The sequence below is a fragment of the Pseudoxanthomonas sacheonensis genome, assembly GCF_010093305.1.
Lineage (GTDB): Bacteria > Pseudomonadota > Gammaproteobacteria > Xanthomonadales > Xanthomonadaceae > Pseudoxanthomonas_A > Pseudoxanthomonas_A sacheonensis.
Genome location: NZ_PDWS01000014.1, coordinates 56,179 through 108,021, shown reverse-complemented (window position 1 = coordinate 108,021; position 51,843 = coordinate 56,179). Strand labels below are relative to the sequence as shown.

General features: G+C 64.5%; 46 protein-coding genes and 1 tRNA gene (1 of these 47 only partly in view). 20 read left to right on the top strand and 27 right to left on the bottom strand.

The genetic code is table 11. From position 1 onward, the window contains the following. The 4 genes from CSC73_RS12835 to CSC73_RS12820 form a co-directional block, all read left to right on the top strand. Positions 1 to 857: peptidoglycan DD-metalloendopeptidase family protein (locus CSC73_RS12835; RefSeq protein WP_163840826.1), on the top strand; the 857-nt coding region annotated here is incomplete at its 5' end. A 10-nt stretch (positions 858 to 867) separates the two neighbouring features. Continuing rightward, the gene (locus CSC73_RS12830; RefSeq protein WP_163840824.1) at positions 868 to 1,320 is read left to right on the top strand and encodes a hypothetical protein; all 453 of its coding nucleotides are present in this window, start codon (positions 868 to 870) and stop codon (positions 1,318 to 1,320) included. A gap of 288 nt (positions 1,321 to 1,608) precedes the next feature. Beyond that, positions 1,609 to 2,931, top strand: coding sequence for an RHS repeat domain-containing protein (locus tag CSC73_RS12825; RefSeq protein ID WP_246197517.1), 1,323 nt, complete (start codon positions 1,609 to 1,611; stop codon positions 2,929 to 2,931). Positions 2,932 to 2,947: 16 nt separating this feature from the next. Next, complete coding sequence (locus CSC73_RS12820; protein WP_163840822.1) at positions 2,948 to 3,331, top strand: hypothetical protein; 384 nt, start codon at positions 2,948 to 2,950, stop codon at positions 3,329 to 3,331. Between the two features lie 285 nt (positions 3,332 to 3,616). Here CSC73_RS12820 and CSC73_RS12815 read toward each other — a convergent pair whose 3' ends face one another. The 4 genes from CSC73_RS12815 to CSC73_RS12800 all read right to left on the bottom strand — a co-directional run bounded on the left by CSC73_RS12815 (position 3,617) and on the right by CSC73_RS12800 (position 8,568). Continuing rightward, positions 3,617 to 4,546 carry a class I SAM-dependent methyltransferase gene (locus tag CSC73_RS12815; protein WP_163840820.1) on the bottom strand — a complete coding sequence of 310 codons (930 nt, stop codon included), beginning with the start codon at positions 4,544 to 4,546 and terminating at the stop codon, positions 3,617 to 3,619. Between the two features lie 18 nt (positions 4,547 to 4,564). Then, on the bottom strand, positions 4,565 to 5,320 hold the full coding sequence (locus CSC73_RS12810; protein ID WP_163840819.1) for an FkbM family methyltransferase: 756 nt from the start codon (positions 5,318 to 5,320) through the stop codon (positions 4,565 to 4,567). 68 nt (positions 5,321 to 5,388) lie between these two features. Continuing rightward, the gene (gene asnB / locus CSC73_RS12805; protein ID WP_163840817.1) at positions 5,389 to 7,341 is read right to left on the bottom strand and encodes an asparagine synthase (glutamine-hydrolyzing); all 1,953 of its coding nucleotides are present in this window, start codon (positions 7,339 to 7,341) and stop codon (positions 5,389 to 5,391) included. Between the two features lie 39 nt (positions 7,342 to 7,380). Continuing rightward, positions 7,381 to 8,568: a glycosyltransferase gene (locus tag CSC73_RS12800; protein WP_163840815.1), complete on the bottom strand. Its 1,188-nt coding sequence runs from the start codon at positions 8,566 to 8,568 to the stop codon at positions 7,381 to 7,383. Between the two features lie 128 nt (positions 8,569 to 8,696). On the opposite strand from CSC73_RS12800, the gene CSC73_RS12795 reads away from it, so the two are divergent. From CSC73_RS12795 to CSC73_RS12785, 3 genes are read left to right on the top strand one after another with little or no spacing between them, the layout of a single operon-like run. Beyond that, positions 8,697 to 9,728: an acyltransferase family protein gene (locus tag CSC73_RS12795; RefSeq protein WP_281352900.1), complete on the top strand. Its 1,032-nt coding sequence runs from the start codon at positions 8,697 to 8,699 to the stop codon at positions 9,726 to 9,728. 58 nt (positions 9,729 to 9,786) lie between these two features. Further along, positions 9,787 to 11,292, top strand: a complete 1,506-nt coding sequence (locus CSC73_RS12790) for an oligosaccharide flippase family protein (protein ID WP_163840813.1) — start codon at positions 9,787 to 9,789, stop codon at positions 11,290 to 11,292. Further along, positions 11,285 to 11,914: a GNAT family N-acetyltransferase gene (locus CSC73_RS12785; RefSeq protein WP_163840812.1), complete on the top strand. Its 630-nt coding sequence runs from the start codon at positions 11,285 to 11,287 to the stop codon at positions 11,912 to 11,914. Before CSC73_RS12790 ends, CSC73_RS12785 begins: the two co-directional genes overlap by 8 nt. Before the next feature lie 579 nt (positions 11,915 to 12,493). On the opposite strand, the gene CSC73_RS12780 is transcribed toward CSC73_RS12785, so the two are convergent. From CSC73_RS12780 to CSC73_RS12755, 6 genes are read right to left on the bottom strand one after another with little or no spacing between them, the layout of a single operon-like run. Continuing rightward, complete coding sequence (locus tag CSC73_RS12780) at positions 12,494 to 13,606, bottom strand: GNAT family N-acetyltransferase (protein ID WP_163840811.1); 1,113 nt, start codon at positions 13,604 to 13,606, stop codon at positions 12,494 to 12,496. Further along, on the bottom strand, positions 13,603 to 14,745 hold the full coding sequence (locus CSC73_RS12775) for a GNAT family N-acetyltransferase (RefSeq protein WP_163840810.1): 1,143 nt from the start codon (positions 14,743 to 14,745) through the stop codon (positions 13,603 to 13,605). The genes CSC73_RS12780 and CSC73_RS12775 overlap by 4 nt, the downstream gene beginning before the upstream one ends. An 18-nt stretch (positions 14,746 to 14,763) precedes the next feature. Beyond that, a complete protein-coding gene (locus CSC73_RS12770) occupies positions 14,764 to 16,824 on the bottom strand; it encodes an NAD-dependent epimerase/dehydratase family protein (protein ID WP_163840809.1) in 2,061 nt (686 codons plus the stop codon). Continuing rightward, a complete protein-coding gene (locus tag CSC73_RS12765) occupies positions 16,814 to 18,031 on the bottom strand; it encodes a glycosyltransferase (RefSeq protein WP_163840808.1) in 1,218 nt (405 codons plus the stop codon). Before CSC73_RS12765 ends, CSC73_RS12770 begins: the two co-directional genes overlap by 11 nt. Then, on the bottom strand, positions 18,024 to 18,635 hold the full coding sequence (locus CSC73_RS12760) for a class I SAM-dependent methyltransferase (protein ID WP_163840807.1): 612 nt from the start codon (positions 18,633 to 18,635) through the stop codon (positions 18,024 to 18,026). Before CSC73_RS12760 ends, CSC73_RS12765 begins: the two co-directional genes overlap by 8 nt. Before the next feature lie 18 nt (positions 18,636 to 18,653). After that, positions 18,654 to 19,331 carry a J domain-containing protein gene (locus CSC73_RS12755; RefSeq protein ID WP_163840806.1) on the bottom strand — a complete coding sequence of 226 codons (678 nt, stop codon included), beginning with the start codon at positions 19,329 to 19,331 and terminating at the stop codon, positions 18,654 to 18,656. A 200-nt stretch (positions 19,332 to 19,531) separates the two neighbouring features. Between CSC73_RS12755 and CSC73_RS12750 the strand changes: the two genes are divergently transcribed. The 8 genes from CSC73_RS12750 to CSC73_RS12715 all read left to right on the top strand — a co-directional run bounded on the left by CSC73_RS12750 (position 19,532) and on the right by CSC73_RS12715 (position 28,812). Beyond that, positions 19,532 to 20,596: a polysaccharide deacetylase family protein gene (locus CSC73_RS12750; RefSeq protein WP_246197516.1), complete on the top strand. Its 1,065-nt coding sequence runs from the start codon at positions 19,532 to 19,534 to the stop codon at positions 20,594 to 20,596. Positions 20,597 to 20,614: 18 nt separating this feature from the next. After that, positions 20,615 to 21,910: an O-antigen ligase family protein gene (locus tag CSC73_RS12745; RefSeq protein WP_163840805.1), complete on the top strand. Its 1,296-nt coding sequence runs from the start codon at positions 20,615 to 20,617 to the stop codon at positions 21,908 to 21,910. Then, positions 21,907 to 23,463 carry an oligosaccharide flippase family protein gene (locus CSC73_RS12740; protein WP_163840804.1) on the top strand — a complete coding sequence of 519 codons (1,557 nt, stop codon included), beginning with the start codon at positions 21,907 to 21,909 and terminating at the stop codon, positions 23,461 to 23,463. The genes CSC73_RS12745 and CSC73_RS12740 overlap by 4 nt, the downstream gene beginning before the upstream one ends. Further along, entirely contained in the window at positions 23,460 to 24,794 is a 1,335-nt protein-coding gene (locus tag CSC73_RS12735) for a phenylacetate--CoA ligase family protein (RefSeq protein WP_163840803.1), read from the top strand. The genes CSC73_RS12740 and CSC73_RS12735 overlap by 4 nt, the downstream gene beginning before the upstream one ends. Beyond that, a complete protein-coding gene (locus CSC73_RS12730; RefSeq protein WP_246197515.1) occupies positions 24,791 to 25,930 on the top strand; it encodes a glycosyltransferase in 1,140 nt (379 codons plus the stop codon). Before CSC73_RS12735 ends, CSC73_RS12730 begins: the two co-directional genes overlap by 4 nt. Before the next feature lie 115 nt (positions 25,931 to 26,045). Beyond that, positions 26,046 to 26,684: a polysaccharide deacetylase family protein gene (locus CSC73_RS12725; protein WP_163840802.1), complete on the top strand. Its 639-nt coding sequence runs from the start codon at positions 26,046 to 26,048 to the stop codon at positions 26,682 to 26,684. Positions 26,685 to 26,788: 104 nt separating this feature from the next. Then, entirely contained in the window at positions 26,789 to 28,009 is a 1,221-nt protein-coding gene (locus tag CSC73_RS12720) for a hypothetical protein (RefSeq protein WP_246197514.1), read from the top strand. Continuing rightward, positions 28,006 to 28,812, top strand: coding sequence for a glycosyltransferase family 2 protein (locus CSC73_RS12715; protein WP_163840801.1), 807 nt, complete (start codon positions 28,006 to 28,008; stop codon positions 28,810 to 28,812). Before CSC73_RS12720 ends, CSC73_RS12715 begins: the two co-directional genes overlap by 4 nt. A gap of 72 nt (positions 28,813 to 28,884) precedes the next feature. Here the strand turns inward: CSC73_RS12715 and CSC73_RS12710 are convergent, their stop codons facing one another. The 8 genes from CSC73_RS12710 to tviB form a co-directional block, all read right to left on the bottom strand. After that, on the bottom strand, positions 28,885 to 30,912 hold the full coding sequence (locus tag CSC73_RS12710; RefSeq protein WP_163840800.1) for a heparinase II/III family protein: 2,028 nt from the start codon (positions 30,910 to 30,912) through the stop codon (positions 28,885 to 28,887). 277 nt (positions 30,913 to 31,189) lie between these two features. Beyond that, positions 31,190 to 33,055, bottom strand: a complete 1,866-nt coding sequence (locus CSC73_RS12705) for a heparinase II/III family protein (RefSeq protein ID WP_163840799.1) — start codon at positions 33,053 to 33,055, stop codon at positions 31,190 to 31,192. Positions 33,056 to 33,065: 10 nt separating this feature from the next. Next, the gene (locus CSC73_RS12700; RefSeq protein WP_163840798.1) at positions 33,066 to 34,367 is read right to left on the bottom strand and encodes an outer membrane beta-barrel protein; all 1,302 of its coding nucleotides are present in this window, start codon (positions 34,365 to 34,367) and stop codon (positions 33,066 to 33,068) included. A gap of 22 nt (positions 34,368 to 34,389) precedes the next feature. Beyond that, positions 34,390 to 35,169, bottom strand: a complete 780-nt coding sequence (locus tag CSC73_RS12695) for a P-loop NTPase family protein (protein ID WP_246197513.1) — start codon at positions 35,167 to 35,169, stop codon at positions 34,390 to 34,392. Positions 35,170 to 35,179: 10 nt separating this feature from the next. After that, positions 35,180 to 36,766, bottom strand: coding sequence for an XrtA system polysaccharide chain length determinant (locus CSC73_RS12690; protein WP_163840796.1), 1,587 nt, complete (start codon positions 36,764 to 36,766; stop codon positions 35,180 to 35,182). Then, positions 36,766 to 37,392, bottom strand: a complete 627-nt coding sequence (locus CSC73_RS12685) for an XrtA/PEP-CTERM system exopolysaccharide export protein (RefSeq protein ID WP_093280500.1) — start codon at positions 37,390 to 37,392, stop codon at positions 36,766 to 36,768. The genes CSC73_RS12690 and CSC73_RS12685 overlap by 1 nt, the downstream gene beginning before the upstream one ends. 95 nt (positions 37,393 to 37,487) lie before the next feature. Next, the gene (locus tag CSC73_RS12680) at positions 37,488 to 38,495 is read right to left on the bottom strand and encodes an NAD-dependent epimerase (protein WP_163840795.1); all 1,008 of its coding nucleotides are present in this window, start codon (positions 38,493 to 38,495) and stop codon (positions 37,488 to 37,490) included. A gap of 75 nt (positions 38,496 to 38,570) precedes the next feature. Beyond that, positions 38,571 to 39,860 carry a Vi polysaccharide biosynthesis UDP-N-acetylglucosamine C-6 dehydrogenase TviB gene (gene tviB, locus CSC73_RS12675; RefSeq protein ID WP_163840794.1) on the bottom strand — a complete coding sequence of 430 codons (1,290 nt, stop codon included), beginning with the start codon at positions 39,858 to 39,860 and terminating at the stop codon, positions 38,571 to 38,573. 228 nt (positions 39,861 to 40,088) lie between these two features. Here tviB and galE point away from each other — a divergent pair, with 228 nt between their 5' ends. Continuing rightward, positions 40,089 to 41,141 (top strand): UDP-glucose 4-epimerase GalE, encoded by a 1,053-nt coding sequence (galE, locus tag CSC73_RS12670; protein WP_163840793.1) that lies wholly within the window; start codon positions 40,089 to 40,091, stop codon positions 41,139 to 41,141. Here the strand turns inward: galE and CSC73_RS12665 are convergent. The 7 genes from CSC73_RS12665 to CSC73_RS12635 all read right to left on the bottom strand — a co-directional run bounded on the left by CSC73_RS12665 (position 41,090) and on the right by CSC73_RS12635 (position 47,884). After that, positions 41,090 to 41,947, bottom strand: a complete 858-nt coding sequence (locus tag CSC73_RS12665; RefSeq protein WP_163840792.1) for an alpha/beta hydrolase family protein — start codon at positions 41,945 to 41,947, stop codon at positions 41,090 to 41,092. The two genes, galE and CSC73_RS12665, sit on opposite strands and share 52 nt — an antisense overlap. Continuing rightward, positions 41,944 to 42,750: a bifunctional hydroxymethylpyrimidine kinase/phosphomethylpyrimidine kinase gene (thiD, locus tag CSC73_RS12660; RefSeq protein ID WP_246197512.1), complete on the bottom strand. Its 807-nt coding sequence runs from the start codon at positions 42,748 to 42,750 to the stop codon at positions 41,944 to 41,946. Before thiD ends, CSC73_RS12665 begins: the two co-directional genes overlap by 4 nt. Further along, positions 42,747 to 44,465: a SulP family inorganic anion transporter gene (locus tag CSC73_RS12655; RefSeq protein WP_163840791.1), complete on the bottom strand. Its 1,719-nt coding sequence runs from the start codon at positions 44,463 to 44,465 to the stop codon at positions 42,747 to 42,749. The genes thiD and CSC73_RS12655 overlap by 4 nt, the downstream gene beginning before the upstream one ends. 141 nt (positions 44,466 to 44,606) lie before the next feature. Continuing rightward, the gene (locus CSC73_RS12650; RefSeq protein ID WP_093280490.1) at positions 44,607 to 45,287 is read right to left on the bottom strand and encodes a YoaK family protein; all 681 of its coding nucleotides are present in this window, start codon (positions 45,285 to 45,287) and stop codon (positions 44,607 to 44,609) included. A gap of 5 nt (positions 45,288 to 45,292) precedes the next feature. Beyond that, entirely contained in the window at positions 45,293 to 46,696 is a 1,404-nt protein-coding gene (locus tag CSC73_RS12645; protein ID WP_163840790.1) for a PhoH family protein, read from the bottom strand. A gap of 125 nt (positions 46,697 to 46,821) precedes the next feature. Then, on the bottom strand, positions 46,822 to 47,304 hold the full coding sequence (locus tag CSC73_RS12640; protein WP_163840789.1) for a peroxiredoxin: 483 nt from the start codon (positions 47,302 to 47,304) through the stop codon (positions 46,822 to 46,824). 4 nt (positions 47,305 to 47,308) lie between these two features. Continuing rightward, positions 47,309 to 47,884 (bottom strand): glycine cleavage system transcriptional repressor, encoded by a 576-nt coding sequence (locus CSC73_RS12635; RefSeq protein WP_163840788.1) that lies wholly within the window; start codon positions 47,882 to 47,884, stop codon positions 47,309 to 47,311. A 131-nt stretch (positions 47,885 to 48,015) separates the two neighbouring features. Here CSC73_RS12635 and dapA point away from each other — a divergent pair, with 131 nt between their 5' ends. Next, positions 48,016 to 48,924: a 4-hydroxy-tetrahydrodipicolinate synthase gene (gene dapA / locus CSC73_RS12630; RefSeq protein ID WP_163840787.1), complete on the top strand. Its 909-nt coding sequence runs from the start codon at positions 48,016 to 48,018 to the stop codon at positions 48,922 to 48,924. A gap of 59 nt (positions 48,925 to 48,983) precedes the next feature. After that, a complete protein-coding gene (locus CSC73_RS12625) occupies positions 48,984 to 49,481 on the top strand; it encodes a hypothetical protein (protein ID WP_163840786.1) in 498 nt (165 codons plus the stop codon). A gap of 82 nt (positions 49,482 to 49,563) precedes the next feature. On the opposite strand, the gene fdxA is transcribed toward CSC73_RS12625, so the two are convergent. Both fdxA and CSC73_RS12615 read right to left on the bottom strand, forming a co-directional pair. Continuing rightward, on the bottom strand, positions 49,564 to 49,887 hold the full coding sequence (fdxA, locus tag CSC73_RS12620) for a ferredoxin FdxA (RefSeq protein WP_163840785.1): 324 nt from the start codon (positions 49,885 to 49,887) through the stop codon (positions 49,564 to 49,566). Positions 49,888 to 50,071: 184 nt separating this feature from the next. Then, positions 50,072 to 50,146, bottom strand: a tRNA-Glu gene (locus CSC73_RS12615). A gap of 98 nt (positions 50,147 to 50,244) precedes the next feature. On the opposite strand from CSC73_RS12615, the gene pcnB reads away from it, so the two are divergent. Next, positions 50,245 to 51,621 carry a polynucleotide adenylyltransferase PcnB gene (pcnB, locus tag CSC73_RS12610; protein WP_163840834.1) on the top strand — a complete coding sequence of 459 codons (1,377 nt, stop codon included), beginning with the start codon at positions 50,245 to 50,247 and terminating at the stop codon, positions 51,619 to 51,621. Then, positions 51,618 to 51,843 carry the 5' end (the start) of a 2-amino-4-hydroxy-6-hydroxymethyldihydropteridine diphosphokinase gene (gene folK / locus CSC73_RS12605; RefSeq protein ID WP_163840784.1) on the top strand. It continues 269 nt past the right edge of the window, so the window shows 226 of its 495 coding nt (coding positions 1-226); the start codon lies at positions 51,618 to 51,620; its stop codon lies off the right edge, out of view. Before pcnB ends, folK begins: the two co-directional genes overlap by 4 nt.

The following is a 51,843-nucleotide window of genomic DNA, read 5'->3' as shown; positions in this document are numbered from 1 at the left end:
CCAAGTACCAGCACACCGATGCCCTGGGCAGTCCGGTAGCGGTCACCAACGAAGCCGGGACGGTGATCGACCGCACCAACTACGAGCCCTATGGCGCGGCGATCAACAAGCCGGCGTACGAGGGCATTGGCTACACCGGTCACGTGATGGATGGCGCCACGGGGCTGGCTTATATGCAGCAGCGCTATTACGATCCGGGGATCGGAGCCATGCTTAGCGTCGATCCGGTCACGGCCAACTCAGCGACCGGCGGGAACTTCAACCGGTACTGGTATGCGAACAACAACCCTTACAAGTTCACCGATCCGGATGGGCGGCAAGCGTCAATTTGTGAAAAGACACCGCAACGGTGCAAGGCGGTTATTCAGGTTGGCCCACCGAGTATGCGTAGTGGCGACAACCAACCAGGGACGCGCCTAACAGACAAACCATTAGAGGGTGGGATCAATAAGAAAAATACTTCTAATCGCACGGCTGATGGTGGATTCGATCCTGACGGTGCAAAGAAGTTGCGAAGCGGTGGTGCCCGACCGCACAAGGGTGTCGATATTGATTCAGCGTCTGGAAATGAAGTCAAGGCGGCGGGATTCGGGAAGCTTGAGAATAAGAGCGATCCAAATGGGTATGGAACATATGTGGAGATCAAGCATGGCGATGGGCTGACAACGCGATACGCCCATCTTTCTAGCACAAAGCTACCGAATGGAACTTTGGTCTCAGGAGGGGACGTGATTGGAGAAACTGGCACTAGCGGGAATCTTCCGGCTACTGCTGATCCGCACCTTCACTTTGAGATTCGCGTAAATGGCGTTCCCAAAGATCCAACGATGTACTTTAACTATGAGTACGAGGAGTAAGAATATTGCGATGAATGCGATGACAAAGGCGATGAAATTTATAGCTTTATCGGGTGCGATGTGCCTATTAGCCATTCCAGTCGACGCAGCATGTGACGATGTTCTTGCTATTGGGCCGGTTCGTGTTGGGATGAAAAAAGAGGAGGTTGTTCGCTCGCTTAATAGCCCGAGAGCGGTAAAAAATAGCTCAGGATTTATTCAAAAGATATATAGCTACGACAGGTTGGTGGTTGCATTTGATGAGGACATGCGTGTTGCAGGAGTTGAGTCCTCAAATCCTCGATATTGCTTGGACGGATGGCTTTGTCCGGGCGGAGATTTTCGAGCAGCGAGCAGGAAAGCCAAGACTGCAAGCGCAACTGTCAGTACAAACAAGATTACGGTTCATGGTGATGGCTGCTGGGCAGTTGCAACAGCTAAATTAGGGCTGGTCAATGCAGTTATCATTAAGTGCGAGCCTTGACGTGCAGAATCCTGCAGAGCTCATAGGGCGGGCTCCAGCCCGCCGCATGCACCAGTAACGCCACGCGAAGATACGCCACAAAAAAGCCCGCTCACTGAGCGGGCTTTGTCGTTGTGGCGTGACGGTTACCGGTTGGCTTGTGCCAACACCGAGGCCCCGTAGGGTGGGCCTCGGCCCACCGCATGCGTCGTCGCCGCTGCGAATGATCAGCACAAAAAAGCCCGATCACTGAGGGGTTCACCCTATGTAATGTGACGGTATGACCTACTGACCGGGGTGGGTTCGGCGATGTTCGGCGGGAGCGACCACTGGCATTTCTTCACCTACGATGCGCTGGACAACCTGAAGTCATGGAAGCAGGCCGGCCTGAAGGACTACGCCGAGTATGTGTATGACGCCAAGAACCAGCTGACCAACATCAAGAACACGGCCGGGGCCACCGTGGTGGGCCTGAGCTACGACGTGCAGGGCAATCTGGCCAACAAGAACGGCCAGCTGCATGACTTCGACTACGGCAACCGCCTGCGCACAGTGCCGAACAAGGAGGCGTATCTGTACGATGGCCACGGGCGTCGGGTGCAGACCACCAAGATCGACGGCAGCAAGACGCTGTGGCAGTACAGCCAGTCCGGGCAGATGCTGTTTTCCTGGAACGGCCCCAGCAGCGAGAAGACCCACGAGAACGTCTACCTGGGCGGTAGCCTGGTGGCGACCATCGACCACGACTGGCCCAGCAATGCGGTAATCGCCACCAAGTACCAGCACACCGATGCCCTGGGCAGTCCGGTGGCGGTCACCAACGAAGCCGGGACGGTGATCGACCGCACCAACTACGAGCCCTATGGCGCGGCGATCAACAAGCCGGCGTACGAGGGCATCGGCTACACCGGCCACGTGATGGATGGCGCCACGGGGCTGACTTATATGCAGCAGCGCTATTATGATCCCGTCTGCGGGTGCTTCCTCAGTGTTGATCCGGTCACTGCTTATGACACCGGCGATATGCGGCATTTCAATGTTTATGCCTACGCATACAACAATCCCTACACGTTCGATGATCCGGACGGAAGAAAAGGGAAGATAGGTTGGGCAGTTGAATTGGGCACGACTGCGATGCGAAAGATATCCCGCGTTACTCTAGAGCAGGCTGTTAAAATTCGCCGCTCAGGCGGCAATTTCTTAGGAGATAGTACGCGCATCTCACGAAGGGTAGAAACGACTGCGCATGGCCGCGCCAACAGAATTCGACATGATGGTCATGAGCTAAAGGATGAATCTGGAAAGGTGGCGGGAAAAGGTTTGCCGCACTATCAAACAGATGGGGTGTCGGGGCATTCTTTTGTTGATAAGGCGGGAGACATAGCTTTCGCAGGCTTGGCATTTGGTGCTATGCAGCTGGAAAATAATGCTGATATTGCCGACAAGGTCGCAGAAGTTGCAGACCTCTTTGATCCGTACATGATCGGCGAAGCCGGGGGTGGTAGCGATTGTGCGGAGGGTTGTGGCTTACCTCGAGCAAATGGCGGTGAGCAGGGGCCGTCCGGCAGAGGTGATCGTGATGATAGGAAGGAGCCAGTCCCTGAGCCAAAAAGAAAAGAAGAAATTAAATAGTACGGGGACTTTATTGATGAAGACGTTTCAATTTATTTTGCAATGCATTTTTTGTGGACCTCGCCCGGAAGGCATGAGATATGGATTCTTTGCGACGTTTAATGTGCAGGCAGGCAGCTTAAAGGCGGCAAGCGGCCGTCTACCGGGTGCACTCATGAATCGAATAAATGCGCACGAACTTGATTATGACAAGACGGGGTTTTTTAAGCTGCGTTGCCGTATCGTTGAGATGTGGGAACTTACTGAGGACGATCAGGAAAAATCTAAAGATAATGATATGGGGTTTTCCTTTTTTCGTATTGGGCGGATGTCGGCACCATTTTTTTTTGCAAGATTCCTGTTCGAAGAACGAAGAAGGAGTCACTTGATTGTCCACTTGAATGATCCTGCAATTCTGTAAGGCCCCGTAGGGTGGGCTTCAGCACATGAGAAAAGGGGCCAGAGTGGACTACCCCCGATTTCTCGGACACCACAAAGCGAGGACAATCCTCGCACGGAGGTGTTCCATGCAGAAGCGTCGGCGATTCACAGCGGAGTTCAAGGCCCCATAGGTCGTGCTTCATGCGGCGGGCTTGAGCCCGCCCTATGGGATGACGATGTAAGTTATAGGGTGGGCTCCAGCCCACCGCTCTTCGTTCCGGCGCCGTAGCAACTGACGCATGGTAATGGTGGGCCAAAGCCCATGCTACGCGGGTTTGCGTGCGATAAAATCCACGCTGGTGATGCAGAGCTTTTCTGGAACCACCTGGGCGAAGCGGGAATCCACCTTCATCGCAGCAAGCTGCTCAAGGCGGTTGGCACGGGCGGTGGACGTGTCCAGCTCTATCGAAAATCCCAGCGCAGCCGCGCCCTCCACGAACTCATGCGCCCGCATCCGATTCTGATACAAGAAGGCATTGTTCCAGAGCTTCCACGCCCGGTCCGAATACTGCAGATAGTTGAGCTGGTGGATGCTGCTGTCCACGTACGAATAGTGATCGCCGCAATTGACCGAGTGGAACATGATCCCGCCCGGCGACAGGATGCGCATCGACTCGCGGTACATCGCGGTGATCGCATCCGGCGGCACGTGCTCCAGTACGCTGTTGGAAAACACCACGTCCACTTCGCCATCTGCCAGGGCCGTGGAAGTGGCATCGGCAGGCGCCGAATACTGGATTCGACCGCCGGTGGCTTCGCTCAAATCCGCGCCGGCGTCTATCGCCTCCGCCAGCTTCTGGTGGCGCGCTTGCACTGCGGCCAAATCGCTGCCGCTGTCCTCGGCGATGATTTCCAGAAAACCGCCCAGTTCCTTCACCGCCGCCCGCACCAGGTCGTCCTGCAAGTGGCGGTTCAGATCGTAGGTGGTGATGCGACGCGCACCAGCCAAGTACAGGGCGAACGGAAACGTCGGGTACCACCCCGTGCCGATCTCGAAGAAGTGACTGTCGGCGATGACCACCCGCGCATCGCGCAGATGCCGGACCATGATCTGCCAATCCTTGACCTTGACCGAGAGCTCCCTGTGGAAATCCTGCAGCCCACCAAAACGGCGCTGCAAGTGATAGTGCAGCGTCTCGCCGCCGGGAAGCACGCCCAGCGCCTTCTGGACCAGGCCTTTTATTCTCCAGTGCATGTGACTCCCCCCTGTCGATCAACACGCATGAACGTCGTACCAACCCATCAACTGGTCGTTCTGCCGGGCATGATTCCATTTCGACAGCAGCGTCTCGGCGCTGTACCACTCGCCATCGCTGGCCCACGGCGCGGGCCCGCTGCTGTGCATCAACTGGAACCAGCGGCCGGCCCTGCGCACGCGCAGCGGTTGTTCGAAACCCAGTATCCGCATCATCCTGCGCTTCAGGCGATTGACCAAGCTGCGTTCGTTGCCCAACTCCAGGAAGCTGCATGGCCCGATCAGCTTGAATTGCTGGTAGCCGATGGACGCCATGTGCGCCACCAGCTCCTCCAGATCGTGGTCCGCCTCGAAGGAAAGGTATTGCGGGCGGTTGTCGGGGTTCAGCGCCAGAATGCAATGCCGGTCCGCGCCCTCTATGTCGACCTTCACGTAATCGGGAACGCCGAACTCGCCGACCAGTTCGGAGAAGGTGACCGCCTGCACCATGCAGGTGCCCGAAGGATTGCGATGCGCGATCTTGTCCTCGAAGATGCTGCTGGCGCCAAGGTCGTCGCCGCACAGCACCAGCTCTATTTCTCCGGGTTCGTCTGCCAGCGCGCGATTGAGCACGGTCAAGCGGCCGTCGGCGATGTGATCCTGGAATTCCTGCATGGCCTTGGCGGCCAGTTCCGGATTGGCTTCCACCGCCACCACGTGGTAGCCCTCGTCCAGGAAATAGCGCGAGTCGGAACCGTCGTACATGCCTATGTCGAATATCTTTTTCTGCTTCACTCGTCTGCCCTCGGGGGAAAGGGTGCGCCGCCGACGCGGTGCGGAATAAAAATCAGCCGCCGCGCTGCTCATGCGTGGGGACCCGTGTTGTCGAGGAGTCCGTGGTGGACCAGCATCGTGGAAAGGATCCCAACGAAAGCCTGGTTGTCCGCAAAGCCGGTGGCGCGCCCCTGTCTGCATTTTTCCGTCAACCTGCCCACCGCCACCGGATCGAAGTAACCCGCCTTGCGAATGCTCTCCGCGCTCATCAGCTCGGCCACGTAATCCAGCGGCTTGCCGTCGAAGAAGAAGCTCTGGCTGTCGGGCGAGCGATAGGGTTGCTTGGTCCGCTGCAGGATTTCTTCCGGCAGCAGATCGGCCAGCGCGCGGCGCAGTATGTATTTCTCGGTCATGCCGCGGATCTTGAAGCTGGGCGGAAGGCGATTGGCGAACTCGATGACGCGGTGATCCAGATACGGTACGCGTCCTTCGATGGAACTGGCCATCGCCACGCGATCGCCCTGCGAGGACAGCAGGTAGCCGGCCAATAGGGATTTCGCTTCCACGTACTGATCGCGCGCCAAGCCGCTCCACGACGATATTTCACGGGGCAAGGTGAGTTCGTATGCGTCCAGCGGATTCCACTCGCCCAGGCTGGCGCGCAGATCGGGCGACAGAAACGACAGCGCGCGCTGCGAAGTGGCCCAGCGCGGCGTGTGCGCGAAGATCGGGCGTTGCAGATGTTCCATGCCCTGGCCGAAGAACGATTGCGCGAACGCCGGGTTGCGCACCGGCGAGTTCTCAAGGTAACCGTAGAGGCGCTGCAATAACAGCGGACGCATGCGCGAGCCGGGCTGCCGCGCCCAGAAGCGGCGGATCTTGGCTTCCTTGAACAGATCGTAGCCGCCGAACACCTCGTCGGCGCCTTCGCCGGTCAACACCACTTTGTAGCCCTGCCGGCGCACATCGCCTGCCAGCAGCATCAGCGGCACGGGCGCAGTGCGCAGTACGGGAGTTTCGGTATGGCGGATCAGGCGCGGGAAGGCCTCGCCTATGTCGCGGCGCGTGCAGTGCAGGGTCGTGTGGTCGGTGCCCAGGTGCCGCACCATCGCCTGCTGGTGTTCGCTTTCGTCGAACTCGCCGTCCTCGAAAGCGACCGAGAACGTCCGCACCGGCGTCTGCGTGAAGCCGCGGATCATGGCCACGATGCCGGACGAATCCAGCCCGCCGCTCAGGTAGGCGCCCACCGGCACATCGGCGCGCAATTGCAGGCGTATCGCGTCCACCAGCAATTCGCGCAGTTCGGCGGTGGCGGCCTCGATGGTTTTCGGATAACGCGAAGGCGAGGTTTCGGCGGCGCTGGGGAAGGTCCAGTCCCAGTACTGCGTCATCGTCTCGCGCCCATCGCGTTCGATGCTGAGCAGGCAGCCGGGCGGCAGGCTCTGCACGCCCTGGTAAAGCGTGCCGGGGTCCACTGCGGACCAGTAGGTCAGCGTTTGCGCCAGGCCCAGCGGATCCAGCGCGGCGCATTCGGGCAACACGGCCAGCAAGGCCTTCACTTCCGAAGCGAACCACACCCGGCCACCGCTGCGGGCGTGGAACAAGGGCCGGATGCCAGCGCGGTCGCGCGCCAGCACCAGGCGCTGGCGCTTCGCATCCCACAGGGCGATGGCGAACTGGCCGTTGAGGTGCTGCACGAAATCGTCGCCATAGCGGTCGTACAGGTGCACGATCACTTCGGTGTCCGATTGCGTGTAGAACTGGTGCCCCGCCGCTTGCAGCGACTGCCGCAGTTCGATGTAGTTGAAGATCTCGCCGTTGAACACCGTCCACACGTCGCGGCGCGGATTGTGGATGGGCTGGTCGCCCGTGGCCAGGTCGATGATGGACAAGCGCGCATGCGCCAGGCCGATTCCCGCTTCGGCATGGAAGCCATAGCCGTCCGGCCCGCGATGGGCCAGGGTATGGATCATGCGTTCCAGCGCCGGGCGTGCCGCTTCGGCAGTGACGTCCTGTCCGCTGAAACCTGCTATTCCGCACATCGGTTCTACTGCTCCTGGTCGACGACAACGTGGGCCGGCTCAGCTGCCGTGGGCGGCGCTGATGGCGAAAGGGGTCCGCGATTCGTGCAAAGCCTGCTCGCAGGCTTCCAGCGTGTCTTCGGCGACCTGCCGCCAGTCGCGCGAGAACTTGCGCGCCAGTGCGGATTCGTCCCAGTGCCTGTCCAGCGCTTGCGCCAGACCGGCGGCGAGTGCGCCGGCATCGCGCGCCGGCACCAATATTCCCGAATCGGCATCGACCACTTCGGGAATGCCGCCCACCGGCGTGGCGACCACGGGCCGGCCGCACGCCAGGGCTTCCACCAGTACGTTGGGGTGGCCCTCGGAATAGCTGGGCAAAGTCACCAGGTCGGACGCGGCCATCCAGCGTGCGACCTCGGCAGGCGGCTGCGCTCCGGCCAGCGTCACCTGCAGCGAGGGATCGGCGGCAAGGCGCGTTGCGATTTCCTCGCGCATCGGCCCTTCGCCCACCAGCACCAGGCGCAAACGCGGACGTGCGGCGGCAAGCGTGCGGCAGGCGTCCAGCAGTTCGCGCAGGCCTTTCTCCGGAACCAGCCGGCCGACGTAGGTCACCACTTCGGCATCGGCTGCGATACCCAACAAGGTGCGCGAAGCAGCGCGGTCGGCGGGGTGGAAGAGGGAGGCATCGCATCCGTTGGGGATGGTGCGGATGCGCGCAGGGTCGGCGCCATAGTTCTCGGCGGCCACGCGGCCCAGATCCTCGCTGACCACCAGCAGTCGCTGCGCTGCGTTCACCACGGGCCGGGTCAGCGCACGGCTGACGGCATCGCGCACGCGCAGGTCCGAACCGCGCGCGCCCGCCACCAGCGGCAGGCCGGCCCTGCGTGCGGCCTGCATCGCCCCGTAGGCATCGGGGTAGAGCCAGTAGGAAAGCACCAGATCGGGAGCGAACGCCTTCAGCGGCGCATGCAGGGCGCGCGCGCACGACCAGCCGTTCAAAGGACGCGTCACCGCCGGCAAGGCCGGGTAGCGCACGTATTGAACGTCGCAGCCTTCCACTGTCTGCGTGTCGTCGGAAGCGCGGAACAGGTAACTGCGCGGCTGCGCCCAACGCGGGTAGGTGGCGACCGGGCTGACCACGCGCACCGTGGCCAGGCGGGAGAGTTCGCGGATGGTCTGGTAGACCGGGCGGCCGCGGTTCGGTTCGCCGGCGATGGGGAACTGCGAAGTGACGATCAGCAGGCGCATAGGCGACTCTGCCCCGACACGGAAGCAACCGCGCTCGCGCCCGGCCGGTACGCACGCCCGCGCTGGCCGGAAAATCCGGCGGACTGCGTTGTCACTGCTGTGCAGTGAGCCTGACAAGGGGGGGCAAGATGCATAAAAAAGCGTCACCGTCCTCACGCGTTGTTGAGCTGGATGCCTTGCGGGGAATCGCAGCGCTGGCCGTCGTGGCCTTCCACTACACAACGCATTATGGCCAGCAGTACGGTCACACGGCGCCGCTCGGGTTCGGGTTCACCCCGGGCAACTACGGCGTGAACCTGTTCTTCCTGATCAGCGGTTTCGTCATCTTCATGACCCTGGAACGCACGCGCACGGCGATGGATTTCGTGGTCTCGCGTTTTTCGCGGCTGTTTCCCGCCTACTGGGTGGCCATACTCGTCACCGCGGCCGTGGTCTATGCCGCAGGCATGCCGGATCAGCGTCTGCCGATCCGCGACCTGTTGCTCAACCTCACCATGGTGCAGCAGATCCTCGGCGCAGAACACCTGGACGGTTCGTACTGGACCTTGCAGGTGGAACTGTTCTTTTACGCGCAGATGCTGCTGTGGTTCGCGCTGGGCCTGCTCAAGCGCATCCATCTGATCATCCTGCTGTGGCTGGCGCTGGCGATCGGCTACGGGGAAGTGGTGATGCACCACATGCATTTTTCCTATCTGGCCCGCGAGCTGCTGATCCTGCGCCACATTCCCTTCTTCGCCCTGGGCATCCTGTTCTACCGTCTGCATACGCGGCCGCAGGAGAACCGCCTGAACTACGCCATGATCGGTTTGTGCGTGCTGGCGATAGGCGTCGCTTATCCTCTCGTGTACCTATGGGTGGCGCTGGGCTGCTGCGGCATCTTCCTGTTGTTCGTGAACGACATGCTCGGCTGGATGCGCGGCGCGTTCTTCGTATTCCTGGGCAGCATTTCCTATTCGCTTTACCTGCTGCACCAGGCGATAGGCTTCACTCTGATCCACGCGCTGGAACACAGGGGCGTGCCCAGTCTGGCGGCCTGCCTGATTGCCTTGGCCATCGTGATGGCGCTGGCCAGTGCGTTGACCTTCATGGTCGAACGCCCGGCGATGCGGAAGATCCGCTCCTGGTGGCGCGCGAACAGCCTGCAATTGAAATCGGCATGACCCACGCTCCAGAGGGCGCGCGTCCGGAACCCCGCGCAGGTTTTGAAGGGAACGGCGCTTGAGCGGCAACCGGCAGATCGTTTCGGCGGCCGCATGGAGCATCGGCGCCGGCGTGCTGGGCCGCGCGCTTGGGCTGGTGTCCACCCTGGTGGTCGCGCGCTATCTGAGTCCGGAAACAGTGGGCGAGGTGGCGGTGGCCACGATCGTCGTCCTGAGCGCGAACTGGATATCGGCCTGGGGCTGCGGGCAGTACGTGATCGTGCATGGGGGCCAGGGCCGCGCGGCGATCTTCGCCGCCTCGCTGGTGTATCTGGTCTTCGGCGTGCTGGCGCTGGCCGTAGTGTGGTTGGCCACGCCGGCCATTTCCCAGTGGCTTGCCGCTCCCCGATTGAGCGAGTACCTGCCGGGTGCGGTGCTGGGAATGGCGATCCGCCGGCTGGGCGCCATTCCGGACAAACTGCTGGCCCGCGAGTTGCGTTTCAAGCGCATCGCCATCGCCACCGGGATGGGCGACATAGCCTACGCCGTGGTCGCCATGGTCCTGGTCAGCGCCAGTGCGCTGGGCGGGCAGTCGATGATCGTGGCATTCATCGCGCAAGCCTGCGTGATCAGCACCATATTGATCGCCGGCACCGGCTTGCGAAGCTGGCTGAGCCCGGTGCCGGTGACGTTGCGACGGCTGGGCCACATTTTCCGCTTCGGCGCGCCGGTGACCGCCGAGATCACTATGAGCGAAGGCGCGCGGTACTGGGACAAGCCGCTGATGCTGCGCGTGCTTGGCGCAGAGGCCGCCGGTACCTACAACCTGGCTTTCAGCCTTGCGCACCTGCCGGCGCTGTTCGTCGGCGGACATGTCGGCAATGTGCTGTTGCCTGCCATCGTGCGCGCGCAACCGGCACAGCGCGCGCCGATGATCGTGCGCGCGCTCGCGCTGACCGCGGTGGTGCTGTGTCCCATGGCGTTCGGCCTGGCCGTTTGCGCGCAAACCCTGGTCGCCGCGCTGCTGCCGCCGGCATGGGCGCAGGTGGCGCCTTTGCTGAGCGTGATGGCGGTGACTTCGGTGCTGGGGGCCGGCAGTTTCATGCTCGCCTCGTTCCTGGCTGCGTTGGGGCAGAACTTCACTCTGGTCAAAATAGAAGCCTTATCCATCGCCGTGCTGGTCGCCGCGCTCGTGTTCCTGTCGCGCTGGGGGGTGGTCGCCGCTTCCTTCGCGGTGGGAATCGCCTTGGTCGTGCAGTTCGCGCTTTCGGCATCGGCCTGCCGCCGCCATGGCCTGTCGCTGGATGCCCTGGGTGGCCCGTTGGCTCGCGTCCTGGCGGCCTGTCTGCTCATGGTCGCCGGCGTGCTGCTGCTGCGCTGGCGGCTTGCTCCGTCGCTGCACGAAATGAAGATCGTCCTGCTGGCGTGCGAAATCGCGGTGGGTGCGCTGCTGTACGCGGCTTGCCTGCGTTTGTTCGGTCGTGGTCTGCTGCAGGACGTATTCCGTCTGTTGAGCGCGTCCGGAAAAGCGGAGCTGCAGCAGGTGTCGACCGCGTTACGAACGGCCAAGGCCAGCCATGATTGAATTCAACGCCATAGTTCTGCTGGGACGCGATCCCGGATTCGTCCGCGAAGCGGCGCTGACTGTCGGCCAGCGCTTCATCGAGTTGCATGCGGAAGACGCCGAACGGATTTCCCAGGCCGACCGGCGCTACGGACGGCGCGGCGATCTGCCGCGCATCCTGGACCGTTTCCGTAACGGCCTGCGTTTTTTCGCGATTGAGGAAGAGCAGGGCCTGGTCGCCTGGTTCTGGGTGGCGCACAACTGTCCGCGCTATTTCGACGAGTTGTGCTGGCTGCTGGATCTGGGCGCCACCCATGCGTGGGGCCGGGACGCCTTTGTCGCGCCGGAGCGGCGGGGCAGGAAGGTGCTGACGGCGATGATGGATCTGGCCGCTACTCTGGACGATCGGCCAGTGCGCTATCTGTCCGATGTCAGTGCGTCTAATTTCATCTCTTTGCGTGCGCACAGGTCGCTGGGCTTCAAGCGGTTGGCCACGGTCAGTTCGCTGGCGGTGGGCAAGCGGTTGCTGATCCGCAGCCTTCCGCCGGCGTGCATTCCGCGGCCGAGTGCGATTCGGCCGGAGCGCCGGGTGTTGTGGCTAAGCCCGCAAGAACAGGAATGGCATCGCGCGCATATTGCCTAGCAGACCCTCGGCAAAACCGTCGTCATCCCAGCGGAAGCTGGGATCCATCTTGATCTTGATCTTGCATTTGCATTTGCATTTGCATTTGCATTTTCTCCTGCCACTGCTCTAGCGTTCGCTTCTACCTCCTCCCTTGCGCACAGCGCAGGGGAGGATTGAGGAGGGGTACTCTTGATCTTGCTCTGGCCTTTACTTTTTGCTTCGAAGCAAAAAGCGTTTCGCGCTAACGCGCGAGTCACTTTTCTTTGAACGGCAAAGAAAAGTAACCAAAAGAAAGCCGCCCCCGTATCAAGTACGGGGCAGGCTCTACGGCACGCCCGGCGATAAAGCCGCCGGGTCCGCAAGCAGGCCGGGAATTTCCGTAAGACACATCCCTGTATCAAGTACAGGGCAGGCTCTGTGTCTACGGAAACGGCGCACATCCCTGTGCGCCGCCCCTTCGGGGTTTATCCCGGCCCGCTTGCCGCGCCTCACGGGTTAGGTGAAGCCAAAGCCAAAGCCAAAGCCTTAAAGTCGTCATTCCCGCGAAGGCGGGAACCCAGTGACTTTGCTTTAAAGATGGGGTGCGTGGCGGACCGGTCAGTGATTCTTGTCGAGGCGGTAGGCCACAGGTCGTACCAAACGCGCGGCACGCATCGCGCGTCGGCCCAGGCGGGTGATGGCCAAGGTGCCGGTGATCATGGTTTCGCGGTGCGGCAGCAACTCGGAGAGATAGGAGCCTTCCTGCGCCTGGCTGTCGAAGACGCCGACCTGCGGCCATGCGGCAGGAACGGCGGCGGACAGGAAGACTTCGTTCAAGCGGCCGGGGCTGCAGGCGGCGAAATCCGGATGCCAGCCGGTCTTGAAGCCGTTCAGGGTATCGCCCAGCAATAGATTGCTGGTCGATGCGATGACTTTGCCGCCGCACAGGGTTTCGGCGAATACCGCGCCGCGTATTTCGTCGAAGCGCAGGATCATTTCGCGGAAGAATCCGGCCTGTGCGGGAGAGGACAGCAGCGAGGTGCCCGCGGTTCCCTTCCAACCGGCGTGCTCGAGTTGCAGATGGGTTTCCATCGCATCGGCCACGTTCTCTTTGGGCCGGGTGATCCGGAAAGCGGTAGTGCCGCGTTCCTCCAGGCGCCGTTTGCGCCGCCGCAGGTCGCGGTCCATCACGATGACGCCCAGCGCGTGTTCCTGCGCCGGCGGATGCAACCGCAGCACAGGCCGCTGGAAGCGATGCTGTTCGAACCAGCCCCCGTTTCCGCCTTCCAGGCGTCCGCGCAGGGAAGCCAGAACCGGACATTCCGCCGGAAGATTGTGGAAGCCGATGGCATGGGGCCGTTTGCGCTTGCCGTGCAAATAGGCCAATAGGGACTGGGCCACCGTTGCGGACTCGCCGGGTGCGTACAGCAGGCCCGAACGGAAGGTATGCAGGGTGCGGTAGCTGCTCAGGTGCGGAACGGGCACGAACAGGTTGGGGCGCTCGGCGGTGAAGCATCCCGCGCCGATCAGTTCGCGTACGCCCGCTTGCCGCCGTTCGACCAACGCCACCAGGGGCGGCGTGCGCGGAGTCAACCAGCGCGCTGCCGGCAAGACGAATTGCGGCATGGCGAACGGGTTGGGGCGCGGCGTCCGCTGGCCTAGTTCGGTCCACGCCGAAAGCGTCGCCGCATCGAGTTCCTGCAAAGACAGCCATCGCACGGCGACGCTCATGATTCCTGCGCCTGGCCCTGTAGCCGCCACCATGCGCGCCTCAGCGCCGAGGCCCAGCCGTTGCGGTCCAGGGAAAGCCATACCATCTTGTTCTCGGCCATGCCCAGGGTGCGCTTGTACGCCGAGTCGCCCGCCATCAGTTCGAAGCGCGCCATGCCGCTGGCCAATGCGTGTTCCACCGCATGGGTCAGCAGCAGCAGGCCCGGGCTTCCGTAGCTGCCGAAACGCCGGTAATCGATGCCGGCCTGGTAGAAATACGAAGTGTCGCGCCAGACCAGGTTGTACACGTAGCCCACGGTTTGGCCGCCGGCGTTGACGCGGATCAGCTGCGCTCCGTCGCTGGCGTCGGATTGGGCGACAAGGCGCTCATGGAACCGCAGGATGCGCGGATTACCGAACGCGCCGCGTTCCTGCTCCTCCTCGCTCCAGTGGGATTCGTGCAACTGCGCCATCGCCCGGAAGAAAGCGAGTTTCTCCTCGACCGTAACGGCGACGGCGACCGACAATTCGCCGAAGCCGGCCTGCAGTTTCCGCGCCGTTCGCCGCACCGCGGCGCGCGCCTTGCTGCTGAGCACGGTCGGCAGATAGCCGTTGCCGCTGTCGCGCAGCTCGCTCAGATCGATGTAATGCGCGGCGTGCCTGCGCGCGCGCATGTCCATGCCGAGAGAACGGATCCTTTCGAAAGGAACGCTGTCCGCCTGCATGCCCGGCAAATACAGCGTCAACCAGCGTTTGTCGTGATGGGCCAGATGGTCCAGCACCGCCGCCAGCGCTTCCCGCTCGTGCCCATCCTCGCAGACCAGTCCGTTGTACTCGATGGTCAGGCTGTCCAGCATCTTGTCGCCCACCTCGTGCAGGCGCAGATGCAAAGGCCCCAGACCGAGGAAGCGCCTGCGCTGGGTGAAGATGCCCAGCGCGACCAGCCGTGCGCCCTGGGTCACGCTCAACAGGCGCGCGTAGCGCAAGGGGGAGATCAGCGCCAGCCACGGCCCGATCCAGCGCCAGCTGACGAAGAAACTGCAGCGGGAACGGCGTTCCAGTTCCTGCCAGCGCACGCCCAGTTCGTCCAGCGGAGGCAAGGACTCCAGGCGGACCTGGTAAGAGGAATCCGCCGAATGCGCGTGCGAATGCGTGCCCATGGTCAGGACACGCGTACGTCAGCCGAAGGTGGCATCCATTCCTCTCCTTGCTCCGATCCGCGGCGACCATCCCAGCGTTTCGCGCGCCGCGCTGGTGTCGAAATTCGCCAACGGCCGCAGTGAGCGCACGCGGTAGCGCGTCAGCGGAACCTCGCGGCGCAACAGCTTGCCCAGCAACTCCACGCCAAGGCCCAATCCCATGAAGACCCAGGTGGGCACGCGCACCAGCTTGAGCTCGCGGCCGAGTTTCCTGCCGACGCGGTCCAGGTATTCCTGCTGCGCGACCGGCTGCGTATCGACCACGTTGAACACGCCGCCCACCGCTTTGGGCGCGCTGGCCGCTTGTTGCAGCGCGTCCACGACGTCGTCCAGATAAACCACGGGAATGGTTTGCGTGCCGCTACCTATGGCGACCCAACGCCCAGCCAGTGCGATGACGCCGTTCGGAGTGACGCGTTCCGCGCCCGGCCCGAAAATCTGGCCCGGACGCAGGATCACCGCCTGCAGTCCGCGCTCTCGGATCGCGTTCTGCACCAGCATTTCCGCCGAAAGCTTGGTCTGGGTATAGGCGCCGCGCAGTCCGGGGTGCGGTTCCAACGCCGAGGATTCGGTCATGGTGCCGCGCGGATCGCGTCCGGCGTGATCGAACACGCTCATCGAGCTTACATAGACCAATCGTTGCGTACGGCTGGCCAGGCATGCTTCCACGATATTGCGCGTCCCCCAGGTGGTGCCGGCTTCGAAATCGCGCACGCTGCCGCGCATGGCCGCACCCACGTGGTACACGACAGGCACGCCGGCCACGGCATGCTTGACCATGCGCGGATCGCCCAGGTCGCCCACCACCATCTGCACGCCGTCGTCGTTGGCGTATGCCGCGACCGGACGGCGGACCAGCACCCGCACGCGTTGTCCCTGCTCGCGCAGCCGAGCGACCAGCTTGCGTCCCAGAAAACCCGCGGCGCCGGTCACCAGCGCGTCCGCCGGAGGCAGTGCGGCGTATCTTCCTTCCAGCAACTGCAGGCGCAGACGATCGGGTTCGGCGCACACCGGTTCCAGCAGCGCGGCGATGCGCAGCGCATCCTCGCCGCTGAACGGCGGCGGCGCGTGGTCGCGCGCGGCCTTGGCGAATTCCTGCGCGCCGCGCTGGATGCCTGGCGAAGGCTTCAGCATGCCGGTGGCGAAGCGGACCACGTTCCAGGGAATGCGGAACGTGTCCTTGATCGCGCTGACCCACGCATTGACCATGATGCCGATGAATTTCGGGCCCGGCAGCACGCGGTGGATGCGGCAGGTCTGCAGGAAGCGGTCCACTTCGATGATGCCGCGGGTGCCGCGCACGAATACGCGGTTCTCCATCGGACGCGCGTTCCAGGAAAGCAGCAGCCGGCCCACGCCCTGCTGCGCGCGCGCCTGCGCCTGCCATTCGTCGAAGTGCAGATTGGGATCGGTGCCGCGCGACTGGTAGGCCGCTTTCACGTCGGTTACCGGTCCCAGGAAGGCTTCGATGGTGTATAGCCCATGCACGCCCAGATCGCGGAACGGGTACGAGCCCTGGGTGACGGAACCGGGCAATGGGCCGCCGGCATAAGCCGGATACTCGGAGTTGCGCACGATGTCCACCGACACCAGTTCGCCTATCGCGCCCTTGCGCGCTGCGTCCAGCGCCTGCAACAGCACCGGGTCGTATAGATCGGAATGGTTCACGCCCAGCAGCAGGTTTTTTTCGCGCGCTTTTTCGATCATCCGTTCGCAATCGGCGACCGAGTCGGCCATCGGCTTTTCGACCAGTACATGGCAGCCCATCTCCAACGCCGCCAGGGTGATGGCCGCATGCGAAGAAGGAGGTGTCAGTACGTGCACTGCCTGCGGATCGGCGGAGGCCAGTTCGGCCAGCGATGCGACGACCCGCGGCACTCCGTGGCGCGCCGCAAGTGCGCGAGCCGCTTCCAGATTGGTGTCGCAGATGCCCACCACTTCGACGAAGTCCAGGGCTTTCAGTGCGGAGAGGTGATGGCCAGCGACGTAACCGGCGCCGACCAGGGCGACGCGCAATTTAATTGGAGAATCAATGCTCATGGAGTACCGGGTTGAAACTCGAAAGGGAAATTCGTTTGGCGGCCAGCTTCTGCGCCACGGCATCCAGTACCGTCTCGACCCGGTGGTCCCAGGTCTGGTCGGCCACCGAGGCGATGCGCTGTGCGGCCGCTTGCGGAGTGTCGTTGGCCAGCGCGGAGTCGAGCGCGGCCAGGAAGCCTTCGCGGTCGTCGGCGATGCCTACCCACCGGGCGAATTTTTCGATCTCCGCATTGCGCACGCTGACCACCGGCTTGCCGGTGGCCAGGTATTCGCGCAATTTCAGCGGGTTGGCGTTGGCCACCTGCCGGTTGAGGCGGTAGGGAATGATGGCCGCGTCGAAGGCCTTGGCCCAACCCGGCAAGTCTTGATAGGGCTGCGCACCGGTGAAGCGCACATTGGGCAGCGCGCGCAGCTCGCTCACATCGACCGCCGCGTGTCCCACCAGCAGGAACGACCATTGCGGGCGTTGCCGCGCCAACCAGGCGATCAGCTCCAGATCTATCCATTCGTGGATCGAGCCTATGTAGCCGATCACGGGGCCGGCCAGATCGCATGCGGCGGCGGGCACGATGGTCTCCGGATCCTGCGCACGGCCGAACAGTTCCGCATCCACGCCATGCGGCGCGAACAGCGTGGAGGCGTTGAGCGCGCGCTTGCTTTCCAGCAACGCAGGCGGCGCCACGAACAGCAGATCCGCGCGCCGGCTCAGCGCTTCGTCGCGTTGCGCTATCAGGGCCATGTCCACGCCCGGGTGCGCAGCGTAATCGTCGATGCAATAGAAAACGCACAACTCCTCATCGAGCTGTCCGGCCAGGAAGCCGGGGTGCGGCACCACGAACCAGGAGATGCGCCGCTCGATACCCACGTGGCGCAATGCACGCCGCACCGCCCAGCGGCTGAAGCGCCGGTTGAAGGCCTCTACTCCGGGGATGCGCCGGAACGGCAACTGCGGCACCGTGCAGCGCCAGAAGCCTTCGCGTATGCGCTCCGGCGCCTGCAGCGCAGCCCGCAGTTTGCGCAGCGCGCGTTTGAAGTCGCGTCCGCTCGCGTTGGGCGCGCGCATGCCGGGAGAATCGACGTACAGCACGGGAAGGGTCCGCGCCAGCCGCTCGGCCACATGGTGGCTGCTGGTGCGGTTCTCGGCGTTCCAGTCGTTGCCGAAGTAGACGATACCCAGCCCCTGCAGCGGCGCGCGCGCCTCACTCATCGCGCCACCAGCCCACCAGCCAGGAGGTGCCGCCGTGGTAGATCCAGTCCTTGTGCAGGCCCGGTATGGCATCCAGGTGCGGACCGATGCGGCCGCTGGCCGGCGCGAAGAAGGTGACCAGGCCGCAGCGCCCCAGTTGGCGCATGCGTTGCAATGTCGCGGCCGGATCGCTGAGGTAGTAGAGCACCTCGCAGGCGGTAATGAGGTCGAAGCGCTCGCTGCGGTCCTGCCAGGGCAAGTTGAACAGATCGGTCGCGGCGAAATGCGCGGAGGGAAGGCGCAGGCGTGCGCGTTCGATGGCGTGCGCGCTGACGTCGATGCCGTATTGCTCGTCGCTCAGCTGCGCCAGGTATTTGGTTTGATGGCCTTCGCCGCAGCCGATCTCCAGCAGCGAGCCGACATGGCCGAAATTCTTCTCGATGATGCGGTTGGTGGCTTGGAAACGGGCCTGCTCCAAGGCCGAATCCATGTTCCATGGATCCTCGACGTTATAGGCGAGATCGAGCCGGGAATGGTTGTCGCTGCCGCCGACACCACGCAGGGCGTACTTCATCCACAGGCGTCTCTGCGCTTTTTTCAGCAGTCTGGCGGTGCCAGCGAACATCGGTATTTCCCCTGTATTTCAACATTTGCGCAGTATCCCGGCCGGGACCGACGCATTGCCGGTGGGGCTGGGACTCGGCACTTGCAACGGATGCAAGGGAGAGCTGTACCAATCCACCACTTTTCCGCAATCGAACAGGATCCAGGAAGGTCCGTATTCCCAACGTTGTTCATGGGAGTTGAATGGTTCGCCCTGGATCTTCCTTACCTGGTTGCCTTCCATGCCGATGGCCAGCAACTTTTCCGTCGCTGGCCGATGCAGGTCCTGCCTTGGCGCGGCGATGGATTGCGCGGCCTCGGGCACGGTGGTGGCGGGCTGCTGGATGGAAAGGCCATAGAGCACCAGTCCGAGCAACGCTACCAATAGGACATAACGCCAATGCGGGGCCGATCCGGACACCGCGGCAGGCTCTTGCGCCGGATCTCCGTAGGCCTCGGAAGGCGCGTCGCCGGCAATTCCAGCGGGAGTATTGCGGATCGCGCCGGGCAAACGTCCGTACGCGCGATGGAATTCGATGGCGGCCGCATATCGGCGGTTTAAGCGTTGTAAGCGAGAGATATCGGAGGAATTGTCAGGATGATCGGGATGCAACTGGGCAACGCGCCGGCGGTAGGCCTGCTTGAAGTCGGCCATGCTGCACTCGGCATCCAGGCCCAACTCATCGTAGAGCGCAACGAAGTCGGTATCTTCCGCCATACACGCGAACCCTTGCCTTTGTTCCCCGCGGTTATCCTACAGTGGACCGCTTTGCGGACGCCGGCGCAATCCGGGGCGAGCGAATGGGGATTGCGCAGGGGTGCGCAGGACGGGCCGGGGCGGCCGAGGGGCTGAGCCGGCCGTATTCGCGGTGAAGCGGGGATCGGTCCCCGCGTTGCAGAAAGAACAGGGGGAGTTCCATGAGTCTATCGTCGCGTGCCGGAAGGCGTCAGATACTGGCCCGTCGAAGCCATGCGGCGGGCCTGCTGCCTGCGTTGCGGCGGCTGCGGGCGGCGTTGCGCCAGGATCTGCGCATCCTGGCCTACCACCGCGTGCTGGATTCGGCCGATCCGGACGGATTCAGTTTCGATACCGAGCTGATCAGCGCCACCGGTGCGCAATTCCGCGAACAGATGCGCGCGATCAAGCGCGATTTCCACCCCATGCGCTTCGACGAAGTGTTGTCCTGTATCGACGCCGATCGGCGTTTACCCAAGGGTGCGATCCTGGTGACCTTCGATGACGGTTACGACGACAACTACAGGATCGCTTATCCCATTCTCCGCGAGCTCGGTATGTCGGCCATGTTCTTCGTTTCCACCGGCCACATCGATTCGGGCATGCCGTACGCCTACGATTGGCTGGTGCACATGGTCTGCACCACCTCGGCGCCGAGACTGCTGGCGCCGGAGCTGGGCATGGATTGGGAAATTCCCGGGGCGTTGCCCGAACGGCGCGCGCTGGCGGCCCGGTTGCTGGACCAGCTCAAAGGCCTGGACGACGCCGGTCAGGAAGCGCTGATCGCCCGGCTCGAGCGCGAATGGGATATTCCGCGCAGCGCCGGCCATCCGGACTGCCGGCCGATGAGCTGGGAACAGTTGCGCGAGATGCACCGGGGCGGCATGGAAATCGGCTCGCACGGCGTGGGCCATCGCATGCTGGCCAAGCTGCCGCGCGCACAGATGAGCGAGGAAGTGAATGGTTCCAAGCAGTCGCTGGAGCGCGAGCTGGCCGCGCCGGCGCAGGTGCTTTCCTATCCGGTGGGCGGGCCCGACGCCTTCGACGCCGCGACCATCGAGGTGGTGCGCTCCGCGGGTTTCCGCATGGCCTGCAGCTACATGGCCGGCACCAGCGCGCTGGCGCCGGATTCGCGCTACTGCATGCGCAGGCTGCCGGTGGAAAGCGAAATGGATGCCGCCTGGTTCAGCGCCATGGTCTCGGTGCCTGAGGTCTTCAGTTATTCGTCGCGTTTGCGGACAGGTTGATCGGAGTCACAGGGGCAGATGTTCTTCTTCATGATGGTGTACCTGATCCTGGTGATCATCCGTCCCCAGGACTATCCGGCGGTGGTGGATTCGCCGGGCCTGCCCTGGCAGCCGATCGCGCTGATCCTGGCGGCCGGGTTCTGGCTGTTCTCCGAGCGCAAGTCCTTCGCGGCGCCGCAGTACCTGCTGTTGCCGGTGTTCCTGCTGGTGGCGATGATTTCCAAGATCGTCAACGGCTGGACCGGCGGCGCGGTGTTCGTGTTCGCGCTGTTCGCGCCGGTGATCCTGGCGTTCGTGCTGTTGTCCAACGCGGCCGATACCCGCAGCCGCCTGCGCACCACCATGGCGGTGTTCGCCATCTGCGGTGCGGTGCTGGCGGTGCATGGCATCCAACAGTCGACGACCGGCATCGGTTGGACCGGCGTCGAGATGTCGCAGGAGACCCGCATCCAGTACGTGGGTATCTTCAACGATCCCAACGACCTGGGCATGCTGTTCGTGATGTGCCTGCCGATGGCGGTCTACCTGGGCGCCCGCGGCGGTCTGCTGGGCTTGCGCCGGCTGTTCTGGTGGACTGCCGCCGGGCTGCTGGTCTACGGCATCTACCTCACCAATTCGCGCGGAACGCTGCTGGCGCTGGTGGCCATCCTGGGCGTCTACGTCTGGCAGAAGCGCGGGCTGGTGACCGCGGGCGTATTGGCCGTCGGCGCGCTGGCCGGACTGATGGCGATGCCCTCGCGCATGCAGGAACTCGATTCTTCCGAAGCGTCCGCCGCCGGCCGCATCGATTCCTGGTACGAAGGCATCCAGATGTTCATCGGCGACCCGTTGTTCGGCGTGGGCGCCGGTGGCTACACGGACGTCAATCCGCTGACGGCGCACAATTCCTTCGTGCTGGTGCTGGCCGAGATGGGAATCATCGGCTTCACCATCTGGCTGGCCATCGCCGGCTACAGCTTCCGGATGACACTGTCGGTGCTCAAGCGCGGCGACGAGGTCATGGACGATGTGCCGGCCGAGGTGCCCGACGAAGTCGTGGTGTCCGACTGGCGCGACGACCGTGCCTTGACCCTGACCTTGCTGCTGTCGCTGGTCGGCTACTTCGTCACGGCTTTCTTCCTGAGCCGCAGCTACGTGATCATCCTGTACCTGCTGGTGGCGTTGATCGTGGCCAACTACGTGCGCATGCGCGGAACCTATCCGAGCCTTCCGGCGTTCAGCCTGGACAAGGATCTGGTGCGTTGGCCCGTCTATGCGGTGCTGTGGGTGATCGGGCTCTACATCATGGTCAAGGTGCTGTTGGCTACGGTATGAATACGCGCGCCCACACCCTTCGCAACACGTTCTTCTCCTCGGTGGGGCTGTACACCGAGTACGTGCTCGGCATGCTCACCTCGATCATCATCGCCCGCCATCTGGGGCCGGACGAGTACGGCGCGTACAGTCTGGTGATCTGGCTGGTGGCGGTGGGCGTGGCCACGACCAACTCGGGCACCGCAAGCGCGGCGATCAAGTTCGTGGCCGAACTGCGTGGCTCCGGCAATCTGGAAATGATTCCGACCCTGCTGGATTACCTGCGTCGCGCGCAGAGGCTCTTCCTGCTGTTCGTTCTGCTGGCCGGGGCGGCGGTGTTCCTCTTTGCTGGCGATCATGTCGCGCCGGGCATGAACCACTTGATGTTGATGGGGTTCCTGGTGGTGTCGGTGGCATTGCGCGCCTCGTACATGTTCAACATCGGCGTGGCCAAGGGTTTCGAGAATTTCCGCGCCACCGCCATCGTGTCGCTGGTGTCGACGCCGATCAATCTGGGTTTGGTCATCGCCGCCTGGTTCTTCGACGCGAGTGTGGAGTGGTTGCTGGCGGTGTTCGTGGTCTCCGGCCTGGTGTTCTACGCGGTGTCGCTGCGCCAGATCAGGCCGCTGATACCGGCGCGCGTGCCCGGCACCAGAATTCCCGACGCGCTGATGGGCAGGGTGCGTCGGCACATGGGGTGGACCACGCTCACGGTGTCGGTCGGCTTTCTGGCAGCCAGCGAAGTGGAGGTGCTGTTCCTCACCCTGTACGCCGACAGCCACGATGCGGGCCAGTTCAAGGTCGCCTACCAGCTGGCGATCGGCGCGGCGACGCTGGTGCCCGGCGTGTTCGGAGCGCTGCTGTTGCCGATGATGGCCAATGCGCTGAGTCGCGGGCGCGAAGTGGCGGGACGGCGTTTCGTCGCCAGCACCGGCTATCTTGCGTTGCTTGCGATGCCGCTGATGGCCTTCGGCGCGGTGTTCTCCGATGCGGTGATCCATCTGCTCTACGGCGACGCCTACCTGGCGGCCGGTCCGGTGTTCGCGGTATGCCTGGCCGGTGCGGCGATCACCACCATGACCCAGGGCGGCTCCAGTCTGCTGGTCAGCGCAGACCGGCAGCGCAGCATCCTGATGCTGGTGATCGGTTCCGCCCTGCTCAAGGTGCTGCTGGATGCGGTGCTGATCATGCATTTCGGATTGGATGGCGCGATAGTCGCCTACGGTCTGGTGGCGTTGATCAACGCCTCGGCGATGATGGCTTTGTCGATACGCGTCAGCCGCGCGATGCCGGACTGGTTGCGGATGTTGCGGATTGCCTTGGCGGCTGCGGTCGCGGCCCTTGTCGCGCTGCCGCTTCGCGGGCAGCTGCTGCCGTGGGCGCAGATCGTATTCGGCGGTCTGCTGCTGGGTGCGGCCTACGTGGCCTTGACGATGCTGCTCGGTTGCTGGAGCCGTGGCGACATAGAGCACCTGCAACAGCTGTATCAGCGTTTCGTCCCGGGAAAGCCGCGCATGGGCACGCGCCTGCTGGAATGGGCGCATGATCGTGCACCCGGGGAGGGCGCGCCATGACCGGTCTGTACGAGCCCCTGTTCCGGCGCGTCCTGTTCCCCGCATACGAGTCGGGGCTGCGCCGTCGCAAGACATTGAGCTACCTGCGCGAGTACGAACGGAGCCAGTGGCGCACGCCCGAAGAAATCGAGGCGCTGCAGTGGCAAAAGCTCAAAGGCCTGGTCCGCCATTGCTGGGAACAGGTGCCTTACTACCGCGAACTCTGGCCGACCCTGGGCATAGGCGCCCCGGAAGACATCGCCAGCCCGGCCGACTACGCGCGCCTGCCGGTACTCACCAAGCCGGAGATCCGCGCGAACTTCGACAAATTCATCGCTCCGACCCACCGCGAGGGCCTGCTCTACAAGACCACCGGCGGCTCTACCGGCGAGCCGCTGCGTTTCGGCTACACGCGCGAGAGTTACGAACGCCGCCTTTCCATCATGTGGCGGGGCTATGGCTGGGCCGGTGCGCGCCTGGGGCAGCGCACGCTGTACCTGTGGGGAACGCCGGTGGGCGCGCAGAAGCGCAAGGACCGGATGTACCACGCCGCTTTCAACCGCTACATGCTCAACGCCTTCGAGATGACCGAAGAGCGCATGGCCGGATACGCCGACGCGGTGGACCGCTTCCGCCCCGAAACCATAGTTTCCTACGTCGCTCCGATAGTGAAACTGGCCGAATGGCTGATCGCCAACGGCAGGCGCATCCACCGCCCGCAGCGGATCCTTGGGGCGGCCGAGTCGCTGCACGAAAGCCAGCGCAAGATCATCGAGCAGGCGTTCGGCTGTCCGGCCTACAACACCTACGGCTGCCGCGAGTTCATGCTGATCGCCGCCGAATGCGAGCATCGCGGCGGCCTGCACGTCAACGCCGATCATCTGAAGGTGGAACTGGGCGACTCGGCGGACGCGGGGCCGCGCGATGTGATCGTCAGCGATCTGCACAACTACGGCATGCCTCTGTTGCGCTATGCCAATGGCGATCTGGCCACCACCGGTGCGGGAAGCTGCACTTGCGGGAGAGGCCTGCCGGTGCTGGCCAGCGTGGACGGGCGCAAGCTGGATGCCCTGCGCACGCCGGACGGCCGTTTCGTTCCAGGCGAATACATCGTCTACGCTTTCTTGTACGCGACAGGCATCAAGCGCTACCAGGTGGTGCAGAAGCGCTTGGATGCGTTCGAGATCCGTATCGTCCGGGACCGCGATTTCGATTCCTCCGCCGTCGATCTGGTGCGCGGGGAATTGCGCAAGGTAGTGGGCGACAGCGTCGCCCTCGATTTCCAGTTCGTCGAAGAAATTCCGTTGACGCAGACCGGCAAGTTGCGGGTCACGGTTTCGGAGCTGGCATGAACGCGACGCCCAGCCTGCGCATCACCCACTTCGTCGAGAACATGGAGCGCGGCGGCCTGGAGCGGACGGTCATCGACCTGATCGCGGCCCAGCGCGAAGCCGGCCACGAATGCCGCCTGGTCTGCCTGTTCGACCGCGGCATCCTGGCCGACGAACTTTCCGCCACCGGCGTGAGCGTGGAAGTCTGCGGCAAACGCACCGGCGCCGATTTCCGCGCCTTGCGCCGTGCGCGCGATCTGCTACGCGGCGGCGGCGTGCTGCACACCCACAACGCCGCCGCCCACTACCATGCGGTGTTGGCCTCGGCCGGCTTGCCGTTGCAGCGGGTGGTCAACACCCGGCACGGCATGGGCGAAAGCAATCCCCGCAGCCGGCGCGAATGGCTTTATCGCCGTTCCATGCTCGGGACGGATTACGCCGTGGCGGTCTGCGAAACCGCGCGCCGGCATCTGCAGGACAACGGGGTTTCGCCGCGCTCGGCGCTGTTGTCCATTCCCAACGGCATACGCACCGAAGGTTTCCGCGCCGCGGGCGATGCGGCGCGCGCGCGCTTGCGCGACGAACTGGCGCTTGCGCCCGGCAGCCGGCTCATAGGCACGGTGGGCCGGCTGGAGCCGGTCAAGGACCAGGCCAATCTGATCCGCGCTTTCCGGCAAGTGCGCCTGAGCGTGCCCGAAGCGGCGCTGGTGCTGGTCGGCGACGGCGCATTACGGCGCGAACTGGAGGCGGTCGCGGCGGCCGAAGGCGTCGCCGATGCGACGCGTTTCCTGGGTGACCGCTCCGACGTGCCGCAATTGCTGCAGGGGCTGGATGTCTTCGCCCTATCTTCGGTGAGCGAGGGTTATTCCATCGCGTTGCTGGAAGCCTGCGCCGCGCAACTGCCCATCGTGGCGACCGACGTGGGCGGCAATGGCGAAATCGTGCGCGACCGCCGCAACGGACTGCTGGTGCCGGCACGCAACGCCGACGCGCTGGCCGCGGCGCTGACCGAATTGCTATCGTCTCCCGCCCACGCGGCAGCCATGGGACAAGCCGGCCGTCAGTGGGTGACGCATGAGGGCTCGTTCCGGACCATGGCCAGCCGCTACGAAGCGATCTACCGCAACGCCGCAGTGCGCCCGGGCAGCGGGCCATGACTCATGGACCGGGCCGCCAATCCATCCGCAAAGGGAACCATCGCCATTGCTGCCCGCCCCAATCCGCGCGCCAACTGAGAAACCTCCCACCCGCTTCGTGTCCATTGCCATTCCCATGACTCCACGGCCCAGAAAACTCAAGATCCTGCGTTGGCTGCCAAGTTCGCTGGTGACCACGAACGGTTCGCGCGCGGGCCGCAATCTGTATCTGACCTTCGACGACGGCCCGCATGCCCAGCACACCGTTCCGCTGCTCGAACTGCTGGCCCAGCATCAGGCCAAGGCGAGTTTTTTCCTGATCGGCAGCCAGATCGAAGCCCATCCGGAACTGGCGCGCCGCATCGCCAGCGAAGGGCATACGCTGGGCAATCATTCCTTCACCCATCCGCATTTCGAGAAGTTGGGGCTGTCGGCGCAATTGGACGAAGTGGAGCGCACCGACGCGCTGCTCAGCGCCATCGACGGCCGGTCCCGGCACAGTTTCCGGCCGCCACGCGGGGTGATGCCGCCGCGCATGCTGGCCAACTTCTTCCGCCGCCGCCGCCGCACCACTTACTGGTCCTACGACAGTCTGGACTACAGCCGCCGTCCGGCGGCCGAACTGGTCGAGATAATCCGCCGGCATCCGGTGCAGGCGGGCGACATCCTGCTCATGCACGACGACAGCACGCTGTCGCTGGAGATGCTGACCGTGCTGATTCCCGAGTGGAAAGCCATGGGTTTCGATCTGCAGGCCTTGCCCGCCGATGCCTGAGCGGCGGTTCTCCGGCCGCGGCCGGGCTGGCCTGCGCGGGCCGCTTATCCCGTTGATTGCCATGTAACGGCAGCGGCCGAACGCAATAAGGTAAGGGGGAAATCTTGGGCACTCTGCAATGGAGCGTGCTGCAATGGGGCGCGGTAGCGGTCGTCCTGGCCGCGGCCGCCATGGCCTTGGTGGTCTGGCGTCTGCTGCGCGCGCGCAATATGGAAATCTGGATCGGCAGCTACCTGCGCCGTAGCATCCCGCGCGTCACCGGACAGCCGGTGCACGTGATGTTCTGCTTCGTCGACCATTTCGAACCGATGTGGCATGGCGCCGACCTGGACACCCAGCGCGCACGGGTGGATCGCTGGTGCCGGGACTACCGCAAGCTGGCCTCGGCCCACCGCGATGCGGATGGCCGTCCGCCGCAGCACAGCTTCTTCTATCCGGAAGAGGAATACGCCGAAGAGCACCTCGACAAGATCGCCGCGCTTTGCGCCGACGGTTACGGCGAGCTGGAAATACACCTGCACCACGACAACGATACCGAAGCCAATTTCCGCGAAAGCATCCGTCGTTTCTGCAACGTCCTGCACGAACGCCATGGCGCGTTGTCGCGCGATCCCGCTACCGGCGAGCTGAGCTTCGGCTTCATCCACGGCAACTGGTGCCTGGACAACTCGCGCGGCGACGGACGCTGGTGCGGCCTCAACAACGAACTGATCCTGCTGCGCGAGTTGGGTTGCTACGCCGACTTCACCCTGCCGTCCGCGCCCAGCGACACCCAGACCCGCACCATCAATTCCATCTACTACGCCACCGACGACCCGCAACACCCCAAGTCGCACGACGACGGCGTGGCGGTGCACGGGGGCGGCAGCGCCACGGGCGATCTGATGATCGTGCAAGGCCCGCTGGGTTTGAATTGGCGAGAGCGCAAGGCCGGTGTGATTCCGCGCATCGAAAACGCCGACGTGCGCCGTGGCTGCCCGCCGACCCCGCAGCGCGTGGACGACTGGGTGCGCACCGGCGTGCACGTGGAAGGCAAGCCTGAGTGGGTGTTCGTGAAAGTGCACACCCACGGCACCCAGGAATACGACATGGACACGCTGCTGGGGCCGCCGACCGACGCCATGCACGCGCATCTGGAGCGCGCCTACAACGATGGCGAGCGCTACGTGCTGCACTACGTCAGCGCGCGCGAGGTCTACAACATCGTCAAGGCGGCCGAAGCGGGCAAGCAAGGCAACCCCAACGAATACCGCGACTTCATTTTGCCGCCGCCGAAGTCTTCGTGGGCCGGCTCCGCTCAAGCCTCCGTGCGGAGCGCGGCATGACCACGGCCACTTCCCTGCAATCTGCCAACGGCAGCGGCCGCTCCGCGGAACCGCTGGTCAGCGTGATCATGCCGGTATTCAATGCGGAGCGAACGCTGCGCAAATCGGTGGATTCGGTGTTGCGGCAGACGCTGGCCAATCTGGAGCTCGTGCTGGTGGACGATTGTTCGCAGGATGGATCGGGCCGGATCATGCGCGAATACGCCAACACGGACTCCCGCGTGAAGATCGTCCACCAGCCGGCGAATGCGGGCGTGGCCGAGGCCCGGAATGCGGGGCTGCGTGCGGCGTCGGGGAGCCATGTCGCCTTCCTGGACAGCGACGACTGGTGGGACCCGCGCAAGCTGGAATTGCAGCTTGCGCAAATGCAGGAAAGCGGAGCGCTGGTTTCCTACGCGGGCTACCAGCGGGTCGCCGAAGACGGCCATCTGCTGTCCTGCGTCGAGCCGCCCGCGGAGATCGCTTACGGCGACATGCTCAAGAGCAACCACATAGGGAATCTCACCGGCGTCTACGACCGCCGTCTGGGCGATGTGCCGTTCGTGCGCATGGGCCATGAAGACTATGTGTTCTGGCTGGACCGCGTGCGCCGCGCAGGCCATGCCGTGCGGGTGCGGCATGAAGGTCCGCTGGCGTATTACCTGGTGCGCAACGGCTCGGTTTCCTCCAACAAGTTGCGGGCGGCGCGCTGGCAGTGGCGCGTGTACCGCGAATCGGAGCATCTCACCCTCTGGCAGGCGTGCTGGTACATGCTCCACTACGTCAGGCATGCGCTTTCCAAGCGCGGCTTTGCCGCGGTCTGAGCGGCTGCGGTACGAAAAATGCCGCCTGTATCGAACAGGCGGCATTTTGTTTCCCCGAAATTCCCGGCAGGCTCAGATCTCGGAAAGCTCCACCAGGTAGCCGGTGGTGCCGCCGGTCACGTCGATGCGGTAGCGCGCGCCGTCTTCGACGTATTTGCCGGTGCTGAAGTTGCTGTTGATGGTGGCGTTGGCCGGTTCCAGCACGCGCACCCGCAGGCGGCCCGCGGTGGCCTCGCGGCTGTTGACCAGGGTCGGCAGCACCGGCGTATTGACCTGGAACGTAGCGGTGGTGCCGGCGGTCATCGCGAAGGTGTCGCGCACGGTCAGCTTGCGGCCGGCGAAGGTGAACTGGCGTCCCCAGGAAGTCACCGCGGTGTTGTCGCAGAAGGCGGGCGTCAGGTTGGCGTTGGCGGTGAAGTCGCCGCCGCTTGCGCCCGGAGTCACCGTCATGGTCGATATCTTGGTGGTCGATTCGCACTGGCGCGCCACGGTGCCATTGCGCACGAAGCGGACCAGATTGTGCACATCGGTGCCCTGGTTGATGCCGCTGTGGCTCCAGATGTTGGCGGTGACGGCCAGCCAGTCGCGCGAGAACAGGGTGAACGACCCCTGGTCCTGGTGCGCATGGCTCTCGTTGTACGGACCGGCCACGATCGCCACCCACATCGCGTTGGTATCCCAACCGGTGCGGGCGAACAGATGCCCGACGCCCGTGGCGTGATAGACCAGACTGGAGGGTGGGGTGGCGGTGGTGCCGGACGGCAGCAGGTCGTAGCGGAAGTTGAAACCCGAATTCATCTGCGTGCCCGGCAGCAGCACGCCGCTGCTGTTCTTCATCATGATGTTGCTCAACCACCAGGTGGAGGCGCGCTGGGCGGCCTCGCTGTTGGCGGTCTGCCTGGCTTCCAGCACCAGCCGGCGGTGGTAGTCGTACAACTCGGGGACCGAGTTGCGCGACTGGTCGCCGATCGGGGCGAACCGGTCCATGGTCGGCACGGTGGCGTTGATCCAGTAGTAGATGCTGTCCGTCGCATGCGTGTTGGTGTTGGCCAGGTCAGAACCGGTGGCGTCGCGCCACAGGTGGTACAGCGAGAACAGCCGCATCTGCGCGGTGCCGTAACCGGTGCCTTCGCTGCTGCCGCCACCGGGCAGCCTGGCGAAATACGCCTGCAGCGCGGGCAGGCGGCGGTTGCGCAGTTCGGACATCCAGGTGGCGTTGTTGGTGGCCAGCGCCCAGTACATGGTCGCTTCGAGGAAACTGTAGTGGTAGTTGTTGCCCGGGTTGTCCACCGACCAGCCCGTCCACGGCGCCGAACGGTTGCCCCAGCGTGCGCTGCCGTAGTTCCAGATATTCCATACCGACTGCTCCGCATACGCGGACCAACGCGTCCGCTGCGCGCCGGTGATGAAAGCCGAACAGGTGACCAGCGTCATCGACAGGTCCGAGATCATCGGACCCACTTCCAGGTAGGAGTCGCCGGCGATTTCGGGATTGCTGCCCGCCGCGATGGCGGCTTCGGCGTCGGCGACCTGCCGCTCGACCATGTTGACGGCCAGCGTGCAGTACTTCGATTCCGGCGAGAGCTGGTACATCATCGCCGCTTCGCTGGCGGCGAAGGCGTAGCCCGGGCTGCCGTTCACCGCAGCGTCGACCCAATTCTTGAAGCGCGTATACGCGGCGGAGCTGGTGTTGACGTAGCGCCGTACCGAAGGCAGCTGGATCAGGCGGGGCAGGGAAGAGTTGGCCATCTGCGGGCCGCTGCCGCCGCCACTCATGACCGGGCCTGCCGGTGCGGACGCTGCCGGCGTAGTGGTGCTGGCGATGGGGGCGGGCGTGGGCTTGGCCGGGGCAGCGGCGGTACGGGCGCGGCTGCGGAGCAGGTTCATGAGCCTGACCGGTAGCAACGTTTCCGAATAGGCCCGCGCCAGCGACTGCGCGCGGCCGGTTGCGGTCAGGTATTGCTGCCAGGCTTCCTGCGACCGCTTCTCCCAGCGGTCGCCGAACAAGCCGGCTGCACTGGAAGCGGTGACGGTGATGAGGAAGGCGCTGCCGACAAGGGAAGCGGCGATCAGCCGCTTGCGGCGAACTAGCGGGCCCAAGGCCCGGGATGATGCTGGAATGGGGTGCTGCACGGGGGTTCTCCTAAAGCCGTGCGCACAACAACGACAATAGGATTATTGTCGTTTCGCTCTGGCTCCCCCTAGCCCATACAAAACGCATCGGCGGGCGCATCATAACGTGGTCGGTCGGAACTACCGGACACGCGTACGGGGCCGAAATGGCTTCGTTCAGCTGGCGTCAGGGTTCGGATTTCGCCCAAAGCAGGGCCTTCATGATGCGCCTGGCTGGCCGATCACGGTAAAAATGTGACGGACATCATTTCTCCGAAAGTTCGACCAGATAGCCGCTTTGTCCGCCGGCCACGTCGATGCGCCAGCCGCTGCGGAACTCCTGCGCGTCCACCTTGCGCCACTCGTGGATGCTGATGGAGGCGTTGGCCGGCTCCAGCACGCGCATCCGCAATCCGCCGGCCAGCACTTCGTTGCCGTTGATCTTCGGTTCGGCCGGTACGTTGACCTGGAATACGGCCCGCGTGCCCGCCCCCAGTTTGAATTGATCGCTGACGGTCAGCTTGCGTCCGGCGAAATCCAGCTTGCGCTGCCAGCTTCCCAGCGCGGGGTTGCCGCGGTAGACGGGGGTCAGATCGGCGGTTGCGGAAAAAGCGCCTTGCTGGCCCGGCACAACGGTCAGCTTGGAGCGCGACTCGGCGCTTTCGCATTGGTGCACGATGACGTCGCCGCGCGGCGCGGCGCATTGGCTGGCGCTGCCGTTGCCGCGTTCGAAGCGGACGACGTTGTGGACTTCGGTGCCTTGCTGGATGCCGCTGTGGCTCCAGATGTTTTCGGTGACCGCCAGCCAGTCGCGTGCGAACAGGGTGAAGGAACCCTGGTCCTGGTGCGCGTGGCTCTCGTTGTACGGGCCGGCGACGAAGGACACCCACATAGCGTCCTTGTCCCAGCCGGTGCGGGCGAAGAGGTGCCCGGTGCCTTCGGCAAGGTAGACCAGCCCGCTCGGCGGATGTCCGCCCTTGCCGGCGGGAAGCAGGTCGTAACGGCTGTTGAAGCCGCCGCTCATGCTGGGCACGGAAATGGAGTCCAGCCACCACGCGGACATGGCCAGGGCTTCGGGTTCGTTTGTCAGTTGCCGCGCTTCCAGCACCAGCCGCCGGTGGTAGTCGTACAGCTCCGGCACCGAGTTGCGCGACTGGTCGCCGATGGGGGCGAACCGGTCCAGGGTAGGAACGGTGGCGTTCACCCAGTAGGCGATGCTGTCGTGCGCATGCGGGCTGGCGTTGGCGAGGTCTTCGCCGGTGCTGTCGCGCCACAGCCGGTAAAGCGAATACAGGCGCATGTGCGCCGCGCCGTAACCGGTGCCTTCGCTGCTGCCGCCGCCCGGCAGCTTTGCGAAGTAGGCTTTGAGCGGCGGCAGCCTGCGCTCGCGCAGATCCTTCATCCAGGTGTCGCTGCCGCTGACCAGCGCCCAGAACATGGTGGCTTCCAGGAAGCTGTAGTAATAGTTGTTGCCGGGATTGTCGGTGGACCAGCCCGTCCAGGGATGCGGTTTTCCACCCCATTGGGCCGAGCCGTGGTGCCATACGTTCCACACCGCCTGCTCGGCGTAGGCCGACCAGCGCTTGCGCTGCTCGGCCGGAATATCGGCCGAGCAGCTGTCCAGAGTGAGCGCCAGGTCGGCGATTTGCGGTCCCACTTCCAGGTAGGAGTCGCCGGCGATTTCCGGGCGGCCTCCCGAGGCGATCGCCGCTTCGGCATCGCTCACTTGCTTCTCCACCATGCCCACGGCCAGCTTGCAGTATTTATCGCCGCCGGAAAGCCGGAACATCAGCGCCGCGTCGCTCGCTGCGAAAGCGTAGCCGGGATTGCCGGCCACCGCCGAATCGACATACGACTTGAAGCGCGAATAAGCGGCGGACTTCTTGTCCACGAACGAAAGATCCACCTTCAGGCCGCCGCTACTGGCGGGAGCGCTGGCGGTCGGAATCTCGCTTACGGCTTGCGGACTGGGTGAGGGCGGAGGCGCCGCCGCTTGCGTTACCGCCTGCTTGTCGCCGGCTTCGCTGCATTGGGCCATGGCTGCGGCAAGCATGGCCAGGCACAGGAGGAAGGCGCTGGACCAGCCGCGTCCTTGCTTGCGCGATGCGCTCGCGGGGGCCTGCTGGCTCATGACGCGCTCCTCAGCGATTGGAATACGAAATGCTCAGATACACCAGATTCTGCGAAACGCTTTGCCCGACCGCGTTGCTGTCGCGCTTGTAGCGCTCCCATTCCAATCCCGCGCTCCAGTGGCGCGTCCATTGGTAACGCAAGGTGGCGCCCACCCGCGTGGTTTCGTCCTCGCGGCCCAACTGCGTGTACTCGATCTTCTCGTAGGTGCCGTACATGCCCAGGGTCAGCGAGCGGCGCAGCAGCCAATGCAGGTCGCTGCGCAAACCATGGTTGTTCTGATCGAATTCGTCCGAATCCACGTAGTTTCGCTTCTGCACGTACGGCGCCACCATGAAGTTCAGCCGGGTGTTGGTGAAGGTGTACTCCAAATCCAGGTTGCGTATCTCATACGGCGAAGCGTTGACCACCGCATCGCCGGTCAGCACGTTTTGCGGCAGGGTGGCGTCGGCCTGGATGCTGCTCAGCGCGTCGATGGCGGTGTCGGAGAACTGGCTGGAGGCCATCACGGTCAGGCTGTGGCGTTCGCTCGGGCTCCAGGTGGCGTCGAAGCGGAACAAGGGTTCCGAGCGCGTCTGGCTGCCCTGCCGGTATTCGATACGCGAGTAGCCCAGATCGGTGCCCAATTCGAACTGGGCCAGGGTGCGGGAGTAGCGACCGAAGAGATCGTAGCGGTTGTAGTCGCGGGCTACGATGTCGTCTTCGAAGTCCACGCGCTGGGCCTGCACGTTGAGCGAGACCCGGCTGGTGGGAGTGAGTTCCTTGATGGTGCGCAACGCCAATGCCAGGCGCTGCGAATTGAACTCGTCGGTCACTTCCGCGTCGCTGTTCACATAGCGAAGTTCGGCTTGCCCCTGCAGGGTGGGCGACCAGTTGAACATCATGGTGGGGCCGGCCGAAAACACGTTGACCTGCTGGCGGTTGCCCGGCGCATCGGGTACCAGCGCATCGACCGGCTGTATGGACAGATTGTCCTCGACCAGGAAGTACAGGCGCTGCGGGATGGCGATCCAGTTCAGGCTGCCGGACAAGGTGCCGTCGACGGTGTCGGTGAACACGTCGTCTTCGTAATCGCGGTATTCGATGCGGCCATCGGCATGCGCCTGCACCGAGGAGTTGTTCTCGGTCACCAGAAAACCGAGCCCGCTGCGCAAATAGCGCTGGTCTATGGGGTCCGACGGCGCCAGGGTGACGTTGTCGTTCCACTCCATGCCCAGGTCCAGGTTGTAATCCACCCGTGCCGCCCAGGCCGTGCCGGGCACGCACACCAGGCTGGTGGCGATGACCGACGCGCGTAGGTATTTGGGGTGCATGCGCCTTCTCCTTGCGGATGCTTCAGGGCAGGTGGTTGAAAACGACGCCGGCGACCTTCTCGGGAGGAAAACTCGCCAGCGCCGCCTCGATTTTCTCCGGCGTCACCAATCCGTAGCCGGCGACCAGCACTACCATGTCGGCCAGTTCGGAAAGAATGCGCGCATCGGGCGAGCCGAGCACCGGAGGGCTGTCCAGGATGAGGTAGCGGTCCGGATAGCGGCTGCGCACCGAATCGATCATGGCGCGCATGCGGAAGGAGCTGAAGGATTCGCCGGTGGTTTCGCGCTGGCGGCCGCTGGGGATCAGGCGCAGCCGCGGCACGCCGGTGCGGTAGAGGATCCTGCTCACGTCCAGCGAGCTGTCCTCCAGGTAATCCATCAGTCCGCCGCCGGAGGTGTCCACGCGCAGAGCGGTGTGCTGGGAGGGGTGCAGGACATCGCAGTCGATCAGCAGGGCGGTCTTGGTGTCGTCGAAGGCGAACGCGGCGGCCAGGTTGCGCGCCACGAAACTGCCACCGCAGCCATGGCTGACCGGGGCGACCAGGGTGACGAAGTTGCGCTCGCCGCCGGCGGCCAGCAGGCGCGTGCGCAGTTCGCGGAACGCGTCGGCCTGTTCGCGCACCGAGTCGTTGCGGTGGATGACGCGGCGGTCTTCCAGTTCGCGCGTGGTCAGCGCCTTGGGCTCGTCGAGCAATGCGAGCGAGCGGGCGGCGTCTACGCGACGGATGACGCCTTGCGAACGCTCGGTTTCGTGATTCGCTGTCGGTTCCACGATCGGTTCCAGGTTGTCTTGTCGGTTCATGACGTTCATGTCAGGCCATCATCTGCTTGTAGCCGAACGCCAGTCCGTAGGCCAGCACGACCACGAACATGATTCCCAGGCTCATCGCCTGACGCAGGCGCAAACGGCGCTGGTCGCGCGGCGTGCGGTACAACGGCACCACCGTCAGCAACTGGCGGTCGGAGAGCTTCTGCAGCTGGTTGGCCGAACGGATGCGGGGATCGAAGCGCACCCGCAGGAACAGCAGGGCCAGCGGCACCACCACCGCCATCAACAGGCCGGCGATGGCGAAATGCAGGAAGCGCAGGCCGGTCGGGCGCAAGGGCATGATCGCCGGATCCTGCACGCGCAGAGTGAGGCCGCGCTCCTCGCGGTCCAGCTCCATCGACACGCGCGCGTTCTCGCGCCGACGCAAGAGGTCCTGGTAGATGTCGCGGTTGACTTCGTAGTCGCGAGTCAGTTCGGCCAACGCGCTTTCCGAAGCGGCGATGCGGCGGCTGCGGCCGAGTTCTTCGTCCAATAGCGATTCGGCGATTCCCATGCGCGACTGGGTGGCGGCCATTTCGCGGCGGGCCTGTCCCTGCTGGCTGCGCAGTTCCTGGTACAGCGGATTCATCTGCGCGTCGTCGAACGGGCTGGCGGTTTTCGGCGCCGTCGCGCGCCGCTGCTCTTCATCGCGCATCGCCTGCTGGATATCGGCCATCTGGTGGCGGATGCGCACCACGTCCGGGTATTGTTCGGTGTAGGTCAGCAACAGGCGGTCCAACTGGCTCTGCAGTTCGAGCAGCTGTCCGCGATACAGGCTTTCGCGGGTCTGCACGGCAGTCACGGCGGATTCGCCGGAAAGCTGCGAGGTGATGGCGCTTTCGCGCGAGCGCTGCTCCAGCAACGCCATGCGGGTCTGCTCGACCTGCGTACGCAGCGCGCTGATGCGGGTGCTGGCGTCGGTGGCGCTGCCGGGCTGCGCATCGGCATTGGCGGAACGGTACTTCTGCAGGTTGTCCTCGGCGTCGGTGAGTTTCTTGTGGTAATCGTTCACGCGCGCATCGATGAACTGGTAGGCCTCGCGGCTTTCGCGGCCCTTGGCGGCCAGGCTTTCCTTGATGAACATCGCACCCAGGCGTTCGGTCACTTTGTAAGTGCGTTGCGCATCGGAATCGCGGTAGGTGATCTCGACCAGATCGGGGCGCGAGGCGCGGATGGTGATGCGTTCCTTCAGCTCCTCCAGCAGGCGGTCGCGTTGCAGGGGAGTGGGGTTGTCCTCCAGCCAGCCGCCGGTCTTCAGCGCGTCTTCCAGCACCCTGCGGCTGTAGATCACCTGGCGCGCGATGCCGGCGCGGTCGGTGACGCCGGTGGCCACGGCGCGGCCTTCCAGCAGCGGCTGGATGATGTCGCTTTCCTGGGCCAGGATGGTGGTGGAGGCGGTGTAGTTCTTCGGCAGCAGGAACAGGCCGGCGAAAAGGGTCAGCAGTGCGATACCCGCGAAGATCGCGACCAGCGTCAGCGTGTGGCGGCGCCCTTCGTTCAGAAGGATCGGTACGATCTCGTTCGGGGCAAGGGCGGTGGAAGGCCGGTTGACGGCCGTGGAACGGCGTCCGGGAAGTGCTTCTGCGCTCATCAGAACGTGCGCTCTGGAATGGTGATGACGTCGCCCGGCGAAACCGGGAAGTTGGTCGACAGGTCGCCGCGGTTGAGGATCTTGTCCAGGCGCACCGCGTAGGTTTCGGTGCCTTCGCCCGATTTGCGATAAAGCTCGGAGCGATCGCCAGCGGCGAATTCGGTCACACCGCCAGCGGCCAGCACCGCGTCGAGCACGGTCATGCCGGGGCGGTAGGGAATCGAGATCGGTTGCCGCACCGCACCGGTGACGCGCACGCGCGACAGGTATTCGTGGCTGCGCAGGTCGGTCAGGATCACGGCGACCTGCGGGTCGCGCACGAAACTGGCGAGCTTGGTCTGGATGTCCTTGGCCACTTCGGCCGGGGTATGGCCGCCTGCGGCGACATCACCCACCAACGGCACCGAGATCATGCCGTCGGGACGAACCGGCACGGTGATGCCCAGTTCCGGATTGCGCCAGACCGACACCTGCACGATGTCGTCGACGCCGATCTTGTAGGAATCGACAGCGGTGGCGGTCGCCTGGACGGCCGGAGGCGCTTTCGCGCTACCGCCGCTGCTTGCGCAGGCGGTCAGCAGGAGCGACAGGCAGACGGCCGTCAGGCCAGCAATAGAGCGCAACATTCCATTTCCCCTGTGTTGGTCACGTCAACTAGAACGCCGAAGGCATGCTGTTCCGGACAGGGGAAACCTGAATCAGGGCGTCGACAGGCCCAGGTTCAGGTCCGGTAGAAATCCCGGTACCAGTCCACGAAGCGGCGTACGCCGGTTTCGATGGAGGTGGAAGGCGAATAGCCGGTATCGCGCTGCAGGGCGCTGACATCGGCGTAGGTGTCGGGCACGTCGCCGGGTTGCAACGGAAGCAGGTTGCGTTCGGCCTTGCGGCCCAGGCAGTCCTCCAGCACTTCGATGTAGCGCAGCAGCTGCACCGGCTGGTGGTTGCCGATGTTGTAGACGCGATAGGGCGCGGTGGAACTGGCGGGGGTGGGGTCGAGCGGATCGTAATCCGGGTCCGGCCCGGGTACGCGGTCCAGCGTGCGGATCACGCCTTCGACGATGTCGTCGACATAGGTGAAGTCGCGGGTGTGGTGGCCGTGGTTGAACACGTCGATGGGCTCGCCCGCCAATATCTTGCGGGTGAACAGGAACAGCGCCATGTCCGGGCGTCCCCACGGCCCATACACGGTGAAGAAGCGCAGGCCGGTGGTGGGCAGGCCGAACAGATGGCTGTAGGTGTGGGCCATCAGCTCGTTGGCCTTCTTGGTGGCCGCGTACATGCTGACCGGATGGTCCACGCTGTCTTCCACGGCGAAGGGCAGTTTCTTGTTCGCGCCGTAGACCGAGCTGGAGGACGCGTACACCAGATGCTCGATGCCGCGATGGCGGCAGGCTTCCAGGATATTGAGGAAGCCGACGATATTGCTTTCCACGTAGGCCTGCGGATTCTCCAGCGAATAGCGCACGCCGGCCTGCGCGGCCAGGTTGACCACGCGTTGCGGCTTGAACCGGTCGAAGGCCTCTTCCAGCGCCGCGCGGTCTTCCAGCGAGGCCTGCACGAAGCCGAAGCCGTCCAGCGGCAGCAGCCTGTCCAGACGCGCCTGTTTCAGGCGCGGGTCGTAGTAGGGGTTGAGGTTGTCGTAGCCCAGCACCTCATCGCCACGGGCCAGCAGACGCTGGCTCAGGTGTGAGCCGATGAAACCGGCGGCGCCGGTGACCAGTACGCGCATTTCAAGTCTCGTGGTGGATTGCGGGCGACAGTCTATTACAGACGGTCCCCGACATTCTTGCCGTAGCCGGCGGTCTCACAGGCAGTCGTCGACGCTCTGCCGGGGAAGGGCGCGTTTGACGTCGAACAACACCGCATCGGGCTTGCCGAAGGCGCGGATGCCTTCCGCGCCCAGCGCGATGAACTCGCGGTGCGAGACCGCCAGGATGATCGCCTCGTACTTGCCGGCTTCGGGCTGCGCGGTCAGCTCCAGCCCGTACTCGTGGCGCGCTTCGTCGGCGTTGACCCACGGGTCGTGGATATGCACGTTGGCGTTGTAGCTGCGCAGTTCGGTCACGATGTCCACCACCCGCGTGTTGCGCACGTCCGGGCAGTTTTCCTTGAAGGCCAGGCCCAGCACCAGGATGTTGGACTGGGTGGTCTGCAGATTGCGCTGCGCCATCAGCTTGGCGGTGCGGCGTGCGACATGGCTGCCCATGCCGTCGTTGATGCGGCGCCCGGCCAGGATCACGTCGGGGTGGTAGCCGATCTGCTGCGCCTTGTGGGTCAGGTAGTAGGGGTCCACGCCGATGCAGTGGCCGCCGACCAGGCCGGGACGGAAAGGCAGGAAATTCCACTTGGTGCCCGCCGCTTCCAGCACCTCGTGGGTATCGATGCCCAGGCGGTGGAAAATCAGCGCCAGCTCGTTGATCAGGGCGATGTTGACGTCGCGCTGGGTGTTCTCGATCACCTTGGCCGCCTCGGCCACGCGGATGCTGGAGGCTTTGTGCGTGCCGGCGGTGATGATCTGGCGGTACAGGTCGTCGATGAAGTCGGCCGCTTCGGCGGTGGAGCCGGAGGTCACCTTCATGATCGTCTCCAGGCGGTGCTGCTTGTCGCCCGGATTGATGCGCTCGGGGCTGTAGCCGGCGTAGAAATCCTGGTTGAAGGTCAAGCCCGATTCGGCCTCGATGATCGGCACACAGACTTCCTCGGTCGCGCCAGGGTAGACCGTGGATTCGTAGATCGCCACGCCGCCTTTGCCGATCGCCCGGCCTACCGTGCGGCTGGCCGATTCAAGGGGACGCAGGTCGGGCCGCTTGTATTCGTCGATCGGAGTGGGCACGGTGACGATGAAGACGTTGCAGCCCTTCAGCTCTTCCGGGTCGCTGGCGAAACTGAGGTTCGCCGCATCGCGCAGCTCCTGTTCCGATACTTCCAGCGTATGGTCGTGGTGCCGGCGCAATTCGCCCACGCGCTTGGCGTTGATGTCGAACCCGAGGGTCTTGAAGCGGCGTCCGAAGGTGGCTGCCAGCGGCAGGCCCACATAACCCAGGCCGATGACGGCGATGCTGATCTGGTCGCGCGAAGGCAGTGCGGCATCCATACGGAAGGTGGCTCTCGTCTATTAAGTGGACATGCTGGCGGACGGAGTCTAGCCGATGCCGTTTGCAGCCGCGCTGCACACGGTGGATGCGGAATCCCCCTTGTTGGACCACTGAACGCGCAAAACGTCCCGTTGAGGACAACGGCGTTGGTGTCCGCCACTGCCGCCGTATTGCGTAAACCTGTAGTGCCGGACGCAAGACGCCCGGTAAACCAGGGGAAACAGACCATGCGCATACTGCTTTGCGGCGGAACCGGCTATATCGGTTGCCATACCTATCTGGTGCTGGCCGCGCGCGGGCATGAAGTGACCCTGGCGGATAATTTCAGCAACAGTTCCCCGCAGGTGCTGCATCGGCTTGAAACGCTGACCGGATCCTCGGTGGGTTTCCATCGGGTCGACATGCGCGACCGCACCGCGCTGTCGCGCCTGTTTTCCTCGCGCCGGTTCGACGCCGTAGTCCATTTCGCCGCGCTCAAGGCGGTCGGCGAGTCCTGCGAACGGCCGCTGGATTATTTCGACAACAACATCAGCGGTACCATCAACCTGTTGCAGGCCATGCGCGAGGCGGATGTGCGGAACCTGGTGTTCAGTTCCTCGGCTACCGTCTACGGCGACCCCGAGCGCCTGCCCATCGACGAAAACGCGCGCTTGCAAGTCACCAATCCTTACGGACGCACCAAGCTGGTGATGGAGGAGTTGATCGGCGACGTGTGCAAGGCCGATCCCTCGTTCCGGGCCGCCAACCTGCGCTACTTCAATCCGGTCGGAGCGCACGATTCCGGCATGGTGGGCGAGGACCCCGGCGGCGTTCCCAACAATCTGATGCCTTATATCTGCCAGGTGGCGGTGGGGCTGCGCGAGAAGCTGAGCGTGTTCGGCGGCGACTGGCCCACCATCGATGGCACCGGCGTACGCGACTACATCCACGTCATGGATCTGGCGCGCGCCCATGCCGACGCACTGGACTATCTGGCCCGCGAGGATCGCAATCTCACGGTCAACCTGGGAACCGGGCGCGGCGTGAGCGTACTGGAGCTGCTGCGCGGTTTCGAGAAGGCTTCGGGCCGCAGCATCCCTTACCAGATCGTCGAGCGGCGCGAGGGCGATGTGGCCGAAGTGTATGCCGATCCTTCGCTTGCCCAGCGGTTGCTGGGCTGGCGGGCCGAGTTGGATGTCGATGCCATGTGCCGCGACGCCTGGCGTTGGCAGTCGCTCAATCCGCAGGGCTACGCTTCGCTGCTGGCGACGGAGCCGGACAGGAGACTGGCAACCGCCTGAGGTTGCTTCATCCAGGCGAAGTGGTCTGCGCGCGCGCCCAGCGCCGCGCGGTCCAGCACGCTGAGGGTCGTGGCGGCGTTCGGCATCTTTTCCAGAAGGGCCAGCATCGACCGGCGCGGCGCCAGCCAGTCGTCCTTGAACAGCACCGCCTGCGTCCGCGCAGGAACCGCGGACAGCGCCGCTTCAAGATCCGCTTGCATGCCGGCAGCTGCGTAGCGGTTGCTGAGGCCTATGCTAGCCCAGTCGCGCATCAGGCTGCGCGCCTCGTCGCCCGCAAAGCCCAGGCGTCTGCCGTGGAAGACGCCGCGACGGTCGGCGATCCATGGTACGAACTGGTAGGCGAAGGGGAAGGCGTAGCGTTTGGGCGCAGGGAAGTTGCGCCAATACGGCGAACCGCTGGCCACCAGCCACAGGCGTTCGAACGCATCGGGGTTCAGGCCCAGATAGCACGCCGCGAACTGCGCGCCGATGCTGTGGCCGCCGATGATGCGCTGCCTCGCGCCGCAATATTCGGTCGTGGCGGCATGGCTGCGCGCGATGTCCTGGGTCAGTATGTGGCGATAGCCCCAGTCCACCTGCCGGCTCGGGCGCAGGTCGCTGCTGCCGTTGCCGCGCATTTCCTGCAGGAACACCGCCACGCCCTTGGCTGCCAGCGCATCGGCGAACGGAAGGTAATGCCGCGCCGCCACGCCAAGCGCCGGCAGCCAGAGCAATGAAGCCTGCGGATGCGCGGGGATGCGAGCGGTAAGGTTGTAGCGGTGGCCGTCGTCCGTGGACAGCGGGATATCCAGTTCCTGGATGCTCATCGTGCCGGCGCCGCTCCGAAATGATCGAGTATCACTATCTCGCCGCGCCCCGGACGGTAGCCCTTGCGCAGGGCGGCATGCACGTAGTCCGACGCAACGGAGCAGGCTTCGCTCAGCGCAAGGCCCCGGCACAGGTTCGCTGCGACCGCGGAGGCCAACGTGCAGCCGGTGCCATGGGCTTCGATGCGCAAGCGCGGGTGCGCGATCTCGACGATGCCTGTGGAGTCTGCGAACAGATCGATCACATCTCCGTCGTCCTGCAGATGGCCGCCTTTCAGGAATACGGAGGCGGCACCCAGCGACAGCAGTTCTCCAGCGGCCGCGCGCATTCCCGCGCCGTCGGCAATGGCATGGCCCAGCAGCAGTTCGGCTTCCGGCAGGTTGGGCGTAATCACCGAGGCCAATGGAATCAGGCGCTGACGCAAGGCATCCAGGGCCTCGTCTTCCAGCAGTTTCGCGCCGCTGGTTGCGACCATCACCGGGTCCAGAACGATGAAGGCGGGCTTGTGCGCCTGCAATGCATCAGCGACCGCACCGATCACGTCCGCATTGGCCAGCATCCCCAGCTTGACCGCGCCGATATCGAAATCCTCGAAACAGGCCCCGATCTGCGCGCGCAGAAAATCCACGGGAGGGACGTTCACCGCAACGACTCCGCGCGTGTGCTGCGCGGTCAATGCGGCGATGGCCGATAACCCATGCACGCTGTGCGCCGCGAAGGTCTTCAGATCGGCCTGGATGCCGGCGCCGCCGCCGGAATCGGAGCCGGCGATGGTCAGGGCGGAGAGGATTCGCGTGTTCAAGCGTCGGTGGCCTTCGTTCCGTCGGGATCGACCAGGGTTTCGGCCAGTTGCAGCGCCGATTCGAAATCCGCCACGAAATGCAGTTCGCCTTCGCGCGACTCCAGATGCATCTTACTGGCAACCTGGCGCGGCTGGGATTGCAGGCCCGAGATGATCAGCACGATGCCGCGGCGGCGGCAGCGGTCGAACAGCGTTTTCAGAGCATGCACGCCGCTGGCGTCGATGATGGGCACCAGGCGCATGCGCAGGATGAAGACCTTCGGTGGTTGGAAGAACTGGTCGAGCAGCTCGTCCAGCCGGCTGGCCGCGCCGAAGAACAAGGGTCCGCTGATCTGGAACGCTTCCACTCCTTCGGGCAGGCGCGCCCGTTGCGTGGGATCGGCGCCGCCCGCGCGGTCGTCGCCGTTTTCGTCGATCAGCCGGATCCCCGAGCTGACTTCGAACGCGTCGGCCATGCGGAACATGAAGACGAATGCCGCCACCACGATGCCCGCCTCGATGGCGATGGTCAGATCGAAGAACACGGTCAGGAAGAAGGTCAGCAGCAGGACCAGCCGGTCGCCTTTGGGCGCGGACATCGTGTGCCGGAAATGCTGGTATTCGCTCATGTTCCAGGCCACCACCAGCAGCACCGCCGCCAGCGCGGCCAGCGGAACATAACGCATCCATGGCGTCAGCAGCAGCATGAAAACCAGCAGGAAAACCGCATGCAGCATGCCGGCCACCGGCGAGCGCCCTCCGGCGCGGATGTTGGTGGCGGTGCGGGCGATGGCGCCGGTCGCGGGCAAACCGCCGAACAACGCCGCGCCGACGTTGGCCACGCCTTGCGCCACCAGTTCGCCGTTGGAGCGATGGCGGCCGCCGGTCATGCCGTCGGCGACCACCGCCGACAGCAGGGACTCGACGCCGGCCAGAAAGGCGATGGTGAAAGCGCTGGGCAGCAGTTCGAAAGTGCGCTCGAACGGAATATGCGGAATGTCGAAGACCGGCAACGACGAAGGCAAATTGCCGAAGCGGCTGCCTATGGTTTCCGCCGGCATCGCGAAAGCCGCGCAGACGCCGGTGCAGACCAGCAGGGCGATCAGGAAACCGGGCCAGTCCGGCTTCCAGCGCCGCAGCGCGATGATGATGGCGAGGCCCAATACCGCGAGCGCTACCGCTGCCGGTTGCGTGGTCGCGATGTGCCTGGCGTAAGCGGACCAGCGTTCGAAGAATTCCGCCGGCACGCTTTCCATCCGCAATCCCAGCACATCCTTGACCTGGCTGGAAAAGATGCTGACCGCGATGCCGGCGGTGAAGCCGGTGATCACCGGCTGCGGCATGTATTTCATCAGCGTGCCCAAGCGCAGCAGGCCGGCGCCGATCAGCATCAGTCCGGCCAGCAGCGTGCACAGGATCAGGCCGCCGAAACCGAACTTCTGGATCACCACGAACACGACCGGAATGAACGCCGCCGTCGGCCCGCCGATCTGCACCCGCGATCCGCCCAGCGCGGAGATCAGGAAGCCGGAGATGATCGCGGTATACAGGCCTTTCTCGGGCGTGGTGCCGCTGGCGATGGCCAGCGCCATGGCCAGTGGCAGCGCGACGATGGCGACCGTGAGCCCGGCAATGGCGTCGGCACGCAGTTCGGTCCACCCGTAACCGCCGCGCAGCACCGTGTAGAGCTTGGGAACGAACAGCTGCGCGTACTGTTTCGGCGTGATCGGTTGCATGTTCGCATCTCCCCGTGTGCCGGCGCGCCTCCCGGGCCGTTCGGCCAGCGCGCGCGAATGGTCGTGCGCGGAAGACCTGCGGGCATTCGGATATCGCCCCGGCAAATCCGCGTCGGCGATACATGCCGTGAGCGGATTGGCCTAGGCGCCGATATCCTGCCGCATCGATCGCCATTGGCGATAACCGGCATAACCGAAACCAACCAGGCCGGTCAGCGTCGCTGGCACCAGCAACGCATCATAGCCCAGGCGTCGGAATAGCCAGGCACCCGCCACGCCGCCGGCCAGGAAGCCGGCGATGATCAGCGCGCTTAGCATCAGGCGTCGTTTGGGTAGCGGCATTCCGCGCAATGCATGCCCCAGGCCGATGCCCAGGTCGGTGAACATGCCGCTCAAGTGCGTCGTGCGCACCACTGCCCCACTGTAGGTCGTCGCCATGGCGTTCTGCAGTCCGCACGCCATCGCGGCCAGAAGAGCTCCGAAAATCTGCTGTTGCTTGAACAGAGGGATGGCGGCGAATAGCAACAGGGATTCCAGCGCCAGCGTCACGCCATAACGGCGGCCCAGCCGCAACGCGCTGTCCTGCACGATCACCCCGCTCAGCGCCGCGCCGATCATGAAGGCCGCCGTGATGCCCAGCAGGTGCCAGACCGCACGCGCGTCGCCATGGGTTATCGCAGCCCCCAGCAACGATGTGGTGCCGGTAAGGTGAGTCACGGCCTGATGCTCGAAACCGAGGAAACCCACCACGTTCACCATCCCGGCGACCGACGCGAGCGCACCTGCCCCGATCCAGACCCAGCGGGGTAGCCGCACGCCCATGCCGCTTACAGCACTTCGGACGCGTAGTCGGCCAACCTCGAACGCTCTCCACGGCGCAGGGTGATGTGCGCGCTGTGCGCCCAATTCTTGAAGCGGTCGACGGCGTAGGTCAGGCCCGAGGTGGTTTCGGTGAGGTACGGGGTGTCGATCTGCTCCACATTGCCCAGGCAGACGATCTTGGTGCCGGGGCCGGCGCGGGTGATCAGCGTCTTCATCTGCTTGGGGGTGAGGTTCTGCGCTTCGTCCAGGATCAGATAGCGGCTGAGGAAGGTGCGGCCGCGCATGAAGTTCATCGAACGGATCTTGATGCGCGAGGCGAGCAGGTCGTTGGTCGCCGCACGGCCCCAGGCGCCGCCGTCCTGGTTGTGGGTCAGCACTTCCAGGTTGTCGGTCAGTGCGCCCATCCAAGGGGTCATCTTCTCTTCCTCGGTACCGGGCAGGAAGCCGATGTCCTCGCCCACGCTGACGGTGGCGCGGGTCATGATGATCTCGCGGTAACGCTGCTGGTCCATGGTCTGGGCCAGGCCTGCGGCCAGCGCGAGCAGGGTCTTGCCGGTGCCGGCGGTGCCGAGCAGGCTGACGAAGTCGATTTCCGGATCCATCAACGCGTTGAGGGCGAAATTCTGCTCGCGGTTGCGCGCGGTGATGCCCCAGACGGCGTGCTGGGTGTTGCGGAAATCGTCGGCCAGCGCCAGCGTCGCTTTCTTGTCCGCTCCGATCTTGGCGACGCGGAATTCGACTTCGTCCTCGCCCGGCAGGTACAGGAACTGGTTGGGGTACCAGTCTTCGTCGTCGGTGATGCTGACTTCGTAGCTGGTGCGGCCGGCCTTGTCGCTCCATGAGCGCAGGTCCTTCTCGTGGCGGTCCCAGAAATCGGTGGGAAGCTCGGTGGCGCCGGTGAACAACAGGCTGAAATCGTCCAGCGCCCGGTCGTTTTCGTAGTCCTCGGCCACCAGTCCGCTGATCGCGGCCTTGATGCGCAGGTTGATGTCCTTGGACACCAGGATGACCGGCACCTCGGGATGCTGTTCGCGCAGTTCCAATACCGCGGCGAGGATCTTGTTGTCGGGAGCGACGGTGCCGAAGGTGCGGTCCAGCGCCACCGGCCTGGTCTGGAAATAAAGCTTGCCGATCGCGCTCTGCGATTTGAGCTGCAGGCCCTGCGGATGGCTGAGTACGATGCCCGCGTCGATCTGTTCGGCGCCGGCGCCTTCGATCAGCTCGTTGAGGAAACGGCTTACCTGGCGCGCGTTGCGGCTGACTTCGGTCATGCCTTTCTTGGCGTTGTCCAATTCCTCGATGACCTGCATGGGCAGGAAGACATCGTGTTCCTCGAACTTGAACAGCGCGGTCGGATCGTGCATCAGCACATTGGTATCCAACACGTAGATGCGCTTGCTTCGGGTCATCTAGACAGCCTCATGGAGGGTGGGGTGTGGATGGGTTGCTGCGGATGAAACGTGGAAACGAAAACGACGGCCGACCACCGCGGCCCGCAAGGCGGGGCAGTGGCGCGATGAGGACAGGCGAAAGGTCACTGCTTGCTTGCGACCTTCAGGGCTTCCAGCACGGCCTCGGCATGGCCGGCGACCTTCACCCCGCGCCATTCCTGCGCGATGCGCCCCTCGGGCGAGATCAGGAAAGTGCTGCGGACCACGCCCAGTACCTTGCGGCCGTACATGTTCTTCTCATGGATCACATCGAAGGCTTTGCACAACGCCTCGTCGGCGTCGCTGACCAGTGGAAACCTGAAACCCTGCTTGGCGCAGAAATTATCGTGGGATTTGACCGAGTCGCGGGACACGCCCAGCACCGTCGCGTTGAGCTTCCTGAATTTCGGCAGCAAGGCGTTGAAATCGATGCCTTCGGTGGTGCAGCCCGGCGTGCTGTCCTTCGGATAGAAGTACAGCACCAGCCACTGGCCGGCGTAGTCGGAGAGTTTCGCGGTTTGCCCGCCGGACAGCGCCAGCGGAAGCTTCAGCGTGGTTTTGCTCAGGGCCGTGCCGGTTGCGGTCATCAGGTCAGAACTTCATCGGGTCCATGATCGCGTCCAGGTTCAAGTGGTCGCAGAATTCCAGGAAATCGTCGCGCAGGGCGGCGATGTGCATGTTGGCGGGTACGCCAATGGTCACCTGCGCCGAAAACATCTCCGCGCCGGTCTGCATGGCGCGGTAACGCGTGCTTTGCAGATTCTCTATGGTGATGCCCTGGCGGTCGAAGAAATCGGCCAGCTGGAACAGGATGCCGGGCTTGTCGGCCGCCACCACTTCCACGATGTACGGCAGCAGGTTGGACTGCACCACCTTGGCGCCGGTGCGGTACCAGACCAGCTTCATGCTTTCCTCGCGTTCCAGCCGGGTCAGCATGGCTTCCAGCTTGGCTACCGCGTCCCATGAGCCGGTCGCCAGCGCGGTCACCGACACATCCCGGCCCACGGTGGAAAGGCGTGCGTCGACCAGATTGCAGCCGCTATCGGCGATCCGGCGCGTCACCGACAAGAGCGGCGACTCCGGATGCGTCGTATAGGCGTTGATCAGGAGGTGGTTTTCGTTCGGCGAAGGCCGGGCGTTCGAATCAGTCTGTGGGGCTTCAGGCATCACTTCTAGTCTGAATGGCGACCGGGCAGGTGCCCGGTGCATGGCCCAGCATACTTGCCCACGCTTTCCAGCCGCAAGTAACATCGCAGGGTGCGCGGCGATCCGCGCGACCCCATTTCGAAGGCAGCCGCTTGTCCCTTTCCGGCAGTATCACCGCACTTGCGACACCGTTCACGGTTGCCGGCGAGCTGGATCTCGATGGCTGGCGCCGTCTGCTGCAGCAGCAGCTCGATGGCGGCACCCAGGGTCTGGTGGTGGCCGGTTCGACCGGAGAAGCCGCGGCCCTGACCGATGACGAATACGACCTGCTGCTGAAAACCGCGGTCGAAGCCGTGGCTGGACGGATCCCCATCCTGGCGGGCACCGGCCAGATGAACACCGCCAAGACCATCGCCCAGACCCGCCGCGCCGCTGCCGGCGGCGCCAATCTGGCGCTGGTGGTGACCCCTCCGTACGTGCGCCCGACCCAGGCCGGGCTGATCGCCCATTACCGCGCCGTGGCCGATCAGGGCGGTCTGCCGGTGGTGCTGTACAACGTGCCCGGCCGTACCGGTTGCGATCTTCTGCCCGAGACGGTGGCCGAGCTGGTTTCGCACCCGAACATCGTCGGCATCAAGGAAGCGCGTTCCGAGCCTGAGCGCATGGCCGCTCTGCTGGCGTTGCGCGGCGACAGCTTCGCCGTGCTCAGCGGCGACGACCCCACCGCGTGCCGCGCGATGCTGGCTGGCGCCGATGGCCTGATATCGGTGGGCTCCAATGCGTTGCCGCGCTCCTTCCGTACGCTCTGCGATCTTGCCCGCCGCGGCGAGCGCACGCGGGCGGAGCATCAGGACGTGCAAATGCAGGCGTTCTATTCCTTCTTCGGGGTCGAATCCAACCCCATCCCGGTGAAGGCGCTATTGCAGCGTTTGGGTTACGGTGCGGGCCTGCGCCTGCCGCTGTTGCCGCTTTCCGAGGCCCACGCGGCCGAGGCCGACCGTCTGCATGCGGCCGCCAGCGCCCTAGAAGAACAGTCCAGCCGCGAAGCCATCGCGGCCTGATCCAAAGCCGGTCGCGACGTAGTCGCGGCTTAATACCAGAACTCCCAGGAGATTACCCAATGCGTTCCTACTCCCCGTTCCTGCGCCCGCTCGCCTTCGCGGCACTGGCCATCGCCGTGCTTGGCGTCACCGGTTGCAAGTGGTTCCGCAAGGGCAACCCGGACTATGCGATGAGCGCCGAAACCAGGCCGCTGGAAGTGCCGCCGGACTTGAATCTGCCAAACACCGCCGGCGCCATGAAGCTGCCGCCGACGGGCGCCCAGGCTGCGACCCAGGGCGTGGCGACGTCGGCGACCGGTTTCAACGTGGCCGGCCCGCGCGACGAGGTGTTCGCCAAGGTCGGCGAGGCGCTGGCGGGCGTGGACGGCCTCACCATCGCCAGCCGCGCGCAATTGCTGGGCAGCTACGACGTCAACTACGAAGGCAGCAACTTCCTGGTGCGGGTGGTGGCGGTTGAGGCCGGCGCGTACGTGTCGGCAGTCGATCCCCGCGGCCTGCCGGCGGCCGGTTCGGCGCCCAAGCTGATTGCGGCGTTGAAGGCGAAGCTGGGCGGCTGATCGGCCGCCTCATGGATCGCGAAAAAAAAGGGCGCCCTGGGCGCCCTTTTTCATTGTGCCGCCTGTCGCCGCAGCTCCTCGCTCAGCGCTCCAGCAATGGTAGCTTGTCCGGTTTCCCTTCCCATTCCTTCGCATCGGGCAGAGGCTCCTTGCGCACGGTGATGACCGGCCAGGCCATCGCCAGTTCCTTGTTCAGGGCCACGTAGCCTTCCTGTCCGGCGGGCACGTCGTCTTCGGGGTAGATGGCGTTGATGGGGCATTCCGGCTCGCACAGGGTGCAGTCGATGCATTCGTCCGGGTCGATCACCAGGAAGTTGGGCCCTTCATGGAAACAGTCCACCGGGCACACCTCCACGCAATCGGTGTACTTGCACTTGATGCAGTTCTCGGTGACGACGAAGGGCATGGGTCCGGTCCGATGGGAGGTGCGGCAAGTTTAGAGCATCGCAAGTCTGGAACGCCGCAAGAGCGCTGTAGCGCGGCATCGCCGATATCGCGCGGCCCGCATAAAAAAGCCCGGCCTTGAAGACCGGGCTTGGCCAGCGATTGCCCGGGCCGGAGCGGTCGCTCCCGGCGCGGAACAGGGAATATGGTGCTCCCTAGGGAATTCGAATCCCTATTTTAGCCTTGAGAGGGCCACGTCCTAACCGTTAGACGAAGGGAGCTTTTGGTAAGCAGCGCTGCGACGGACTAGTATATTCGCCAGTCCGTGCCTGCGGCAAATGCCCGTCAGGCCCGAACCAGCCCAGAACCGACCCGAAACATTCCCACAGACGGACCCGCCATCATTACGTCGCAAGCCCTCCCAACCGCCGCCGTCACTCTGCGCGTCATCCCGCGCGATCAGCACAACATTTCGCGCAGGGACATAAGCCCCAATGCATTGCGCGTGCTGTACCGGTTGCGGGATTCGGGCTTCTCCGGCTATCTGGTCGGCGGCGCGGTCCGCGACCTTCTGGTCGGGGGGCATCCGAAGGATTTCGACATCGCCACCGACGCCACTCCGGAACAGGTCAAAGCGCTGTTCCGCAACAGCCGCCTGATCGGCCGGCGCTTCCGTCTGGCGCACGTGGTGTTCGGCCGCGAGATCATCGAGGTCGCCACCTTCCGCGCCAATGTCGACGACGGCAGTGGAGACCGCGAACAGCACGAAGGCGGCCGCCTGCTGCGCGACAACGTCTACGGAACCATCGAGGACGATGCGGTACGCCGCGATTTCACCGCCAACGCGCTGTATTACGCCATCGAGGATTTCTCGGTGCGCGACTACGTGGGCGGCTTCGAGGATGTGCAGGCGCGCAAGATGAAGCTGATCGGCGATCCCGAGCAGCGCTACCGCGAGGACCCCGTGCGGATGCTGCGCGCGATTCGGCTGGCCGGCAAGCTGGGCTTCGAGATAGATCCGGCCTCGGCCGAACCGATACCGCGGCTGGCGACGCTGCTTTCCGAAGCCGCGCCGGCGAGATTGTTCGAGGAACTGCTGAAGCTGTTCCTGTCCGGCAATGCCGTGGCCAGTTTCGAAGGCCTCGAGCGCTTCGGCCTGTTGCCGGCGATCCTGCCCGAAACCGCAGCGGCGCTGGCTTCCAACCGCAGCGGCGCCCTGCGCAGCATGCTGCTGGAAGGCCTGCGCGGCACCGATGCGCGCGTGGCCAACGACGAACCGGTTTCGCCGGCGTTCCTGTTCGCGCTGCTGCTGTGGCCGGCATATTGCCGCGCCCTGATCGGTCTGCAGGCGCAGGGCGTGAACGCCGAAGAGGCCCAGCGCCGCGCGGCCGACCGGGTGACCCTGCACCAGCTCGGCACGGTCGCCTTGCCGCGCCGTTTCTCGCTGCCCATGCAGGAAATCTGGCTGCTGCAATCGCGCTTCAGCTCCAGGCAGCGCAAGCGGGTGATGCGTCTGCTGGCGCATCCGCGTTTCCGCGCCGCCTACGATTTCCTGCTGCTGCGGCTGACCGCTTCCAGCGAGCACGCGGAAGACGTGGCGTTCTGGCGCGAAGCCCAGACCCAGTCGGGCGAGGAGCTGTCCGCTGCATTGGGCGTGGCCGTTCCGCGCGATGTCTATGCCGAAGACGACGCGGCGCCGCCCAAGCGCCGTCGCCGCCGCCGCCGCTCCGGCAGCGCTGCGCCCGCCGCGGAATGACCCACCCCGTCATCGCCTTCGTGGGCCTGGGCGGCAACCTGGGAGATGCCGCCGCGACTCTGCGCTCGGCTGTCCTGGCGTTGGCCGTTTTGCCCGAAACCCGCCTGCTGCAGGCCTCCAGCCTGTACCGCACGCCGGCGTGGGGGCTGGAGCGGCAGGCCGATTTCATCAATGGCGCGGCCATGCTGGAAACGCGGCTGCCGGCGCGCCCGTTGCTGGAGG

Excerpts from the sequence above, each read along its gene's own strand:
- CSC73_RS12830 (WP_163840824.1), top strand. The coding sequence starts at position 868 with ATGAATGCGATGACAAAGGCGATGAAATTTATAGCTTTATCGGGTGCG.
- CSC73_RS12825 (WP_246197517.1), top strand. The coding sequence starts at position 1,609 with ATGTTCGGCGGGAGCGACCACTGGCATTTCTTCACCTACGATGCGCTG.
- CSC73_RS12820 (WP_163840822.1), top strand. The coding sequence starts at position 2,948 with ATGAAGACGTTTCAATTTATTTTGCAATGCATTTTTTGTGGACCTCGC.
- CSC73_RS12815 (WP_163840820.1), bottom strand. The coding sequence starts at position 4,546 with ATGCACTGGAGAATAAAAGGCCTGGTCCAGAAGGCGCTGGGCGTGCTT.
- asnB (WP_163840817.1), bottom strand. The coding sequence starts at position 7,341 with ATGTGCGGAATAGCAGGTTTCAGCGGACAGGACGTCACTGCCGAAGCG.
- CSC73_RS12800 (WP_163840815.1), bottom strand. The coding sequence starts at position 8,568 with ATGCGCCTGCTGATCGTCACTTCGCAGTTCCCCATCGCCGGCGAACCG.
- CSC73_RS12795 (WP_281352900.1), top strand. The coding sequence starts at position 8,697 with ATGCATAAAAAAGCGTCACCGTCCTCACGCGTTGTTGAGCTGGATGCC.
- CSC73_RS12785 (WP_163840812.1), top strand. The coding sequence starts at position 11,285 with ATGATTGAATTCAACGCCATAGTTCTGCTGGGACGCGATCCCGGATTC.
- CSC73_RS12780 (WP_163840811.1), bottom strand. The coding sequence starts at position 13,606 with ATGAGCGTCGCCGTGCGATGGCTGTCTTTGCAGGAACTCGATGCGGCG.
- CSC73_RS12775 (WP_163840810.1), bottom strand. The coding sequence starts at position 14,745 with ATGGGCACGCATTCGCACGCGCATTCGGCGGATTCCTCTTACCAGGTC.
- CSC73_RS12770 (WP_163840809.1), bottom strand. The coding sequence starts at position 16,824 with ATGAGCATTGATTCTCCAATTAAATTGCGCGTCGCCCTGGTCGGCGCC.
- CSC73_RS12765 (WP_163840808.1), bottom strand. The coding sequence starts at position 18,031 with ATGAGTGAGGCGCGCGCGCCGCTGCAGGGGCTGGGTATCGTCTACTTC.
- CSC73_RS12760 (WP_163840807.1), bottom strand. The coding sequence starts at position 18,635 with ATGTTCGCTGGCACCGCCAGACTGCTGAAAAAAGCGCAGAGACGCCTG.
- CSC73_RS12755 (WP_163840806.1), bottom strand. The coding sequence starts at position 19,331 with ATGGCGGAAGATACCGACTTCGTTGCGCTCTACGATGAGTTGGGCCTG.
- CSC73_RS12750 (WP_246197516.1), top strand. The coding sequence starts at position 19,532 with ATGAGTCTATCGTCGCGTGCCGGAAGGCGTCAGATACTGGCCCGTCGA.
- CSC73_RS12745 (WP_163840805.1), top strand. The coding sequence starts at position 20,615 with ATGTTCTTCTTCATGATGGTGTACCTGATCCTGGTGATCATCCGTCCC.
- CSC73_RS12740 (WP_163840804.1), top strand. The coding sequence starts at position 21,907 with ATGAATACGCGCGCCCACACCCTTCGCAACACGTTCTTCTCCTCGGTG.
- CSC73_RS12735 (WP_163840803.1), top strand. The coding sequence starts at position 23,460 with ATGACCGGTCTGTACGAGCCCCTGTTCCGGCGCGTCCTGTTCCCCGCA.
- CSC73_RS12730 (WP_246197515.1), top strand. The coding sequence starts at position 24,791 with ATGAACGCGACGCCCAGCCTGCGCATCACCCACTTCGTCGAGAACATG.
- CSC73_RS12725 (WP_163840802.1), top strand. The coding sequence starts at position 26,046 with ATGACTCCACGGCCCAGAAAACTCAAGATCCTGCGTTGGCTGCCAAGT.
- CSC73_RS12715 (WP_163840801.1), top strand. The coding sequence starts at position 28,006 with ATGACCACGGCCACTTCCCTGCAATCTGCCAACGGCAGCGGCCGCTCC.
- CSC73_RS12705 (WP_163840799.1), bottom strand. The coding sequence starts at position 33,055 with ATGAGCCAGCAGGCCCCCGCGAGCGCATCGCGCAAGCAAGGACGCGGC.
- CSC73_RS12700 (WP_163840798.1), bottom strand. The coding sequence starts at position 34,367 with ATGCACCCCAAATACCTACGCGCGTCGGTCATCGCCACCAGCCTGGTG.
- CSC73_RS12695 (WP_246197513.1), bottom strand. The coding sequence starts at position 35,169 with ATGAACCGACAAGACAACCTGGAACCGATCGTGGAACCGACAGCGAAT.
- CSC73_RS12690 (WP_163840796.1), bottom strand. The coding sequence starts at position 36,766 with ATGAGCGCAGAAGCACTTCCCGGACGCCGTTCCACGGCCGTCAACCGG.
- CSC73_RS12685 (WP_093280500.1), bottom strand. The coding sequence starts at position 37,392 with ATGTTGCGCTCTATTGCTGGCCTGACGGCCGTCTGCCTGTCGCTCCTG.
- CSC73_RS12680 (WP_163840795.1), bottom strand. The coding sequence starts at position 38,495 with ATGCGCGTACTGGTCACCGGCGCCGCCGGTTTCATCGGCTCACACCTG.
- tviB (WP_163840794.1), bottom strand. The coding sequence starts at position 39,860 with ATGGATGCCGCACTGCCTTCGCGCGACCAGATCAGCATCGCCGTCATC.
- galE (WP_163840793.1), top strand. The coding sequence starts at position 40,089 with ATGCGCATACTGCTTTGCGGCGGAACCGGCTATATCGGTTGCCATACC.
- CSC73_RS12665 (WP_163840792.1), bottom strand. The coding sequence starts at position 41,947 with ATGAGCATCCAGGAACTGGATATCCCGCTGTCCACGGACGACGGCCAC.
- CSC73_RS12655 (WP_163840791.1), bottom strand. The coding sequence starts at position 44,465 with ATGCAACCGATCACGCCGAAACAGTACGCGCAGCTGTTCGTTCCCAAG.
- CSC73_RS12650 (WP_093280490.1), bottom strand. The coding sequence starts at position 45,287 with ATGGGCGTGCGGCTACCCCGCTGGGTCTGGATCGGGGCAGGTGCGCTC.
- CSC73_RS12645 (WP_163840790.1), bottom strand. The coding sequence starts at position 46,696 with ATGACCCGAAGCAAGCGCATCTACGTGTTGGATACCAATGTGCTGATG.
- CSC73_RS12640 (WP_163840789.1), bottom strand. The coding sequence starts at position 47,304 with ATGACCGCAACCGGCACGGCCCTGAGCAAAACCACGCTGAAGCTTCCG.
- CSC73_RS12635 (WP_163840788.1), bottom strand. The coding sequence starts at position 47,884 with ATGCCTGAAGCCCCACAGACTGATTCGAACGCCCGGCCTTCGCCGAAC.
- CSC73_RS12625 (WP_163840786.1), top strand. The coding sequence starts at position 48,984 with ATGCGTTCCTACTCCCCGTTCCTGCGCCCGCTCGCCTTCGCGGCACTG.
- fdxA (WP_163840785.1), bottom strand. The coding sequence starts at position 49,887 with ATGCCCTTCGTCGTCACCGAGAACTGCATCAAGTGCAAGTACACCGAT.